Genomic DNA, 57671 nt, shown 5'->3' with positions numbered 1-57671 from the left:
CCCGTTCTCTTCGATTATTTCATCTGTCGGAATATATGGTACATTTTCGATTTTTAAATCTAATGTTCCTATAACAGCTACTGCATTATTTTTATAGTACTCCATTTTAGATAAGTACTCTCTTTCATTTAAAGGTATATACATAATATTTTGATCTAGCAATTCACTGTTTTGCTTAATAAATGAAATTATTTTTTTTGCCGTACCTATTCCTGTAATACATGTAACTAATACACACTGTTGAAATTCTCTTTTACATTCTTTTTTTCTTTCTCTATAAGGTGTAATAGTTTTTAAATCATTACACAATACATTTAAGTCACATTCTGAAAAAAGACATTTTCTAACTGCCTCTAAAACTAATGGAGTAGAAACCATCTCAATAGTAGCTGTTTGAATTCCTGTCTTCTCTGTAATAAATGTAGAAAAAGTCGTTAAGGCACCCATATCTACCATTAGTAAGACTCCTTTTCCTTGATTAATACTTTTTACTATGTCAACTGCTTGTTGAAATGCTTCTCCAACTTTCATATCTAAAGGCATATCAAGTGAATAACAAATATTCGTACCTAATAAACTATTTGCTACTTTAGCTATACTACTTGCTGTATTTTCTCCGTGGCATATTATTAAAATGGTTATTTTAGAATGATCATAATTATTTTCTTTATTCATTGCATATAGAAACATTGTAATAAATATGATTTCTTCCTCGACAATTTGAATATGTAAATCTCTTTCAAGATCCTGTTTAATCATTTGTGCTGCTTTATACTCTTGTGGGTAATTCGTTAAAATCTCTTTTCTATCTTCTATATTATTATAGCGTTTATCCTCGATCTTCTTAATTAGTTCGCTTACATGCATAGATAATGCTATATATGCTTTATTATTAAAATTTTTTTCTAATATTTCCTCTGCTTTTCTCAATGCATTTTCAACTGCATAATATATTACAGGTTCAATCACTTTAAAAATCTCTTCTTTTTGAATAGTATAGTATTTTATATTAAATTTTTGTTCCAAATCCCATAAATATTTGTGTATATCCTTATCTATTATTTTATTAATTACCTCTGGGCTACAGCCTTCAATTGAATAACTTGCTAATTTTTCATTTATAATTTTGTATACTTTTTTTGAAATATTATATTTATCATCTAGACCTTCAAATAATACACCATGTTCTTTAGAAAACAATAGAGCCTCTTGATTTTCTGTGTCTAGCTTTACACTTTCACTTCTTTTCTTAGATCTAAAATACCCTTCATAAATATAGTCAGGTAGCAAAGGTATTGAAATTTCTACGGAGTCTCTATTCTGAACCTTATAATCTAAATAACCACGAGCACATACAAGTTGTATGTCACTTTTAAGTTGCCCAATGTTTCCTATACAATCGTATAATAGTAATGATTCGATAACTTGGCGATCAACCCTTATATCGGCATTAATTCTAATAGACTCATTGTAAATAAATTGTTTAATAAGATCCATTCTTTCATTTTGAGTTCTCTCTATTAAAGATGGAAGATTAATTACAATAGGTATTCTTCTGATAAATGTACTTAAAAGACTCGAATCTATTTTTTTAGTAGTAGCACCTATAATTCTTACTTTTGCTATTCTATGTAATTCTACTTCACCAAGTCTCCGATATAAATTTTTATCAATTAATGTAAATAGCATTTCTTGACCTTCTGGTGAAAGACGATGTATCTCATCTAAAAACAAAAATCCACCATTTGCCTTATCGATAAGCCCCTGCTTGTCACTATCTGCTCCAGTAAAAGCACCTTTCATATATCCAAATAATTGTGACATTAATAATTGAGGGTTTTCAGAGTACTCAGCACAATTGAAGACTATTAATTTGCCTTCTTCCGCAATTACTTTGTTTACAAGAGCATATTTATACATCAATTCAGCAAAAGTTGATTTTCCTACACCAGTTGGTCCCACTAACATTGTATGTAGACCATTAGGAGGGTATATAACGGCAGCTTTTAATTTTTTTATATGATTTTGTAGACTACCATAACAACCAATCATTTGTTCAAATAAATCATTTTCAGTTTCTTTGATTTTTTGAGTATCTACAATCAATTCATCAATAGAATCAAAAGAAGTTTTATTTATTTTTTTACTTATGATTGATTCTAATTGAGTCTTTTCAAAATAATAAACAGGTCTTCCAACTATTTTAATTACTTTTTTCTCACCTATTAATGTATTTAATTCAAAACTAACATTATTTCTGCTAATTTGAGTTATATCAGATATATTTTCAGTTGTAATTCCTTGAATCCCATTTCTTATGTCCATAATTGTAATTGACTCACATAGAGATTTTAATGCATTAAAAACTTTTTGTTTTCTTTTCAAAAACGATCTCTCCTTCACTCCTCAAAGATACTTATAATATTTTCACTTGTAAAAAGTCTCATCACAAATTTAATTGCATTCGATAGATCTACTACTTCTATTTTTCTTTATTTCTTTCTTAACACTATAACTGTATTCACTTACCTTACATTTCTTATATATTGTACTAAAACAATTTTCATTATATCACAGAAATTTGCGTATAGTTTTCGTAACTTTTTAATGCTTTTTAGCTTATAATAATTAAAGAGGTGATACAAGTGAATGAACATATATATATTGCTGAAGATGAGGACAATATCAGGGAAACAGTTAAGACTTTTCTTGAAAGCGAAAATTATAAAGTTACCGATTTTGAAAATGGAGATTTATTATATGCAGAATTTGTGAAAACTCAATGCGATTTAGTTATATTAGATATATTAATGCCTGGATCAACTGGATTTGAAATAACAAAAAAAATAAGGAAAATCAGTACTGTACCCATTATTATCCTCACGGCGAAGGATAGTGATCTTGATTATGCAACAGGAATTAATCTAGGTAGTGATGATTATTTTACAAAACCTTTTAGTGCAATTTCTCTTGTTATGAGAGTCAAAGCTATGATCAGAAGGGTGAATTTAGACAAGCAAGCCCAAAATGCACAAATAAGTGAAGTTAATTTGAACTATGGAGATATTTCAATTAATAAAAAGACAATGAAAGTTTTGCATGAAGAAAACCCACTTGATTTAACACCTACTGAATATAATCTTTTAATTTATTTAATAGAAAATAAGGACAGGGCAATCTCTAGAGATGAGCTCTTAGATGAGATATGGGGTTATAGTAAAGATGTTGAAACTAGAGCATGTGATGATACTGTTAGAAGAATACGAAAAAAACTTGCTGACTCACGAGTTCAAGTTGAAACTATTTGGGGATTCGGTTTTACTATAAAGGAGGAAAACCCTTGAGGGAAAGAAAGAAAAAAAGTATCAAGTATAGACTTGTGTCAAGTGTGGCAATTCTTATAGCCAGTATTTTTGTTCTTATTTCTATAGCTTTTAATTTACTTATATCTGAATATATTAAGTACAATGCAACTCAAGTCTTAACAGAGTCAAGACAATACATTAAAGATATCCCAAATAATAATCGTGAAATGCCCGTAGAACCTAAAAGACCAGATAAGACTCCAACAGGTAGAGCAGAAGCACTAGTTGTCACATCTAACTATGAAGTAATAAAACCTGAACTCTTTCAATATAACACCAATACAGATCTAACTGCATTTATTGAGATAATAAAAAAAGAGAAAATTAATCTCTACACTGACCAAGTAGAAAAAATCACTACTGATTCAGGGACGTATTATTATACTTCTGTTCACGATAAAAATAGCATTAATTCATATATTGTCTATTTTATTAACATGACAAATCTTGATGAATTTAAAAATAGTTTAAGTAGTATCTTGCTAGCAGTTATGATATTAGCTCTAATATTAACTTTTTATGTTACTTATATTATATCTACAAGGATCACTGACCCAATCAAAGATCTTTCTGCATTTGCTAAAAGAATTGGTGAGGGCAAGTATGCGTCTATTAAAGATGAATTTCAAGACTTAGAGCTTCACGATTTAAAAGAATCTATGAATGAAACTACAAAAAAACTTGAAGAGTACGATACAGAACAAAGAGTATTTTTCCAGAATGTATCACATGAGCTACGTACACCTTTGCAAATTATAAAGACTAATGCAGAAGGAATAGAATACAATCTTATAGATAAGAACAAAGCTTCATCAATTATTAGAGATGAAACGGATAAATTAAGTGAACTAGTTGAAGATATTATATACCTTTCTAGATTAGAAGCCAGATCAAATGATATGGTCTATAAAGAAGGCGATTTAAGAGAGACTCTCTCGTACACCGTAGAGCGCTATAGCACGGTATTTAAGAAAAAAAACATTAGCATTATTTATGATTTTGACGATTACCCTGTCCTGTTTAAATACGACGAAAAATCTATTGAAAGAGCCTTTCACAATTTAATATCCAATGCACTTAGGTATACAAAAGATAAAATTATTATCACTTGTAAAAATCAAGAAGGAAGAATAATAGTTAGAGTAGCAGATAATGGTACTGGAATTAATAAAGAACAACTTCCTAATATATTTGATAGATTCTATAAGGGAGAAAAAGGTGTACATGGCATAGGTCTATCAATCGTAAAATCAATAGTAACTTCATATAATGGAAGGATAGAAGTAGATACAAGTCCAAAAGGTTCAACCTTTACCTTATTCTTATAATACACAGCGCTATTTTTTACATCCTACCCTATTTTCGATAAAGCTTTACTTTAAAGCTTTATTTTTTTCGTGAATTTTACTTGATTTTTCTGTAGATTTTTCGGAGAAATACATTTTTAAAAGGACTATTATTATTACAGAACACAATATCATTAAAAAATATGTAAACAAGGAGTAATGTCAATGGAAGACCTATGTTATAGAAATGAATATAAGCATTCAATATCACAAGCTTCTAAAGCTGCCTTATCTAGTAGATTAGGCAAAGTACTACCCAGAGATGAGAATTGTAATGGGAAAACATACTTAGTTAAAAGTTTGTACTTCGACAATATATACAATGAAATATTATATGAAAAACTAGATGGAGTTCCTTATAGAGAAAAGTTTAGAATTAGATGTTATAACAACGACTATAGTTATATAAGGTTAGAAAAGAAAGTGAAGGAGCATAAAAAAGGATACAAGTTAAGTACCTTACTTACGAGACAAGAAGCAAATAAGATTATTTTAGGTGATATTAATTTTCTAAAAAACAGTAGTGAGTCAATTAGAAGAGAATTTTATTTCAAAAGTAAATTAAAAGTCCTTAAGCCTAAGATTCTTATAGGATATGAAAGAGATGCATACACTTATTTACCGGGAAATACCAGAGTTACACTAGACTCTAATATTAGATCTAGTATACAAGAAGGGTTTGATTTTTTTCAAGATTCAACTTTATTAGAAATCGAACATAAAAAATTCATCTTAGAGGTAAAATTTGATCGATTTATACCCTCAATAATAAGAGATTTAGTACAAGTAAACGAGACATCGTCTGCTTCAAATTCTAAATATGCAGCTGGACGACTAATTACCTTATAAAAAATACAAGAGGAGGTCATATACTATGACATTTGATGAAATATTAAAAACAGGATTCTTAGAAAAGATAACTGAATTCTCTATAATAGATGCAACTATAGCTTTATTGTGTTCCTTTATTATTGGATTGTTTATTTACTTTATTTATAGAAAAACATTTTCTGGGGTAATGTATTCAGAACCATTTAACACCTCCCTGGTACTATTGTCTATGCTTACTACCCTCATCATTCTTGCTGTTACTACTAATGTGGTATTATCTCTAGGTATGGTTGGCGCCTTATCAATAGTCAGATTTAGAACAGCCATTAAAGATCCATTAGATTTAGTGTTTCTTTTCTGGTCAATCGGTGCAGGTATTATACTTGGAGCGGGACTATTACCTCTTGCGATTTTAGGATCAGTACTTATAGGTACCGTACTACTAGGATTCCAATCAAAAAATCCTCAAGAATCCTCCTATATACTTATGCTTAATCTGGAAAATGAAATTGCAGAAGTTACATCTTCTCAATTAGTTAAGGCAAAATGCAAAAAACTAAAAATAAAATCTAAATCTATTACAAAAGGATGTATAGAGCTGATCTATGAAGTCAGAGTAAAAAACAATGATACTATATTCATGAATGAATTATCATCCCTAGAAGGAGTCTCTAATGCTACATTAGTCAGCTATAATGGTGAATACGCTGCATAGAAATGTTACCAAACGTGATCTTTATTCAGTAGGGGTTTTCTTCATCCCCTACTGAATATTAGTAGAACCAATAGGTTGATACGCAACAAAAAAGGAGTAGAATCTCGAACATACGATAGGAGTCTTAGTGCCTGTTAATGCGGGATAAAATTGAGAGAAAAGGAATTGATAATATGATAATAAAAAAATATAAGCACAAAACAATTGCAACATTTTTAATAATTTTTCTCTGTATATTCACGTTTTCTGCATGTGAAAAAAATATAACTGACGACACAACTGAGGAAACTCTAACAGCTACACCCCTCTCAGTGGAGTTTGAAGCTGATGATCTTGAAAGCAGCTGGGATGATTTAGAATCATCTAATATAACACTAAATGGAGATTCAATCTCTTTTGATGGTCAAGGTGCAACAATTTCTGGAAATACTCTCACTATAAATTCAAGTGGCCTATACACAGTAACAGGAACTCTAGACAATGGTCAAATCATTGTCAATACTCAAGATGAAGAAAATGTAAGAATAATATTAAATGGTGCAAACATTACAAACCTTAATAGTTCACCTATATACGTAATGAAATCATCAAAAACTATAATTACTCTTGCTGATGGAACTGAAAATACAATAACAGATGGCAATTCGTATGAAAACATAGATGTAGAATCAAATGAGCCTAACTCTACATTATTTAGTAAAAATGACCTTACCATCAATGGAACCGGCTTATTAACTATTAATGGAAACTACAAGCATGGTATTAATAGTAAAGATGGATTAAAAATAGTAAGCGGTAATTTGATTGTTAATGCCATTAATGATGGAATAAGAGGTAGAGATTATATCGCTATAAAAGATGGTGATATTTCCATAAATGCCAAGAGTGATGGAATGCAATCAAATAACGATGAAGATCTTTCAAAAGGTTATATATATATTGAAAAAGGTATCTTCAATATAATTGCACAAGCTGATGGTATTCAAGCCGAAACTCAACTACAAATAAAAAATGGTGATATAAACATAGTTTCAGGAAATGGAAGTGAGAATGCTACTACTTCAACCGAAACTGGAAGTGCCAAAGGACTGAAAGCAGCAGTTGACATAACTATTGACGGTGGAAATATAAAAATAGACTCATTAGACGATGCTATCCACTCAAATGATACTCTAACCGTAAATAACGGAACATTAAAACTGTCCTCAGGTGATGATGGAATTCATTCAGATACATCTATTGTGATAAATGGAGGAGACATCGCTATTGATAAGAGTTATGAAGGTATAGAAAGTGCTTTAATAACAGTGAATGATGGTAATATAAACATTACTGCAACTGATGATGGAATAAATGCTGCTGGAGGAAATGATGGATCTTCTACTAACGGAAGACCTGGTCAAAACGAATTCAATGAAACTCAAGGTATCGGACTTACTATTAATGGGGGTTATATAATTGTCAATGCACAAGGCGACGGTCTAGATGCTAATGGTTCAATTACAATGAATGATGGGATAGTAATTGTAAATGGCCCTACCAACAGCGGTGATGGTTCACTAGACTATGATGGTAGCTTCGAAATGAATGGAGGACTTCTACTTGCAGTTGGAAGTGCTAGAATGGCACAAGCACCGAGTACCACATCTGCTCAGAATAGCTTTAATATAAATGTGGGTTCCCAAAAATCTAATACCTTAATCCATATTGAGTCAGAAAGTGGAGAAAACATACTTACCTTTGCGCCACTTAAAAATTATGAGTCAATTGTTTTCTCCTCACCGAACTTACAAAATAATTTTACCTACAATGTATATATAGGAGGTAGCTCAACGGGAAGCAACAAAGATGGTCTTTACGCAGAAGGGACCTATAGTCCAGGTACACTTCTCACTAACCTCACAATAACACAGTCAGTTACTGAATATGGTTCAGTTGCCAATCAAGGCCCAGGAGGTGGAGGAACAAAAAATAATAAAGATTTCCCAACAGATGGTAAAAGACCCACGGGTAACCCACCTACTGATAGACAAAAACCTGAAGACAGAGAGATGCCTGCTAACGATGATATCTCTAGTAGTGAATACTCTGTACCTCTACAATCTCAATAATGTTAAAACAGCCTTATCGCAAAGATGAGGTTGTTTTAACGACACATAGAACTTAATATTGCAATTTTTTCCACTTGCCTAAAAGGATCACGGCGATCACATGAAAAAATATAAGAGTAAAAGAAATAGAATGCTCTAATGCTTATACACATGTTAAGTGTGAGAGTAAGCGTATTTTTAAAACAAACGCCAACACGCTCTCGCCAACACGAATGGAAAGAATTAACGCTTGGGCTTACAGCTCCTGTAATAATAGCTTGAGATTTATGTAACCAATTTGGGCTAATTTCAACTGAATTATCTGGGTGCATTGAACTATAGTATACTAGCCTACCCAAATATCCAACCATTTCTAAAGCTTGTTGTGCAACTGCTCCAATAGGTGTAGTATTAAACACTACGCCTGCTCCTCTTCCTTGAGTTAAGTCTTTTATTATTTGTACCGTGTCCTCTTTCAAAGGATTTATTGCTATATCTGCGCCTAGTTCTAACGCTAACTTTCTTCTAGCTTCGTCTGGCTCACTAATGATTATATATGCACCTCTTAATTTTCCCTTGATCTAAAATTCTTAGACTTCACAAGTAATATATTGCCTTAAATCCAATTTTAAGATCTTTTCTACTTCATTAGAATTACATTCAACACTGATGAACGAAAAGGAAAATACAGGATATTGATTATAGTCGATTTTTCTAAACTCCAATACATTACTAAAATTCGATAAATACGATTCATAATTAATTTTTTTTATTTCTTTAAGATCAATGTCTCCTGGAATATCCCCCACAACAATACAATAAAGCTTATTGTCATCAGTTTTCAATATTTTATCCCAGTCAGGTCTTGTCTGATAAAAATAATTCTCGTATACATTTATTCCATAGGCATAATATGCGATGTCTGTTGTACACCACCCTGCAAACCTCATAGGATTTACTTCTATAGGTATTACATTTCCTATGTTATCAACTCTTACTTCTATATGTACCGGAAAATTTGAGATTCCAGTTGCTTTTCCTATTGACATCAATACATCACCAAAAGCAGTTAAATACTTTCTAATGATCTTTTTTGATGTAAAGTATAGTCTATCGCTGACATCCCCATTTGATGAAAAAGGATGTTCTAATATGTTAAGAATTACAGGATCACCATTGCGATCATAGTAAGCATCAATAGCATATTCTAAACCTTCAATATACTCTTCAATAATAAACTTTGAAGAATTCATAACTTCCATAGGATATAATCCTTTGACTTTATATATTTCATCTTGAATTAACTCTATGATAGATTCCCATTTACTATCTTCGTTTATCTTGTGTACTCCCATGCTAAAAAATCCAATTGTTGGCTTGATAATAAATGGTTTTTTAATCTTTGTCGTATCAATTTTTAATAGTTCTTCGAATGAAACTTCTTTGAATAAGAAATGAGGATAAATTCCTTGAACTAATTTACGAAACATCACTTTATCCTTAAACATCTCAATTGCCCTAGGAATTTCGGTGTATTTAAGATTTTTATTTATCCATTGAAAAGAATTTTCAGAATTACAATACAGCAATAACGGTACTTGCGTCTTAACTATATTTAGAAACTCATTTTCATCTACAGTTTTCAGATCTGTTAATGGTATCAATTCCTTAATATTAGAACAATTTAATACAGGTATACCCATATCATGTACGGTTTTTAGCAAGAATGTTGAAACATATGGTTTATCTAAAATCATCAAAAATATAGCCCCCCAGCTTAAACAGGTAGAAATAAAAAATATTATCAATTACTATTTTCTTCGTTATAGCGAATTCCGTCAATAAGTTACAACTAGAATTATAATTTTATTACTAGCAATCTTTTCATAATGTATTCCCCTAAATCTTAAAACACCTTCTCTACAATTACATCAATATAACATTATAACATTATAACATTTAAGAACCAAATAATGTTAATTATAAGGAACAGTAAACATATGAAAGACAAAAAGGTTATTTAAAATACTTTTCTTCCCATAATAAAACTCCCCTTATAATAAACAGTTATGTTATTTTAACTGTCTACTATAAGGGGAGTATGAGCATTACAGGCACATAAAAAACTAGCTGTCGCGCAATTCCTATTATTGCTGCCGGTTTCCCTTTATTAATAGCTGGATAGAATGTCATCATCATAAATATAATAACAAAGTTATAACAGTCTAACTTAACAGTCTAAAAAAAGTGTGCTTTGGCACATTTTAGATATTCATATTAATAAATTATAACAAAATCAAGTATTATCATCTGCTCCATCTAGACCGGTTACGCTCCATTCAGACAAAATATTTCTAATATTTTCGAATATTCCCATCACCACTTTCATTTCCGAATACTTTTTGGATATATTTTTGTACGATAACACTCTGAAATAACTGTAATTACACTATTCCTGCACGCTGAAAGTGCTTTTCCATTGTTGATCGTCCAATATAGGCTCCAATTAAAGCACCCACAATTCCACTAGGTAAATATGCAGAAACTAATAATTGTCTTTTTCCAGCTTTGCCCCATCAGGAAGCAGATCATACCTAAAAGAGTGCCCTTAAGCGTGACCATACCAAACTTCTTAGTTTTCGTTACAAACAAAATAAACGGTATCGCTGTCAGAACCCCTAACACGAATGGAATCACGACTACGCAAATTTGGACTAAGCGTCTCCGATGAGACACCTGTATTACTATATCCTTGCATTAAAATTAAAACATATGGTATACTCAGATTAATTCATACGAGGAGTGATTAGCTTGAAGAAAAAAATAACCTTTACGCTCAATGCAAAAGAAGCCATCGTAAATTCTTCTGACAAATTAGGAAGACATAATACCATGGCAAAATCTCACGTGCACAAATCTAAAAAGGACTATGATAAAAAACGATCAAAAAGAGACTGGCGAAAGGAAATGGATAATAATCGCGGGTCTTTTATTTTTTTTTTGCATTAAGTTTTAGTTAATCCTCTACTACTTTAGAACATATGAATTTAGAAAAATAACATTTACGAATCCAAAAATAATACTGTATAGGTCAAGAATTCTAACTACCCTGATGCCTAAGTTCAAATTTCTTCTTGTAAAGTGTCTTTATGAATAGCCATCATACTTTCAATTGTAATCATACTTATTCTCCTATAATATGATTGTCCATAATCACATATGAATATAATCCATCTAAAGAAGGTTGAACCATGAATGTAACTATAAACTAAATCTTAATATTCACTGTCACAGAATACCAGTCTTTATTAAAATGGGTTTCTGCGTATTCAATGACTTTATCTAGCTCATCAAATGCTATTCTTTTTACAAAAAATGTATCATGGTTCTTTTTTATGTTCATCAATTTGGCAATCCTGCTATCGTTAACTTGTTTTACAGAATAATTCTCATTTACCCAGGTGGGGAAGATTTTAAATTCCTTTAGAGTTTTATAAAAAGACGCATTTTCATGAATTCTATTCGCTTGTTCAATACTAAGAATTCGACTATCTACATAGGAACTCTGATAAGCAATAGGCTCATCATTGGCAAGCCTTACCCTACTAACACATATGATTGACTGATCATGGGGTATTTCCAATATATCTGCAATGCTTGGATGAAACACTTCTTCAATTTTATCTACGAGCATATCGATTTGGTATCCTTGCTGCAGTAACTCGTCACTAAAACTGATGGAAGTTAAACCACGGATCATTTGCTTCTTTCTAACAAATGTACCCATACCCTGCACGCCGATTAAATAGCCTTCGTTTATTAAATCATTGAAGGCTTTTCTAACAGTAATAGTAGATACATTGTACTTTTTTTTCAGGGTAGATTCGCTATCCACTTTATCACCTGGCTGCAAAATACCTGATTTAATATCCCCTATAATGTCCTCTTTAATTAAAATATACTTTGCAACTTTATATTCCATAATCATTACCTTTCCTTAATATATTAACACCCTTGCATAACTAGTATTTTATCATATTCTATAAGAATTGTTTACAGTCTTTTAGAGAGTAACATCTTTCCCCCTACATTTATTGATTGTTGATGTAGTAGGCTGCTTCCCTGTCCAAAATAAAAGTTACATCAGGATGTAATTGCAAAATCGAAGCAGGTAAGGCAGGATCTATCTTGCCGTGAATAGCGTTAAAAACAGTTTTTGCTTTTTCTGAACCATTTGCTAATAGAATGATTTTCCTTGCATTCATAATTGTTTTCACCCCCATTGTTATGGCTCTTCTCGGAACTTCTTCTTCTTTTTCAAAAAATCTAGCATTCGCTTTTATGGTCTCATCATCCAAATTAATACAATGGGTGATCCCTTCAAACTTTAAATCCGGTTCATTAAATCCGATATGACCATTGCTACCAATCCCCAATATCTGCAAATCAATTCCCTTGTTCTTTTGTATCTTGTTTTCATATTCTATACATTCTGTTTCCAAATCCATAGCCATACCATCAGGTATATATATATTCTCAAGCTTTATATCAACATGATTAAAAAATATATCCTGCATAAAGAAATGGTAGCTGTTAGGATGTTCCTTGCTTAAACCGATATATTCATCAAGATTTACGGTGACAACATGACAAAAGCTTATGGTTTCATCTTGAAATAATTTAATCAGGTACTTATAGGTCATCACAGGAGTGCTCCCTGTTGCAAGTCCAAGCACGCTGTTTGGTTTCAAAAGAATTTGAGCTGCTACCATATTTGCTGCTTTTTTACTCATATCATTATAATCTTTCGCTATAATAATCCTCATTAAAGTTCCCTCATTCTCTCTTCATACTATGTTCAGCTATTTTTCAAATCAATCATTACTATAAATTCCCTGATCTGTATACCAATTTTCCATTTATAAAAGTAAATAATATGGAAAACTCTTCATCATGAATGACAAAATCAGAATTATTGCCTATCCTGATGCTCCCTATGGTATCCCCCATTTTTAATAGTTTTGCAGGATTTTCAGTTACAGTTTTCACAGCTTCTACAATCGATATTCCTGTATTTGTTTTAAAATTTTTAAGTGCATTATTTATGCTTAGAATACTGCCTGCCAGTGTTCCGTTCTCCAATCTGGCACTATTTTTTTCTACAACGACTTTTTGACCTCCTAGGTCATAAACTCCGTTTTCCATACCGCAAGCCCTCATAGAATCAGTTACCAGAATCACCTTTTCTATTCCTTTTATTTGCAGCAATATCCTCTGTATCGCGGGATGTACATGAATATTATCTGCAATCAATTCACAGAACACTTCATCCCGATCCATGGCAGCTCCGACGATACCGGGTTTCCTATGATTCAAAGGCGTCATCGCATTAAAGGTATGAGAGATACTTCTGGCACCTATCCTGATTGCATTGATTGCATCCTCATAGGTTCCACAACTGTGACCGATGGCTACTACTATGTCGTAATTTATACATTTTCTTATAAAATCCTCTGCATCTGCCAATTCGGGCGCAATTGTTACCAATTTAATAAGCTCCTTAAAGTTCTCAAGAAGCTGGAAATCAGGTTTTTGTATAAAACTCGTATTCTGTGCTCCGGCATTCAAAGGGCTGATAAAGGGACCTTCTAGGTGACAGCCTAAAATTTTCGAGCCCCCAGACACTAATGATTTTTGAATATTATATAATGATTTTTCAATTGTCCCTATATCCATTGTCATAGTTGTTGGTAGGAATCCAGTGACACCGTGAGTGGCAAAGCTTTTAGCTATTACTTTTATCCCTTCACCTTCGCCGTCCATAAAATCATGCCCCATGGCTCCATGGGTGTGAATATCTATAAAACCAGGAGATACATAGTGTCCTTGCGCATCATAAAAATATTGAATCGCGTATTTACTAATCTCATTTTTGGGTATAATATCAATAATTTTATCTTTAAATATCAATACCCTATCGTTCACCAATGTATTTCCAATTATTATCTTCCCATTAATAATAGCATTCAATGTTTTTACACTCCTTATGGTTTTATTCAGGAAACCTTGCCAAAGCAGCCTTTGCTGTATCAATGGAGCGATTAGCCAACTGAGCTATAGACAAATTATTATCCATATTCATACTTAACTCTAAAAAAGCCATAGTATTCAAACCTGTTACCGCATAATACTTATCAGGATGATCTGCACATAGCATTGCAGCTACTCTAAATGGTGACGCTCCCAATAAATCACAAGCAAATAATATTTCATCACCTGGAAAATCTTCCAGTAAACAATTGACCTTTCTTTCAAAAGTAGCCAAATCATCTTCTTTCGTCAAATCCATATAATACATATGCTCTGATTTTCCGGCAATCATCTCTATATTTTTTCTTATACCTTCAGCATACCCACCATGTCCCATTACTAAAATTCTTTTCATATTAACCTCCATTTGAGCTTAGTTACCGCATAAATTCTATCTATGGGAAGAGGCCTTAATACAATGTATCAAGGTCTCTTATACAATATCATTCTATTTTTAAATTCAAACTTTAAAATAGTTTATACATAAAAACCTGTTACATAGCCAACGAATGTAAAAACACCTGCAATAATAAGAATCAAACCCATTAACTTAAGAGGTGACCATTTTCTCTTTGAATATAAATAGTAAACGCCTAAAGTTAAAAATAAAGGCAAAATCTTAGGGAAAATCGAATCAAGCATTATATCCGCTTCAAAAATAACTTGATTTTCTAATATAATGCCCTGGGTTGCATCGAATACATCTCTAACAATTCTAAAAGGTACAGAGGCAGTTACAAAAGATGCAGTTAATGCTCCAACAACGATTAGGCCTAATACTGTCATGGTATCTGTTAATGTATTTAGTTTACCAGTTGACATAAATCCTTGCATCCCTTCTATACCCGACTTGTAACCTAGTTTAAACAGATTCCAGCTTAAAATTCCAGTTCCTAATGGATAAACAATCATATATAGAACTGGTCCCAACCAAGAAGTAACAGGTGATGCTTGTGAAATAGAAAGACAAATTGTGAGTAAGATAGGAATAAATGTTGCAACCCATAATGAATCACCTATAGCTGATGTAGGTCCTATAAGTGCAACCTTTACACTGCTAATCAGTTCCGGAGTGCATGCTTTATTGGCATTAGCTTCCTCAAGACCACAAACCACACCATTACAGATGGATCCCACTTGTGGTTCAGTATTAAAAAGTGTGATATGCCTTTTTAATGCCTCAGCCTTTTCTTCTTTGTTATCATATAATTCATCAATAACAGGAGCCATCGATTGAGCAAACGCCATTCCCAACATGCTTTCTGCTTGTTGGGAGCAACCATGCCACAAGAACCAATTCCAAAATGATTTTTTAAGCGTCTTTTCACTAATTTTTTTAGTCATTTTAAGCCACCCCTTTCTTATCAATGTTTGAAACAGCAACATAATACAAAATTGCTGTGATAATTGCTACTACAGCGACTGCCATTGTACTTAGACTAAAATATGTAACAAGTACGAAACCAGCGAGAAAAATGACTATATGATAATTTTTCTTTAGCAAAAATGATAGAATAATTCCCATTCCTAGTGAAGCCATCATTCCCCCAAAGACACCCAATGCTGTTGTAACCCAGCCTGGTATAATAGCGGCGAAATCAGATTGAGCAGATGCTGCTGTCATAGAAGTCAAAACAATAATTGCAGGAATGAAACGACATGCAAAACCAATGGATTGCCCCATCACAACATTGGGAATAAACATTTTTTTAGTCTCTCCTACTTCTGCGTACTTATTGGCTACACGGTTTAATGGTAGGTTTGCTGCATAAGAAACATTCCACATAATTTGACCTACTAACCCGCCTATACCTGCAAAAACTACAGCTAGGCCAATGGTTTGAGCCGTATCTAAACCAATACCAAATACAATTGCACCAGCGACACCGATATAAGTAGCATAAGATAAGTCCCATGCAACTGCACCACCTGGTGTAACATTACCCATATACATGATCTGAAGTGGAATACCTACGATCATCGCAGTTTGCACATCTCCTAAAATGACTCCCACTACAAGTGATGCAACCAAAGGTCTTCCCAAAGTATACCATCCCATGGTGTTACCAATGATAGAACCAATTGAACCTAGATATACAAATAAAGCAATCAGAATAATTTGATAAGTTTCCATATTTTCCTCCTTTTAAATTCCCTCTTTTAATTTACCTCTATTAATTTTTCTATAATGATTTTTTAAATGCTGCCCAATTAGTTCTTGAAGTATTTGGTAACTGTTGAAAAAATACATCTATTCCCTTGGAAGTCAAACCATCCATTATAGTCACATCATTATCACTTAAGTAGAAAATACCTGTTGCACCACTTACTTTGTGAATTGTATCCTCACGTTTTGCAATATTCCCTAATACAATTGATTCAACACACATGATTTCTTCTGCAATATCGGGTAATATTCGTGGATATTTTACTATGACTAGACGATTCCCCCTTGTCTCCTGTGTGAGCAGTGTTTTAGCTTCTTCTGTAGTTACAATATGTGTATTGTAACTAGGAGGAACCCCCATTTTCATAATAGATTTTAGTGTAGAATTCTTTGCACTTTCATCATCTATTGCAATGATTTCCTTAATTGAAAGTGTGGGACACCACGCAACAATTGTTTGACCATGAATCAGACGGTCATCTACTCTTACATATGTCTTTGACATTTCTTTCTCCTTCCTTTTTTAAGATTCTTTGTGCTTCTATCTTATTGTTATGAAATACACTTTCGTATAAAACCATGGTTTTCTGTAATTCGAATTAAGGCTTCTTCTTTTGTAATTCCAGTCAAAATCATAACAATGGCCACTTTGCTATTATAATCTGTTAATTCCAACATCCTAGCAGCGATGTCAATATCGCAACCAGTACTTTCCATAACAATTCGCTTTGCTCTTTCCATAAGTTTAAGATTTGTAGCTTTCATATCTACCATTAAATTCCCATATACTTTTCCAATTCCCACCATAGAAGCAGTTGAAATCATATTTAATATAATTTTTTGACAAGTTCCTGCTTTCAATCGGGTAGAACCAGTCAACACCTCAGGACCTGCATCCACTTCAATTGCTACATCTGCGTATTTGGATAATATAGAATTTTTATTACAGGTTATACTGATACATTGAACATTCTTTTTTTTAGCATGTTTCAATGCACCAATAGTATATGGAGTTCTTCCTGATGCAGCAATGGCTACGACAACATCATTTTCACAGACATGAAGTTTATCTAAATCTTTAGCAGCTAAATTCTCAGAGTCTTCTGCCCCTTCTACCGCCTTTACAAAAGCTTTTTGTCCTCCTGCAATAATACCAATCACTTCATCCTTGGTAGAAAATGTTGGAACACACTCCACAGCATCTAAAATTCCCAGTCTACCGCTTGTTCCTGCACCCATATATATAAGCCTGCCCTTTTGATTAAGAGCACGAATCACTATCTGAATACTTTTTTCAATTTGAGGCAAGGCTTCTTTAATAGTATTGATTACTTTTTGATCTTCCTCATTCATAATATGTAACAATTCCATAGTAGACATCATATCCAAATTCATAGTTCTAGAATTACGATTTTCTGTTTTTAAATGATTTATCTCTATTTTATCCATTTTCATCACCATAATTTATTCTCAATCAAACTGGCATACATATAAGCAACGGTATATCCATCATTATTGGATTCTATCTGGCGTACCTTTCCAAGGGTTGAATAGTATGGGTAATACGGAAAATCATTAATTTCTCCTTGAAAAACAGAATATTCTCGTAGACTTGAATACCATTGATCAATTTCATTTTGCTCAAGCTTGAAGTACGCTTGAGGAATGAAACCAACTAAATCTTCAAAATTTTCACCATAAATCAAACGGATGAGACTTCCCTTTTCTCGAAGCCGCTTCACTGCGGTAGTCACTGCATCATGGGTATTAATATGGCGAGGATGCATAGAACCACGCCAGTGCGTAATCACTAAGTCTACTTTTTCATCGATAAAATATTGTTCAAGTCTAGCAGAAAATTCATCGGCTGAAGGCATATTATTGGAAACATACCCAAGCCAAATTGTATCTCCTTGTAATCTTTCAGCTGCACGTTTATTTTGATTTAACAGCTCTTTTAAATATGCATCCTTTTCTTCCTGAGTAGCATCAGGATCTTCCAAACGTCCTTGTGTTACATGAATATATGTGCAATGTGCTCCTTGTTTTGCATATTTCAACATAATAGAACCACCCAAAATCTCCGCATCCAAAGAATGTGCACCAATACTTACAACTCGTTTTAATTCGCTCATATGCTCTCCTAAATTTTTTTTTGATAATCTATAAATGTCCTAAAAACCTTAAGACCGTGCCTTTCATAAAATCTTCTTCCCGGTACATCAGTGGAAACAAAATACATATGATATATTCCTCTTTTTTCCATTTCCAACTGCATAATATCAAACAATATACCACCTATTCCGTAATTTCTTACCTCTCCTTTTATGCCAAATGGACCAAACCGCATTGGATTTCCATCAATCATTCGCATGCAAAATCCTACAATTTTTCCTTCGAGATTTAGAACAATAAGTATGCAATCCTGTGCTGTGTTATTCTGCATGGAGATTAAAGCATTTCTTTTCCAACCCCCACCAAATTCATCTTTTAAAAATTCCAGCAGTTCCAAAGCATATTTATATTCAAAATTTACAAATGAGAATCCGGCCTCTTGTGCTTTAAATAATTTATTCAATGTTTCTCTGCTCATTTTATAGCCATGTAAATCCTTGCTCATAGAATAACTTTCTTTTCCTGCTTGATAACCCATTTCTTCGAAAAAATTCAGTGCATCACTATAGTTCTCTTTGTCAACGCCGGGGAAAAAATAATTTGGACTATATGCTCCAAGAGTAATGGTTTCAGCACCCATTGATTTCAATGTAACCTCAGCATGTTTAACCAGAGCCTCTCCAATACCTTTCCTTCTATAGTTTTCATCTACAAACAGGACATTAATCCATCCCAGCGTAGGCTCCAGCCCTCTTTCAAGATATGGAAATTTTCTTTTAGTTGCCAATACAAATCCTACCACGCAATCATTCTCTATCGCTATGTAACAAAGATCTATATCAAAATTATCGTCAAATAATGCTTGCTTGCGAAACTTAAAAACTGTAATGGGATCTGCAGTCAAAGTTTTATTCCATAAATTGACTACTTCATTTTCATATCTTTGATTGTAATTTAATATCTCTATTTCTTCACCCCCCCGTACTAAGTACTAAATAAGAATTATTTTGTTTGTGTTGTTATATTAACATGTTAATATATTAAGTTTATTATAGCGTACAATAATACATATTGCAACCTGTCTTTAAAATTTATATTATGATATTTCTCTTATACATTTCTATAAATTATTAGGCTCTCATATGGCTAGAAAAGCCACATTATTTTCACTACCATAAGGTATATTAGAATATGTAAGATAATATTGGGGATAATGATTGCCAATGACGAAAATTATCTGATCAATGATAATTACAGACAAGTAAAAAGTGATGCGTATATAAAATATGTTTTGCCTTATGAAAAGGTTGTTAATATTATAAATTGTGTATATGAAATAAATACCGAATCTCTTAGCACCGACGGATTTAATTTTTTCAATACCAACAATATTAAACCGATAGATAACCTTACAGCCAACGCTGTGGAAAGCTTTTATGCCACGGTAAATCAAGCTTCAACAGAGCATGTTAATAGTTTAACTAACTTGTCGCAAAATGAAAAAGAAAAACATCTTGAAATGCTCTGTTCCACTAGCTTGGAATACTTTTAAAAATCATCAAATAACATAACTAAGCATGCTTTAAATTTTATCACGTCCCTGCAATCCTATTTTAAGAGAAAACAGGGGTTTGATTGTTGTTTCTGACCGCTGTCCAGTCCGGTGTTTTAACTAATGATTTATACAACAGACAACGGCCAGTTCTTCAATTTATACCAATGATTTTTTATACCTGTGGTTTTCCAAAATAAAGAACAGTAAGAGCCATACAATGCAATGCACCAACAATGCGATAATGCTTATTTCGATATTCTGTACTTGTCCGTTTAACATATCCATAAGCCCATAAAATGTCGCGCTAGACGGCAGAAGATATGATAACAAATGTAGGGTACTGCCTGCCGGAACTACCAAATATGTTATGATTGGTGGAGCTAGGAATAAAATCATTAGGATTTTGATGTAAGTAATGCCTCCCATCAGACCATTTGCAAAATGCCCGATATATAATCCCGCCAACGCTGAAATAAAAGCAGACAATATGATAATTAGTAACAACAAAAAGATATGTCCTGACTCAACTCTTATGCAAGTTAAAGCTGTAAGAATAGTAGCTAAAACTCCCCCACTAAACCCTAAAAAAACTTTTTGCGCAATAAAATCCGTTCTTGTCATAGGCAGCACTTCATTGATGAAAGCTATGCCATCTTCCTTTTCTCCAATCATACTCATGGCGTTAAAGGTACATCCCATAAACATAGCAGTAACCATCGTTATAACGATCAGCAGTGATTTCATCCCATCATTGCTATTGGCGGCGGGGATAACCCTTATTATCGAGGCTACTACAGCCTCACGTTCAGCATAGAGTTTTGGAAGTGTGTTCCCGATAATCCTGTTTATTTGCAGCTCATCTCCAGACAAAAATGTTTTTATACCATTTTCATCTCGTAGAACCCCAATCATTTCAGAAGCGGGATCAAGTACACTGGCCTTTAATTCGTCCACATTCTCAAACTCCGCTATACTTCCATTGCTTTGCAGCCACTGGACAGACTTATGGGAAAGATCATTTTTCACGATACCAAAGGATGTTTCACTTAAAGAAGAAAAACTCACTCCTGAAAGCATGTTAATTGCCAAACCTACTATTACAGGTAGCAAAAATGAAATGATACATATTTTATCCCTACGTATGTTTTTAAGTTGATATTTTATGCCTTTCATTTTATCCCTCCTTTGCCATCTCATGAGTAAGCGCTCGGTGTACGAGCAGGAACAGCAATACAATTGCCAACGCACAGACTAAATAATAACTGCTTCCAACGGACGGAGTCGAAAAATACGAGTTTTTCATTCCCATAAATAGGTGATACATGGGATGATAATTTATCCAGTTCCAATTAATATTCGTCTGCGCCGCAAGAAAAACAGGCGTAGTAATAAAAATTGCCAGTACAAGATATAGCAAAGAAAACTGTTTAAAATCTGGGACTCGTATAGCACAATATAAGCCTGCCAAAGCCATAATTATGGAAAGGATTCCTGCTTGAATGAATACAACAGGCAATACATTCCATCCCGCCGATAACCCTAGATTTATGATTGAAAGCAAACATGTAAAAACGAGATCAGACAGCAGAAATAGACAGAGCTTTGAAATGATAAAGGCAGATTTGTTTACAGGGAGTATGCCATGCACACGAATGACTCCCATTTGCTTTTCTTTAAATATCAAAGATGCCAAGCCTAAAAAGCCAACTGCCGCCAATTCAAAAAACAAGAATTCAGAGGTAATTTCCCGTCGGTTTTTCATTTCCTTATCGTTTTGACCTATATTCTCTACTGTGTAGCTGCTTTCTGGAGACAGCAGTGAAAGCGCGTAGGCAGCACGAAAATTATCAGTACTGGTTATCCCCGATGTAACTATAACAATTTCCGATTCGATGCTAGAAGCGTCAATACCAACAGAGTAGCCATCCGAGTATTTCTCCTTTAAATCTTCTATAGTATCAACCTGAGTGACTTCAGAAGATACTCTAGTATGTGTGTTCATTGGATCGTAAATATAAACAGGATATATGTCCTGGTCTAATTTTACATAAACAAAATTGATATAACAGGAATATAGAATTAGAGATCCGAGGGCAAGTAAAAAGAACTTGCTAGACAGTATTAGTTTGAAATCTTTTTTAAGTATAGAAATGAAACCGCGCCACATTAAGATAATCCCCTCCCTGTATAATGGATAAATATATCCTCTAAAGTCGGTTCTTTTGAATGAATACTGATAATCTCATCATGGGGGAATGGAATACCCCCACCCAGTTCGGCTATCTCGATTGTAATGGTGGTACTCTTTCCTTGATAGAGATAATCTATTTTTGCTTGATGATTACTGTTTTTCTCTTTAAGCTTCTTTGGCGTATCCAATGCTTTGATTTCTCCATCTGCAATAAAGGCCACCCGATCACATAACAAATCAGCATCCACCATGTTATGGGTGGTTAAAAATACAGTAGTGCCTTTTTTCTTTTCTTCCTCAATAATTTTTCGGAATAACACTGCACCCGACGGATCTAGTCCACTTGTTGGCTCATCTAAAAACAAAAGCTGTGGATTGCTTAAAAGTGCTCTCGCCATGCTAACACGTTGACGCATACCTTTTGAATAGGAAGAAACAGGTTTTTTTAAATAGTCATTTTTGAAATCCAACATTTCCAACAATTCAAAGATGTCACGGCAGTTCTCCCTAGGATAAAAAGAAGCAAAATAGTTCAAATTATCCAGCGCACTTAAATTGGTATAAAGATATGGGAACTCAAACAACACGCCAATTTTCTCTTGAAACTCTTTTTGTTTAATAACAATTGATTGATTGAAAAGGTTCACTTCACCCCCGTATCCGTTTAGTATACCTGTCAATATTTTCTGCGTTGTAGATTTACCCGAGCCATTTGGCCCTAAAAATCCAAAAATTTCCCCATCAGATACCGAAAAAGTCAGTCCGTGTAAAGTTTGCTTGTTCTTTTGATAAGAAAAAGTTAAGTCCTTTACTTTTATCATATATCATCTCCCCACTTGTCTTTTTGACTATTTTTTTTTCTTTGTTGGCGTTTTTCCCACCATTTTATGAACTTAATCTTAAACGGTATAGATATAAACAACAGGGCAACGATAAAAATCCACCAATACCAATCCATTCCTAAAAACATACAAATCATCCTCCTTTTTTAATATAGTTAGTTTATAAAAATACATTGAAATTCAAGTGTGGCAGCTGTGAAATCCATGTGAACTAAAAAAATACCTTGCCACCCCAAGACGGGAAGCAAGGTATTTCTTTAGTTTATATCATCATGTTATTGTAGGGAATTTAAAATAAAATTCTACTCCCTTCGGCAAGTTTTGTACTCCGTAATCAGCTTTATACATTGATAGGATTTGGGCAACTATAGCAAGCCCCAAGCCGGAGCCGCTGCGACTATCGCTTTGGGGGATTGCTCCGCGATAAAATTTCATCCATATTTTGGGCAAGTCTTTTTCAGGTATCAATTTTCCTTGATTATAAATTGAAAACCTAAGCATATTTTTTCCATGAGTTACAGCCAGTCTTATTTCTCCCTCGTCACTTACATGCTTTTTGGCATTTTCAATTAAATTATCAAGTACTTGCTCAATGCGGTATTTGTCAGCACGGATAAAAAAATTTTCTTCGGGTAATTCATAACTGAAATGATAATCTACACTTGGTGCATCTATAAGTAAACGTCCTGCTACAGTTTCAACAATCTCTATAAAGTCAAATCGTTCTTCGGATAATTTTATTGCCCCTGCTTCCAATGCGGATAAATCCAACAGAGATACAATCATACCATTCATACGCTCTGTTGCGGACAGAATTACATCCATATACTGCTGTTTTTTTTCTTCGTCCGTTTCATCTTTTAAACCCTCAGTATAAGCGCGAATAATACCTAAAGGAGTTTTCATCTCATGAGACAAACTATCAACCAATTCTTTTCTTTGTACTAGCAATAAGCGCTCCTGTGCAACGTCTTCTTTAAGCTGTGTATTGGCTATCTCTAGCTTTTTTAGTGCTTCCTGAAGATTGGCAAACATGACGTTCAAACTATGGGCTAACTCGCCAAATTCATCGTTAGTTTTTATTTCACAATGTGCGGAAAAATCTAATTGCGCCATTTTATCTGCCGTGTTGTTGATGGAATTAAGCGGCTTTGATATAAAATGACCGAGCAGTACATCAACCCCAGTAACAACAATAATAAGCAGTGTTAGCCATATCCAAAAGGCACTGTTCTGGTTGACTGGCAATTCTTGCGTAAACATATAAAATAGTATTATAATACCACCGACCAATTTAGAAAGTAAAAAGACTTTCTTTCTCACTGTGCCTAAACCTAATATCATATTCTTCTCTTTCATTTCACACCTCAAACTTATAGCCTGAACGGATAAGCGTTACAATACGCCGTCCCTCATCGCCTAACTTCTTACGCAACGTTTTTATATGGGTGTCTATCGTTCGGGTATTTCCCTCAAAATCATATCCCCAAACACGGTTTAAGAGCTGTTCCCGTGAAAACACTTGATTTTTGTTTTGCATAAAGAAGCATAGCAACTCGAACTCTTTATGCGTCAGCAGGGCGTCATTACCGTTGACAATAACCATATGTGATGATGGAATCAGAACAATCTCCCCTGCATTTAAAGCATTTTGCGGGGCTGTAATGGAAGAACGACGCAGTAAGGCATTTACTTTTGCCAACAATACTTTTGGACTGAAAGGCTTTGTCATATAATCGTCCGCACCATATTCATATCCCTTTAATTTGTCCTCCTCGTCCCCCTTTGCCGTGAGAAATATTATAGGAATATTATACATTTCCCTTGCCAACTTGCAGATTGAAAAACCGTCCAAATGAGGCATCATAATATCCAAAATTGCTAAATCCACAGGATTTTTTTTTAATATCGTTATGGCATCTATTCCATCGTCTGCTGTAATGCAGGAATGACCACCTCGTTTCATATATTCCACAATAATATCCTGCATACTCCTTTCATCCTCTGCCACTAAAATAACAGCCATATATTTTCACTTCTTTCTCCTGTATTTTTTTTACAATTTCCTGAAAATATTGAATCATCTTGACAAGCAAATATGTAGAATGTATAATATTGAATAATCCCTAATGTATACAATTTATATGCATGTGTATTTTTTTATAATTTTCTAATACTTTATAATATCAAAATTAATCAGCTTGGTCAATAATGTATTCTGAATCTTTGACATAATATAAGGAGGTATTTTATGAAATTATTGGGAAGCAAAAGAAAACGCATGTGGATTATAATATCACTACTGCTGATATTATCCATGTTAAGTGTAGTTACAGCTTGTTCCTCTTCTTCAAATGAAAATGAAGGTAATGAAAACGCTGGTGAAAAAATTGAACTGGTAATGGGACATCCCTTCTCTGGACAACATCCAATTAGTACAGCAATACTAGAACCTTTTGCAGAAGCATTAAAAGAGGAAAGTAGTGGAAGAATTACATTAACCATTATTCCAGCAGCTGCAATAACAAGTGCCGCATCCGTATATGAAGATGTAATTGCAGGTTCCTTTGATATCGGTTGGACACTTCAAGGATATACTGCCGGTCGTTATCCTTTGACAGAGGTAGTTGAGCTTCCTTTCATTGTAAACTCCGCAACAGAAGGATCTGTCGCATTGTGGAGACTTCTTGAACAAAGTCCTGACTTACAAGAAGAGTATTCAGAAGTTAAAGTACTTAGTTTCTGGGTTACGGATCCAGGAGAAGTAATGTCTAAGAAACTCGTTCAAAAACCTGAAGATATGTCAGGAATGAGAGTAAGATTTGCCGGACCGATGCAAGAAAAAATGTTAACGAAACTTGGTGCTGTACCAGTAGGTATGGCAGCTCCCGATATGTATGACAACTTAGAGAGAGGTATCATCGACGGTATTGCTATAGGATCTTCAACTATCGAATCATACCGTTTACACGAGGTTATAACCCATGCAACAGAAGGACTTCACATGTTCGTCTCCCCTCAGGTATTATTCTTAAATAAGGATAAGTGGGACAGCCTATCTGTAGAAGACCAAGATTTAATCTCAAAATTAAGTGGTGAATACATGGCAGAAAAAGCCGGTGAAGTTTACAACCACGGATTAGATACAGGTTTCGAATTAGCACTAGACGGAGGAGTAGAAATATACGAAGTACCAGATGATGTTAAAACACAATGGGATTCAATATTGGCTCCAATAGTAGAAGAATGGACATCTTCAAATCCTAAATATAAAACCGCATATGATTTAATGGTACAAATTGTAGACGATTTGAGATAACATTTTAAACAATTAAATAGTATAGCAATAGCGCTGTTTGCAAATATCATGCAGCGCTATTATATTATCGCGAAGACAATGAGCCAAGCGAAAAGAAATTTTCGCTTATAGTTATTTTGAGAAACCAGACAAATGGCTTGCCGATTTGGCTGATTTGACAAAATAACAAATGAAAACTTGTTTTCATTTGGCGACTGTCCGCGTAGAGAGAAAGGAGCACAGCGAGTTTCTCGGATAAGTCTAGGTTAGTTATTTTGAGAAACCAGACAAATGGCTTGCCGATTTGACTGATTTGGCAAAATAACAAATGAAAATTTGTTTTCATTTGGCGACTGTCCGCGTAGAGAGAAAGGAGCACAGCGAGTTTCTCGGATAATTCTAGGATAGTTATTTTGAGAAACCAGACAAATGGCTTGCCAATTTGGCTGATTTGACAAAATAACAAATGAAAATTTGTTTTCATTTGGCGACTGTCCGCGTAGAGAGAAAGGAGCACAGCGAGTTTCTCGTAGTTGTTTATGAACATACAGCATTGTTTTGGTATCATTATATCTTTTAAGGAGAGTATATAAATGCAGAAAATATCTATGACAATTAACCGTATTGCATCCTATATAAGTGCAACAATAATGTTTATTTTAACAATTTGGACAGTATTAGATGTCGCTGGAAGATATCTATTGAACAAACCTGTAAGAGGAACTTATGAGATAACTGAATTAGCTCTTGTTTTGATTGTTTTTTTTGGGCTCGGTTATGCCCAACACAGAGACGACCACGTGGTTATCGATTTGCTTTATACAAAATTTCCAAAGAAATTAAGATTTATAGTATATGAATTTGGAATTATATTATCCATAGTTATATCCATACTCATGACTTGGAGATTGTATTTATATGGTATTCGTATGCAGTCTGGAAATTACGTAACCTCAGTACTAAGCATACCTTTGTATCCAGTAGTAATTTTTGCAGTTATAGGTTCTATTTGTTTTTTATTGTCACTAATTTCATCCTTATTCACATTCAATAAATCGGAAGGAGAGGATGAGTAACATGTCACCTGAATTAATTGGAGTTTTAGGAATTATACTATTATTGCTATTATTAGCGTTTCGTATACCTGTAGGAATAGGAATGATCGCTGTATCTCTCTTGGGTTATTCTTTAATTGTTTCACCAGAAGGAGCTTTGGCTAAACTCGGAGCAGATGCTTTCGTTAACGCCAAAAGCTATACATTAAGCGTAATACCTCTCTTTGTTTTGATGGGAATGGTTCTATCTCATGCAAATCTAGGTGGAGAACTTTACCAACTCTTTGACGTTTTACTTGGAAGGGTCAGAGGAGGCATGGCCATGGCTACATTAGGAGCAAGCGCACTTTTTTCTGCTGTCTCAGGTTCAGCTGTTGCTACTGCATCTACTATTGCCAGTGTTTCTGTAGATGAAATGCGAAAATACAAATACGATGAAGGCTTAGCCGCAGGTTGCGCAGCAGTTGGCGGAACTCTAGGTATACTTATACCTCCTAGTTCCACATTGGTAATCTATGGTGCTTTGACAGAAGAAACCATAGGAGGCCTCCTAATAGCCGGGATTATTCCTGGAATTATGACTACTATTATGCTAATGCTCACAGTATCTATTACTTTGAAATTTAAGCCTCATTTAGCACCTGTAGTAGCTCGTAAAAAAACAAAGATGACTTGGGGATTACTTAAAACGGTTTGGGCCATACCTACTATATTTTTAATTAGTATGGGCGGAATTTATATGGGGTGGTTCACTCCTACTGAAGCAGGTGCTGTTGGAACTTTCCTTTCATTTGCTGCTGCAATTGCAATGAAACGACTTACTTGGAAAGCTTTTAGTGGCGCCATGATTCAGGCTACAAGAATTACTGCCATGACATTTCTTATTATGGTAGGCGGAAAAATGTTTGGTACCTTCCTTTCAATAAGTCGTATACCAATCTATCTGACCACAATGCTGACTACTATGGATGTAACACCTTTTCTAGTTATAATGGCCATATTTGCAATCTACCTTGTCATGGGCGCCTTTATGGATGCTATGGCAATACTTGTAATCATGACTCCAATTGTATATCCTATCGTTATCACTTTAGGATATGACGGTGTATGGTTTGGTGTTATGACAGTAATTATGTTACTTATTGCCCTACTTACTCCTCCAGTAGGAGTTGTTTCCCTAGTTGTTGCCTCCATCACCAAAGTTGCACCAGCTAAAGTTTTCAAAGCAGTAATACCCTTTTGGTTCACTTTGATAGCAGCAGGAATACTGGTCACTCTTTTCCCAGACATAGTATTATTTTTACCAAGTTTAATGAAATAACCTAATAACATTATTTTGAAATATTAAAAAGATGTAGTTTTCTAGCTACATCTTTTTTTAGCGATTTCTATTATTACCTTATCGTGTCTTTTTACCTGTATAAAACGGCTATAATTTTATGCTTATCTGTTTCATTTTGATAGATATATTCTAAATTTTTCTTTATAATACATAGTTAAAATAATGATTGTGACGATTATATATAATTGTAAAAACAAAGATAATATGATATTCTTATTCTTATTATTGTGTGAAATCCATATTAAGTAATTTAGCATTTAATATGATAAAACAAATTTAAAGTGTACTAATTATTTATTTCATCTTAAATACGAAAGGCTGAAAAACAATGAAAATTATCGTTTGTATTAAGCAGGTTCCTGCTACTATGAAGGTTGAAGTTGATGCAGAAAGTGGTACACTCAAACGGATCGGTCAGAATGCTAAGACCAATCCATACGATCTATATGCTATAGAAGCTGCTTTACGCATACGTGAACAAGTAGGAGGCAGCGTAACTGCTTTAACAATGGGACCACAACAGACAGAAGAGATGATGCGTGATGCATATATGATGGGGGTCGATGAAGCAGTAGTTATGTCTGATCCAAAGTTTGCAGGGTCAGATGTCTTGGCTACATCCTTTACATTGTTTCAGGGAATACGCCTTTTAGGTGGAGCAGATCTTATCATATGCGGTAAACAAACAACGGATGGAGATACTGCTCAAATAGGACCTGCAATTGCAGAGCATATGGGAATTCCACATGTTGCTTGGGTTAGTAATATTGAAAGGGTTACGACAGATCTAATTTCTGTCATTCAAAAGACAGGTAGCTTTATACAAGAATCTGAGATGAAATTTCCTTGTTTGATAACTGTTGATAAAGATATATTTGTCCCTCGATTACCATCTTATCGTCTAGGACTTGCTACAGCTAATAAAAATATTCGCTTTATCTCATTTAAGGATCTTTCTGATAAAAACATGACCCGTTATGGGCTAATCGGTTCGCCAACAAAGGTGGAAAAAATGTTTCAGCCTGAATCTTCTGATGGACAGGAATACATTAATGGAACTAGTATAGAAAAAGCAGATAGTATATTTGAATTACTTAAAAATCAAAAAATAATTTAATGAGGGGATTATTATATGAATTTTATACATTTTGATGTAAATAAGTGTATTTTGTGCCGTGAATGCATCGAAAAATGTCCCTTCAATGCGTTATGTATGGGCAAAAATGGAATCGAAGTAAATGACGCCTGCAGAATGTGCAGTGTATGTGTAAAGGTTTGCTCAGCGGAAGCCATATCCTTTGAACAAAAGGCTGGTGTGGTTGATAAGAGTGAATGGAATGGTATCTTAGTTTATATTGAACAAGATCATGGTGACATTCATCCTGTTGCTTTTGAACTAATTGGTGAAGCACATCGACTTGCTGCTATAGTAGGGTTTGATGTTTATGCTGTTATTGTAGGAGCAGATGGTACTGAGAACAATGCTGAAAAATTAATTGCCTACGGTGTGAAAAAGGTATTTGTCTATGAACACAAAGGATTTTACGGTTTCAAAGCAGACTGCTATACAGATGCTGTTTCAGATTGTATCGCAATGCTAAAGCCATCAGTAGTCCTAATTGGTGCAACATCTGTAGGGAGGTCACTTTCACCAAGGTTGTCGACCCGTTTCCATACAGGATTGACGGCAGATTGTACTAAATTACTCATGAGTGAAAACACAGATCTTATTCAAATTCGCCCGGCATTCGGTGGAAACATTATGGCACAAATACTCGTTGAGGATTCAAGACCTCAGTTTGCAACGGTGCGATATAAGGTAATGGAACGCGCTGAAAAAATTGAAAACCCAGTGGGAGAAGTAGTTCGCTGCAATGTAACAGATTACTTAGCTCAATCGCGAATAAAGGTTTGTGGAATTAAATCTATACATAGAAAAAAAATGATTGAGGAAGAGGAAATCCTTGTTGTAGCTGGCCGTGGAGTCAAGGATGAAAAAGGACTTAATTTAGTGAAAGGGCTTGCAGAAAATCTGGGTGGTCAGCTATGCTTTACTCGGCCTATGATTGAATCAGGCCTTGGAGATACAGCACACCAGATTGGTTTGTCAGGGAGAACTGTAAAGCCTAAGTTGATTATTACTTGTGGCGTGTCCGGTGCAATTCAGTTTTCATCTTGTATGAACGGTTCAGAGTGCATTATAGCGATTAATAACGATCCCAATTCCCAAATTTTCAATATAGCCCATTACTGCATTGTGGATAATCTGTATGAAATCGTACCACGGTTATTAGAGCGCATTCAAACGCAAAAGGAGGCCTAAATAAGATGCCATATCCCTATCATCAGATTAATGATGACGACATTACATATTTTGAAGCATTATTTCCCTCCAACCGTATTACACGCAAGGAGAGTATTAAGAAAGAATATTTTCATGACGAAATGCCTGAGTACGGGATATTTCCTCCTGATCTATATATCGAAGCAATAAACAAAGAAGAGGTTTCCACAGTGATGCGCTATGCATACCAAAACAATATACCTGTTACGGCAAGAGGAGCAGGTACAGGATTAGCTGGTGGAGCGACTTGCAAATACGGAGGTATTCTGCTTTCTTTAATGAAAATGAACAAAATTTCTCAGATAGATTATGAGAATTTAACCATAACAGTAGAGCCAGGCGCTCTATTGACAGAAGTCGCAGAAGTAGCACAAGCTGGTGGACTCTTTTATCCCCCTGATCCTGGTGAGCGTACGGCTTCAATTGGAGGTACTGTGATTACTAATGCCGGTGGAATGCGTGCAGTGAAATACGGTGTAACACGAGACTATGTACGAGCTATAGAAGCTGTTTTACCAGATGGTGAGATTGTAAATTTCTCATCTAATGTGGTAAAAAATACTACAGGTTATGATATTAAGGATATTATCATTGGTTCTGAAGGAACTTTATGTATTCTCACAGAGGTCACTCTACGACTTATACCTGCTCCAAAGTATACGTGGTCAATAATTGTTCCCTATGATGAGATTAATGCCTGTATTGAGACTGTACCAAAGTTATTGCAAATGAGCTTTATTCCTACAGCCATTGAATTTTTAGAAGCAGAGTTATTGGATATTGTTGAAAAGCATTTGAACAAATCTTTCCCTGATCGCAATGGAAAAGCGTATCTAATTGTTATGATTGATGGATCAAGTCGTAAAGAAATTGAACAAATGATTAACGAGGCATCCGCTATATGTATCGAATCAGGCGCAAAAGATGCACTTATTTGCAATACAGATGAGCGAAGCACTTCAGTTTGGTCTGTTCGTGCAGCAGTCCTTGAAGGGATGAAAGCAGATAGTGTTGCACAGGAGGAATGCGATGTGGTAGTTCCAAGAGCACGCATTGCAGACTATGTTAAAATGGCAAAGATCATTGGTAAAAAATATGGTATCCGCATAATTACCGTAGGACATGCAGGAGATGGAAATATCCATACAGAACTACTACGAGATGAGCAATTATCAGATGAACAATGGTTATCAAATACGACTGCCTGTTTAAAAGAATTGTATGCACTTTCAAAAGAATTAGGAGGCCAGTTATCTGGTGAACATGGAATTGGAAATGGTAGATTAGAATTCTTAGAAGATTTTATTGGAAAAAGGATGTATCGACTGTTTCAATCAATAAAGTTAGCCTTTGACGATAAAAATATACTAAATCCAGGGAAATTAGTTGTATTAGAAAAAATAGATTTGGAGGGGATCAAATGATCGACAAGAATAAAATGCCACTGGCAATCGGTATCGCTTTTGTAGCATTTACTACACAATTTGGCGGTGGATTTGCATCTGGAGCACAACTTTATCAATATTTTATTAATTATGGCATATGGACACTTATTATGCCAATCGTAGCTCAACTGATACTTACATTATTTTTCTGGTATGGCCTAAGTTATGCCTACCGACGCAAAACATATGATTACCGAAGCTTTTCAAATAGTTTTTATGGAAAATACCGCTATATTCTTTCAAACTTATACGAAATAGTATACCTTATGTTAATTTGTTTGGCGCCTGCAGTAGCTTTTGCCACAGGTGGGTCTACCCTAAACATGCTTACAGGAATTCCATATTTTCTCTGCACCTTAATTATTGGCGTATTTATTTTTGGGATTGCGTTATTTGGTACAAATATTGTTCGTAAGGCTGCATCAACACTATCAGTTGTAATTATCATTGGACTAATTGTCGTTCTCGTGCCAAATATTATCGTGCAATGGGATACCATTATGAGTTCAATAGGAAATCTTGCAGGAGGCATTATGCCAGTAGGTTCAACTCAAACAGGTAGTTTTGTGGGTGCATTATGGAGAGCTGTTGTATATGCCTTGTTCCAACTAGCATCTATCGGATTGATGTATCAACACGTAAAACCTCTAACAGATGAAAAGCAACTTAATTTGAGTATGATTTATATGTTTATTGTGAATTCTGCATGCATGTTACTTGCAGTGTTTGGCATGTTGGCTGTAGCGTATAATCCAGAGCTTTCCAATACTTCTGTTCCAATGTTACTATTCGTTCAAAACGGTGTTGGAACTGCTATACTCACACCAATTATTTCTATCCTTATCATTCTCGGAGCTGTATCTACAGGCGTTAATATGATTGCAGGTATTGTAAACCGTGTTGTCGGCGCTCTTGAGGCACGTGATAATAATCAAGAAATATCAACTTCAAAAAACAGGATTCGCAGTACAATTACTTCCTTTTTATTTACAGTGATGACCTTTGCAATCGCACAATTCGGTTTGCTGCCCCTTATAGCAAAAGGGTATTCATATCTAGGTTATGCAACTTTGATAGCTATAGGAATACCATTTATATTACACGCATTATTTTTCAAGGAAAAGAAAAGTGCTAAGCTTTAATAAAGACTGTGATGAAATAGTTTATTACAAAAAAAGTGATTAGGATTCTTTAATTTATCCTAATCACTTTCACGTTATTCTTAATTCATACTTTCATATTACATCAACATTTATTCATTTAAATCGCAACTTTTTGCAGTAAAATAATTGGATAGTTTAGTTTTCTTTACTATTACATATATGAATAATATAGTAGCCGCTATCAAAGTTACAAAAGCAGAAATTGAGTATATTAAACTGCTTGTAACCTCTCCAAATAATCTGGCTATATTATCTAAAACAATAGGAGACATAAACTGTCCTAAATATAAACACGTTTGCACTACAGCCATTGATTTCATTACTTGTTTTTGATCCGCTACATTTGTTACCATATTGTAAATGGTAGGTATTAAAGTACCTGAACCAAGCCCCATTATAAAAATACCTATGGATACTGCAACTGCATTTAAAGTAAAAGCAATAAGCGAAAATCCTATCCCCATTAACAAAACCTGCACGGGAATTAGGTATTGATTTAAAAGATGCTTAAATCTAGCCAGGAACATACCTCCCAGAAAACCACCTATTGAAGATAGGGGTATAATCAAACCTATAGCTTTGGTACTTGCAATATTGTTTTCTGTAAGATATATGGCCATATTTGTCGGGATTGAATATAAAAATATAAATATTGTAAACATGGTCAAGGCAAGACCGTAAATTTTTAAATTCAGTTTTGTTTTTTCTCCTGACTTGTTATTACCAAGTGGTGGTTGTTTAGGTAAATAGCGTACTACAAATATTAAAATAAAAATAGCAATTGTATATACACTAAATGCATAACGCCAACTTATAGCAGCCAATAATCCGGCAGCTGTCATTGAAATAACTCCTCCTATTTGGTTTGAGGCAGAGACCTTTCCCATCATGTCCGTACGTTCGTCTCCATCGTAAAAGTCTGATACAATACTAGTTGAAATTGGCATCATTAACCCTACAGATATTCCAAGCAACGCACGAGTAGAAAGTAAAAACCAAATATTAGGTGCAAATCCCCCTCCGGTACCACCTATTATATAAATAATTAATCCTGCAATAAGAACGGATTTCTTCGAATATCTAGTTGTTAACCATCCTGACACAAAAGTAAAAGGAATAACCCATATTGCGTGGAGTGTGTTAATTAACTTAATGAGCGTTTGATTTGCATCAGGAAATGCAGCTTGAATCTCCCCTAATGCTGGTGATATGGCAGCTCCAGCCATTACTGTAATTATTGAAACTGATAGTATAGATAACTTTTTTGACATTAAATTACCCCTTTCTTACTTATATTCTAACATCAATTAGTTGCGATGTAAACTAATTGATGTTATTTTTTTAAGTTTACTTAATTAATACTCGTGCAATATGTAAATGTAACACCCAATTTGTATATGTCGCACCCAATATGTATATGTAACACCCAATATGTATATGTAACACCCAATTTGTATATGTAACACCCAATATGTATATGTAACACCCAATATGTATATGTAACACCCAATATGTATATGTAACACCCAATATGTATATGTAACACCCAATATGTATATGTAGCACCCAATATGTATATGTAGTACCCGTAGTGGCGAACTGCGTTCGCCTGACCACTATTTATTTCATTCTCTATCCATTTTTAATTACAGATTAATTAAGCCTAGCACTGCGCGCATACCCCATGTATATACTTTTTTAACATAAAGGTGTCTAAATATCACGTTAAAAGTGCTAAATACCATATGTCCTTGCATTTTATCAATGACGTATTATAATAAAAGTAATGGAAGTTCTATGATTAGAAAGAACGGTACAAAAGTAAAAAGAAACTTTGCAATTTAATTATAGCGAGGATGTGATTTATATAATCGAAATTAAATAGTATAAGATGAATAAAAATTTCTGTCATATCATATGATAAGAGATATTTTAAAAGGATGGTGTTTATTATCAAAAAGTTATTAATAATACTAGGAATTGTGTTAATAGTATTCTCCATCACTGCATGTGGTTCATCTAGGGCATCTCATAATGAAAGACAAGTAATTAGAGTGGATAAAGTAGAAACAGCAGTACATATTGACTTTACAGCTGCAGATCCAGATTTATTAAATAATTACAAAGGTCAAGATTTATCAACTGCTGATGTATTAGAAATATTAGATAAAAAGAACTTTAAAGAAATCCCAAATAAAGTTGTTGAAAAACTAGATTTGCTAAAATGGGATTGGGATATGCCTTTTGAAGAGCGCGCTGGCGCTGTTCTTGAATACGATAATTAACAATATAATTAGCTAAAGGCGATTTTTCAAGGGACTAATGTAAGGCAACATCTGTTATTTGTCTTTTTCTTTATATATTCACTAAAACTACTCCACCTATATTATGAAATATTAAAAGTGTAAATCTTCGCTAATAAAAAACTGAAGATACAATTGTGCAGAAACGCCGCACAATTGTATCAAATAAATGCAAATACAAGAATTCATTAATTCTACACTTTATATTGTAACTTTTTTCAATATTTGCATACTTACATCTACAGTATTGTATTAACTCAATAACTATTTGAATTTAAAATACTTAAATATTATTTATGATATCTACAGTATTCTTGAATTATTTTTGCAACACCATTTTCGTTATTATTGTATTTACTGATTAAATTCCAGTGTTCTTTCAGCTCAATGTCAGAATTGTTCATAGCTACTCCAATTCCTGCCCACCTCAACATATCCAAGTCATTTAGACTATTCCCAATGGCCAATATTTCTTTTTTTCTTATCTTCAAGCTTTTAGCGACTCTTCTTAATCCTTCTCCTTTAGAAATTCCATCGGGCAAAAACTCTAGTGAATATGGTGTAGACAATGTATAAGGAAGCACTGTGTATTTATCAATTTCAGCTCTAATGGTTTTTATTCTATTTTCATGATCAATGAAAACAATCATATAAGGTTCTTTATGGATGTTTTCGCTTAATTTTCCCACAACTTTATAATTAATCTTATGATTCTTAACAAATTTAATCGTCTGTTCAGATTCTTCTTTTACATATAGCACATCGTCAATATACATTTTTGTATAAATACTATTGGCTTCGCCAATGCGAAGAATTTCTTTTGTATTACTGTAAGCGATTTTTTTAGAAAATAGTATTTCCTCTGAATACGTACGTTTTATAAGCGCTCCATTATATGTAATCAGTGGCATATCATATACAAATTCTTCTGCATACTGTTTGGCTGCCTGATATGTTCTACCTGTGGAAAAAACCACATGAATACCTTTATCTAACAGATTGCATATTGCCGCTTTATTTAGGTCTGTCAATGCCAATGAATCGTTTAATAACGTTCCATCCAAATCCACTGCGATCAATTTAATACTCACAAGTTCACCTTACTTGAACAAGGATTGAATTTCATCGTAAATTTTTTTCACAATAATTGGATTGGTCAATCCAGTTTTTTCGTCAATAGCTGAAGAATATACATGAGGGATGACTATTTCAATACCAGCATCTAAGCATACTTTCACTATGCTTTTGATATTAACTAAAGAAATTCCACCAGTAGGTTCAATAATAGGAATCCCAACTTGAACGGCTGTTTTCGCAATGTTTTTCAAATCATCAATATACTTGAGTCCACCAATGTTAAAAAATTTTACAGACATTAATCCAGCGTCTTTTAACATTCCAAGTGCCACTTTGGAGGAAACGACAGCCTCTTCCATTTGACTGCTCGAAGATCCTGTAGAGATGATAACTTTTCCCGGTTCTCCAGTAGGTCTTATTAACGCATTAACTACTGTACTTTTACATCCTTTTCCTTCCAGCAATCCCAAAGTAAATGCTGCAGTAGGAAACACCTGGTTTACATGTCCTGGGTCTGTCTCAGCCGCAATTTCTGCCGCCATTTTCCACTGATTGGGATCTCCATCTCCTAGTCCTATGGAAATGGTATTGATATCCTTTTGATATGTCTTGACGTATCCAACACCTTCTTCCACTGTTTTGAAATTCTTCGATAGGATACCAATCACCACATGACCATCCAAAACCTCCTGTACTTCTTTTGCATTCTCTAAATCTCTTGCCAACAAATTTACTGCTACTTTATTTTTATAAAAACTAAATTTTTTTAGATTCATACCATTTCATTCCTTTCTTCTGCCATCAACAATTCGAGTTGTTGAACAATTTCTTCTTCATCGCCGGCATTAAGAGGTCTTGGATCAATGTTGATAATCCCCATATTGGCATAATGATTTCTAGTGTATATTGCTGGGTTTCCATTTTCCAACTTCTTAATCAACTCCGTTACTTTAATAGTATCTGTCTTCACTTTAACCCGATAAATTTCTCTTCCCGCTTCATCTACCGTTATGGTCGCCTGTAATCCCTCTATAGCATTAATTTTAGATGCCATCCATTCGACGACTTCTTTCTGATCTTCAACAATCTTAATGGCATCTCGATTCTCATAATTCTCCAATGCCTTCAACAATCCCATAATGTTTTCTTTTCCAACTTTCATAGCTCTTCCAATGCCTTTGTATTGCATTTTACAATAATGTATTAATTCCTTTTTCCCAGTTACAAATCCAGATGTAGGTCCCTCTATAGCTTTTCCTCCACTATAAACTACCAGATCAGCGTCCATCTTCACGTATTTCAGTAAATCTTCTTCAGCAGCACAATCAAGTATAAAAGGAATTTGATTCTCCTTTGCTACAATAATCATATCTTCCATGGATACCATGCCTTTTTGCACTGCATGATGACTTTTAACATAAATTATTGCTGCAGTGTTTTTATTGATAGCTTCTTCAATGTGCTTTTTCGTTACCTTATTTGATTGTCCTACTTCCACAGGAACACCGCCACCCAAAGCAATCATTTGCGTAAGTGAGGCACCGAAATTGATGCAGTGTCCTTTTTGAATGATAATTTCATTTTGTAATCCTTCACTTCTAGGCAGTCTCTCAATCAAGGAAAGATTATCTCGAGCGATGACCGCAGCCGTCGATATAGCGATACCAGCAGAAGCTCCTAAGGTAACACAGCTGTCTTCTGACAGTGTATACCGAGAAATCAGTTCCCCTGCTCTCTGGATCAACTCTTCAATATCCACGTAATTCATGGCAGCTTCCTTCATGGTGTCTCCCACATCTTTAGATATAGCCGATGCACCTAGTGCTGTCATCTTCCCACTAGCATTGATAACTTTTTTTAAACCTATTTTTTCGTATATATTCACTATAACACTTCCTTTAAAAATGGAAGAAATGAAACGAGTCAATTTCTTCCATACATAATTTTTAAGCAATCACTGGAAAGATTGTAGCTAGAATCATTCCACCTAAAATTGCACCACCGGCAATAGGCTTATCCATTTTATAAAAAATAGCCGCACCGATGAAAGCTCCCAAACCTGCTGGTATGCTATACTGGATAGCTGAGATGATAATCAACGGTCCCAAGTATCGACCAGATGCATTTCCAGCACCCATCATGATGTTAGTACCGGATGCCTCCATTCCCTCGGGCATCAACTTACGAACAATCAGGATGATAACAGCAATAAGAATACCTACAAGAGCACCGGTTAACAAAGACAGTGCAAAGTTTTCAATTGGTAAAGTCAGCCCAGAAGCCAACAGAATGGCAGGAATACCGATACCCACACCAGTCATAAGTGCACCGCCAATATCTAGAACTCCTACCAATGGTCCTTCAAGGACTCTTGCAATCAAGAAACCTGCAGCGAAACCTGCAGCTGCAGCATAATCTCCTCCTTTAAGACCTTCATCCAACATTTGAACAACAAAAATTTCATTAAATGCACCTACATTATAGGTAAAATACATATGGGTACCGGCAAAAATTGCTGCCGAAGCCAGTGCCACCAAAATGGCGAAAGAATATTCTTTCATCAGAAAACTTCTCAGTTTTCCCATTAAGCCAATATTTTCTGTGCTCATACTCTTTTTTCCTCCTTCAATTCTATTTTTAACTTAACTTATACTCAAGATATACTGATTAGAAAAATACTGCCACTTGTTCAAAAAATCCTCTGAAATAGGCAATGATAAAGAACAATACAATAACGATTCCAATCATTATTTTGACAGATTTAGAGTAACCTCTATCTTGAATCGATTGTCCAATAAGTATACCCAAAACGGCACCAGGCACGGCATTCCCCATAATCATATGAGCAAAACCACCAAGAATAGTTCCCCAAATACCGGTAATTTTTCCAGCATCCAGTGCAGCTAGCCAGAATATAATAGGCATTACTGGATTAATCATAAGGTTTGCAGCCGGCCCCAAAATTTCTCTTGCCGTGATTGACATAGACTCTGGAATAGTTGCCGCCAATGTATTTAAGAACACCAGAGTGACACCTCCGACGACAGCTCCAGCCATAGCCATTTTAGCTGGGTCATAAAGTGTTTCTTCAACCTTCTTATTCTTCAACAACAGTGTACCTGCAGCCAAGTTAGGAACTACTCTATGTAATACATCTTGCGTTAATGCACCTGCAGCAACCACAGATGCGGCCGCATTAAATAGGAATCCCAATCCAAAAGAAAAGTGAGTAATGGCATCTCCTTTACAAGCATTTAACTCTCCTAGAGTTCGAAAGGCACCCATGGATTGAATCTTAGGTGCATGAAACATACGAGCTGCACCAGCAGCTATAGCTCCTCCACCAATCATGCCGATAATTAAAGATTTAATTATAATCGTAAACATGTTATCCTCCTTTTTATGTGTAAATCAATTTTACAGTAACAACAATTTTCAATTTGATATAAATTGCTTCTTTGGTCTTTGGCATCAGTAACCCTAAAAATTTCTCAGTAAAAGTCTTCTCTTCCATCTCCAGCAAGTATACCTGCTGAGGTTCCATGTGCAAAACGACGCCATTGACTTCATTGTAAATCTGTTTTCTAAGTTTTGCGAAGATTTCTCCATAAGCAATTTCTTTTGTTTTACCTGTCCCATCTATAATAAGTTCTTTTTCTATGGTTTCCATCAACTGCTTATCACTCATCACTCAGACTCCTTTTTCTGAAGTTTTCTGTATTCTTCGACCACCCGAAACCCCAACTCCTCAGAATCCAAAAAACCAAAACCTAAGACCTTAGCACCTTCCTTCAATCCAGTTATCCCTGCCTCTACAGAACGCAAATTGTGCTTTACTTTATAACCATATTTGTTCGCAGCCATCAAAGCACCTGCACCACCACTTCCGCAAAAGCTCAAACCAATGTCTGCATTTTCTTCATGCATAACATCACCTAATTTCATATCTGCGCCCATTCCTGGAATATGAATTGCCTTTCCACCAGCTTTCTCAATACCAACGATAATGTTTTTTCCCTTGCCCAATCTATCTCCGATGACAACAACTATTTGTTTACTCATCCTATTCACCTCCCTCCATGGTATTTTTTGCTGTCTGAATATGAATAGCCACTAAAATAGCTTCAGAACGATCTAACTCTCTGTTATATTCGACAAACAGCGGTTTTAACACTCTATGAGATAAATCCATAGACTCTAATCCAATTTCATTCAACACCTCTTCACCAAATGGAATCATCTCCTCATTCTCTTCTAACCTCTTAACTAGACTGATCATGTGGGAATAATATCCAACCTGGAAATGTTCTTGAAACACAACACCATTGTCCTCCAATACTTTTGTGATCTTCTCAACCTTTTCTTTTATTCGATTAAATTTATCTTCATCCAAATCAAATTTGGATATGAGCTTTTCCAAAGTTTCAACAGACATTAGACATTCTCCTTCTTTCTACTTAGTAACTTTTTTAATTTCTCCCGATTTGATAATAAATTCGGTCTTAACTATTTTTGACGTCTCCACGATATTTTCATCAGAGTCTACGAGAGTTTTTTGTTGCTCTTTTAACTCGTAAACTGTCAAATCTGCAATAGAACCTACCGCCAAAGTACCATAGCCGTCTAAACGGAAAATCTCTGCTGGTGTCTGAGTTATAGCCTTGATTGCATCCTTAAAATCTAGACCGATAGCAATCATTTTATTGATGGTCATCTCCAAACTATATACGGGACCATTCATGTTATCATTATACATATCTGTACTAATCATATCTGGTTTAAATCCCTGTTCCAGCGCTTTTCTAGCCGTCAGGAAACTGAAGCTTGATGATCCATGACCTACGTCAAATCTAACGCCTCTTTTGATAGCACTTTTTGTCTCTTTTTTTATGAGACCGTTTTCGTCCAAAAGTCCATTTTTCTTTCCATGGAAACAATGAGTTATAACATCGTTTTTACCCATGAGATTCAAAACATCTTCAATTCTAGGTGGGAGGTTCCCTATGTGAACTACCAATGGCAAGTCAAGTTTTTCTGCAATCTCCTTGGCAATTTGTATGGGTTTTATTCCCAGTTCACCTACGGTACTGGCACTAGCTCTGGCTTTAATGCCTACTATGTAATCCGTATATTTTTCGTATGTTTTTATGACCTCTTCCACTTTGATATTGGTTAAGTCTGCCAGCTCGTATCTGGTATTAATCAGTCCATTTGACGCGATATTTAGCAGTGCAAAAACTTTTGTGCTGCTAGATTTGATGTCTTTGTTTAAAAAATCTTCAAAGTTTTCTGGGCCTGAACTTCCTGCATCAAAGATAGTGGTCACACCTCTTTGAATTCCCAAATCATCAGGTTTCACTCCTAGGCTAGTCGCCGTATAACAATGAGTATGTGCATCTATGAAACCGGGCGAAATCATCTTCCCTGTTATATCAATCACTTTAGCATCAGTTACATTGATTACCTTTTCCACCGCTGTAATCTTACCATCTTGAATCATAATGTCCTTTTTTACAATTCTGTAACCAGTATTTGAATCTACAAGCATACCGCCTTTTAAAACAATTTTCTCATTCATTTGTCAACCTCCTTTCAAATCAAATATCTAATAATATATACAATCTCTTCTTTTGGCACGTCTAAGCCATATTTTTCTTTAATAATGTTCATATGTTTTTTTACAATACCATATAACTCTCTATAATTTATTTCATAGGTATGAATCTCCGATTCCACGTTATATTCTCTGCTTTCCCATCGGGGTAGTGCCATAGTAATATGAATCAGTAACCCCCAACGGTCTTCTTCACTTAGTCTTACATCCAATGTATTTTCAATTTCTTTTAGCATTTCGTGAATGTGAATAAAAACATAAGATAATTTTTGCGAAAAAACTTGATTAGCCATACGATTTTGTTCAGATACTCGCGCAGAAGTATGAAAAAAGTCGATGGCAAATCCCAATTCTGTTCGAATCGTCGCTAAATCCATTACCGACACGAACTTTCCTAATATTCCCATAAGAGAATTTAGAATATACTGTCCAGTTTCCATTTGTTCCAATGACTTTAACGACTTACTTTCTATCAAGAATTCTTTGAGTAGTCCAAAGTCTTCTTTATCTGCTAGTGGACTTATTTTTATAACGGGAGTATCCTTCAAAGACAAATTAACAGTACTTATGACAAGATCAATATCTTTTAAACCATCTACACGGTCTTCTAGTTCAAAAACCGATGTTATGTCCACAATATCCAACTCTGGAAAACTATTTCTCAATCGATTTGCCAGTATTTTAGCTGAACCAGCACCTGTTGTACATACAATAAGTGCTCTCCTTCGACGATTTTTCATGTATATATCCTTTTGCGCTTCTACATGGAGAGCAATATAACCGATTTCACTTTCTGACATGTTTACACCTGTTGCTTTTTTGTACACCTCTGCCATCCTGTTTGCAAGTAAAAATGAATCTACAAACTTCGTCTTGATTTGTTCCAACAAGGGATTTTCATTGTTTATTCCCAAATTATACTTTTTATAGTTTAACTTTAGATGTTTATAAATATCTTCTTTTAATTTTTGTATTTTTAAAGAATTTATATTTAAACTATCTTCAATTGCACCAACCATCTGATTTACTATTTCCCACATAGTGTACAATTTATGATCAAAGTCATCCTCAGCTAATTCTCTTAATTTTAAGTCTGCAGATAGAAGATGTATGGTTATGTTTGCAATTTCCTCTTCCGGCAAAGTTACTGAATATAGTGATTCTAGTGTTTCAGATATTTTTTCAGCAATTGAGTATTCTTCATATGTTCTGACCGCTTCTACCTTGTCTTTTGCCAAACTAATATTTTGCCCTTTTATCAGTCGATTAATATTTACTGCAATGTGAACAATTAGAGATTCATAAGAAGCATCTGGTATCCAAAAGTCATACACATACTTGCCGGACTTGATGGCTTTCTTAATGTCATCAACATTTATCAGGGTTGATACTTCTTCATTTAAAAAGTCAAATATATTTTCCTCTTTTTCTGACTTCCGTTGGTTATGAGTTAAATTCTGAAACAAACTTTTTCGATTCATGTATTTAAGCAACATGTTGACTAAGTATTCACGTATGTCTGATTCATTTCCTTCAATCACATAACCATTTTTCTGTTTGCTGGCCAATGAAATACCGTATTTATCTATTTCCTCTTTGACAACCTTCAAATCCTTCATAATTGTTGTTCTACTAATACGAAGGTGATCCGCCAGAGTTTGAGCCGTAATATAACCGGACGATCTCAATAGAAACAACTGGATAAGGTCAATCCTCTCTTCTTTATTTAAAACAAAGTCGTCCCAATCTTCATTGCTTTTTATTTGTGAAGAAAGGCAAACCATCTTCCTTGATTTTTTTTCAATCCATACTCCCTTCCCCTTAGATTTAAGCAGTTTGTGTCCCTTTTCTTCAACCCAGGACTCTATATGATCCATGTCGTATCGAATTGTTCGCACACTAACACCAAACTTGAGTGAAATGTCTTTTGCAGTAATCGGCGTATTCAAGTAGAGCAAATCATTCAGTATTTGTTTTTGTCTCTGCGTCAACTCAATCATTGATTTCACTCCTTTCCATCACAACAAAACTCTTATTATTTATTATATATCTAATGAATATAATAAAAACATCTCTTTCCTTCAGAGTTACTGTTGCAATGGTTTACTAATTACAATTCTAAGAATTATATGTATACTCCTATTACAATTAATTAGAAAATTGAGAAAGTGAAATTTAAAAAGTAGAAATAAAATAATGAGCGAATCCATACGTCGCTCATTATTATGAAAAAATCTTATATGTAATTTATATCAGTTTATTATTTTTAATATTTACATAGTAAATACTTCTGCTATCCATATAATTAATGGAATAGTTATTATGGACATAATTGTAGTTGCAGTAAAAACCTCTGAAGCATAAAATGCATCCCCATCGTATGTCAATGCAAACATGGTTCCAGTTATAGCCGATGGTGAAGCTGTAGCTATAATGGTGGTAACTACTATTACCTGATTGATATTCAAGAATGATGCGGATAATATTACCGCTAAAGGTATGACTATCAATTTAATTATTGCCACAATATATATCCTCTTATTTTTAAGTGCATTGAAAACATCTGTTCTAGCAAGGGTTGCACCACCAACCATCATAGCCATTGGAGTATTCATATTTCCTATATAGACTACAGACATGTCTAAAAGTTCTGGGAGCCTTAACCCTGTAATAAAGAATATTATCCCAAGAAATGTAGCAATAATTGCAGGAGTTTTTAACACTCTCTTTAAAGCCTCTCCTCCAAGATTTCCTCCCATCAAAGTTACACCATGACTCCATACAAGAATGTTAAAAATAGTAAGATAGGCAGTCAAATAGAACACCCCTTCCGTCCCAAACAAGCCATAAACCAGTGGAATTCCCATAAATCCACAATTGGGGTAAATGCATGAAAAGCGTTCAACTGCAAGGACTTCTGAATTTCCCTTTCGTAAAATTCCATATGCAAATGCCATCGAAATCGCGAATGCAACCCCCGCCAATCCCAATGCAAAAATCAAACCTTTTGCATGTTCAGTATCATATTGTTTCTGAAACGAGAGAAATACTACAGCTGGATTCACAACATTGTTTACAAGCTTAGACATGCTCTTATTTGCCTCATCGCTAATTAGACCGATTTTGCAACTTACTCCGCCAACTGCAATCAAGATCATGATTATTATGATCTGATTAAAAATAAGTGCGCTTATTGACAAGTTGATACCCTCTTTCTAATTATCTGAAGAATAGACTAGTCTACCTCCTAAGTAAGTCCTCCTTACCTTTATATCTTTAAGTGAATCAATGTCAGTGTCAAAAGGATCTCTGTCCAACACTACAAAGTCCGCTAATTTTCCGGTCTTGATGGTTCCCTTGATGTCTTCTTCAAAGGATGCATATGCTGCATTCTTTGTATACATTTCTAAAGCCTCATAGGTTGTCACCCTCTGATTAGGATACCATCCCTCTTTAGGGAATCCTTCAAGATTCTTTCTAGCCACTATGGCATAAATCCCCCAAAATGGATTATAATGTTCCACTGGAAGATCAGAACTAGCCGTAAGTATTATTCCTTCGTCCACCATTCGCCTCCAAGGAAAAGCGTATTTTATGCGCTCAGGACCTAGCCTATCTTCCGCCCATGTTACATTTGTAGATAAAAAGCACGGTTGCATGTCAATAATCACCGGAAGCCTCTTAATGCGCATGATAAGGTCTTCGTTTGTTATAAACGCATGTATCAACCTAAACCTTGGATCATTTTTAGGATTTTTATAATATACTTTTTCAATAGCCTTTAATACTATATCTAGTCCTTTATCTCCTATCGCATGAATTCCAATCTGCAAATCCTTATCATATGCTTCCTGACACATGGCAGTAATTTCATCTTGTGAGTAATTCAATACTCCCTTCATATCCGGCCTGTCACTGAAAGGTTCTAGCATGGCTGCAGACCTCGATCCAAGATTACCATCACTGTATATCTTATAAAATCCATATTTGACCATATTATTTCCAAAGCCGGTCTTCATACCGAAAGGAGGTAATTCGTCAAAACTTACATACATTCGCACTGTAAGTCGTCCTTCTTTATCTAAATCTTGATATAATCCTAGATATTCATAGGAGTCCACTATCTTTCCTTGTACTGGATGAACTCCTGTTATGCCGTATTTGTTCATATCCGTTAGTACATCGTATACAGCCTGCTTTTTGATTTCATAATCCTCTAATGGATCCGGCATGAATTTAAGGACAGGAGCAATACCACTATCCCAAATTATTCCGTTTGGTTCATCACTTTCATCAAATCCAATGGTATTTTCTATATGAGGAATATAACCTTTTTTAATCCCCACAATGTCTAAAACCTTTGAATTAACTACATGAACATGAAGGCAATATCTGTCTATGACAATTGGATGCCTAGTTGATATTTCGTCTAGATCTTCCTTTAAGGGAAGTTCTGGAACTCTCCATTTCTGATGATCAAATCCTGCTGCATGTATCCATGAACCATAAGGCATCATGTCTGCTTTTTCTTTTAATATTTTCTTAGCTTCTTCCCAAGATGCTGTATTTGACAAATCTACAGTCTGTAAATTTTTAGCATGATAGAGGGTATGCTGATGGGCATCTATCATCCCTGGAACAATAATAGCTCCACCAAGATCTATTACTTTCTTTCCAGGATCTTCGAGTATTTCATCCGTAGTGCCACATGCTGTGAATTTTCTGTCATAGACTGAAAATGCTTCGACAAAATCTCCTTTAGTTTCCATGGTATATATTTTTCCGTTAATAAAACTAAAATCTGCTTTCATGGATTTACCTCCTATTCTAACTTCTTGTATAGACGTCTCTACCAGCCAAATAAGTCTTTTCCACTACAATATCTTTTAAACAGTCACATTCTACCACAAAAGGATCTCTGTCTAAAATAATAAAATCTGCAAGTTTTCCCACTGCTATACTTCCCTTAATATTCTCTTCAAATGAAGCGTATGCGGCATTTTTCGTATACATAGACAATGCCTCGTATACTGTGACTCTTTGTGCTGGATAATATCCTTGTGGGGGATAGCCTTCCAGATTCTTTCTAGTTACAACTGCATAAACTCCAAGCATTGGATTGTAAGGTTCCACTGGTGAGTCTGATCCACCTGTTAAAACAAGCCCTTCGTCAATCAACCTTCTCCACGGATAGGAAAGTTTAGCCCTCTCTTTTCCGAGTCTTTGCTCCGACCATTTTACATTAGACGATACAAATTTGGGCTGAATGTCAAGTACTACTGGAAGGCTTTTTAATCTTTCAATAAGATTTTCATTAAGCACCATTACATGAATAAGGCGAAATCGATAATCAGGTTTTGGATTTTTATAATAAACATTCTCTATAGCATTTAATGCTATATCCAAGCCTTTATCACCTATGGCATGAATACCAATTTGCAAATTCATATCATAAGCTTTTCTGACCATCTCATTGATATCTTCCTGTGAGTAGTTTAATACTCCTGTGGCATTTGGCATATCGTAGTATGGTTCAAAAAGCTTGGCGGCCCTAGATCCTAATGAACCGTCACTGTAAATTTTATAAAACCCATATTTTATCATGTCGCTGCCAAATCCAGACTTCATCCCAAAAACAGGGTATTCATCAAATGATACATAAATCCTAACAGGAAGACTATTTTCTTTTTCAAGATCCTGATACATACCGATATACTCCATAGCATCACAAAATTTCCCCTGTATTGGAGTAACACCTGTGATCCCATATGATGACATGTCTTTTAATACTTCTTTTACTGCATTTTTCTTGTCTTCATATGTACCCAGAGGATCTGGTATTATCTCGAGTAAAGGTGTCACTGCATTTTCCCAGAGCACACCAGTAGGTTCTCCATTTTGATCCACCTCCACTGAACCTTCAGCAGATGGTTTGAAATTTTTATCTATGCCTGCAAGACTTAAAGCCATGCTGTTTGCCACATGAACATGCATACAATATCGGCTAATCAATATAGGGTGTTCTGTTGAAATTTCATCTAGTTCTTTTTTGCTTGGCAAAATAGGGAAATCCCAATCCTCATGATTAAATTTCACTCCTTTTATCCACTTGCCACTGGGAGTATCCATTACCCTCTCAATAATCTTATTTTTTGCCTCGTCAAAAGACTTGGTCTCTCTAAGATTGACTGATTGTAACCCTTCTGTATATGATAGGATATGCTGATGAGTGTCTATGAACCCGGGAAGAACAGTTTTTCCTTTGAGGTCTATTACATCCTCTGTGGAAATTCTCAAAATTTCCTCTGACGTCCCAGTAGCAACGATTCTCCCGTCTCTAACAGCCACTGCTTCAAATTTTTCACCTTCATTTTCCATGGAATAAATGCATCCATTTATAAAACACTTTTGTGCATACATAACTCTCACCTACTCTTTCATTCAAAGGCCTGAAGCAGGATATTTTCCACGTCCTTAGCACTTAATTTGCAGGGATTTACGGCTAAAAGACGATACGCCATTGTGCCTGCAATCACTTCAGGTATATATTCTTTTTTAAAACCTACATCCTTCAAATTTAGTGGTAAACTTATATCTTTAGCCAATTCAAATACACCTTCAATCGATTCAAGTGCAGCTTCTCTTAGACTTAAACCATCTAAGTTTTTACCTAGTGCAATAGAAATGTTTTTAAATTTTTCAAGATTACCAACAAAATTTCTTTTCATGGCATATGGTAATATCATAGCGTTTGCCAATCCATGAGAAATGGGAATTACCCCCCCCATAGATTGAGCGATACCATGTATAACGCCCAAGCCTCCATTCATAAATGCTGCGGCTGCAATCGTGCTTGCTAATGCCATATTACTTCTGGCTTCCAAATTGTTCCCATTTGAAACAGCTGTTCTTAAATTTTCTCCAATTAACTTAATTGCATAAAGTGCATTCATATCGCTTATAGGATTTGCATTAAGAGAAACATAAGCTTCAATGGCATGTGTCAATGCGTCCATTCCAGTTGATGCCGTAACGCCTTGAGGCATACTCATATGCAACTCTGGGTCAATTATTGCGACATCTGGAATTAGATTTTCGTGAGTAACCGACACCTTGATATTGTTATGCTTGTCTGTTATAACAGCCGATGCAGTCACTTCGCTTCCACTTCCTGCCGTTGTTGGTAAACAAATAAGGGGCATGCACGGTTTTGTCACCTGTTTTATTCCACCAAACAAATAATCTTTTATGGATCCTTCATGAGTCTGGAGCATACAAATTGTCTTGGCAGTGTCTATTACACTTCCACCTCCAACAGCCACCACAACACTAGCTTGGCTTTTTTTTAAAATCTCCGCTGTCTTGTCCACCACGTCGATAGGAGGATCAGTTACTATTTCGGAATAAATCTCATAATCTACATCAGAGGTGTCAAAAACGGATCTTATAGAAGTCATTATTTCCGTTTTTACGATATTAGGACCTGTAAGGATAAATACTTTTGTTGCATTAAGCCCTTTACAAATGTCCACCAATTTATTTCTTGATCCGATGCCAAATTCTAGTTTTGTAGGCATTTTATATTGAAAATTTTTCATTTTGCGATCTCCTCACAGTGTCTTTAATCCCATTTCAATTATTTCCAAGCTTTTATCTACATCTTCTTTTGATACATTAAGAGGTGTACAAAATCTTAATGTGCTCTTTCCGCAACCAAGCATTAAGAGTTTCTTGTCAATGCAATATTTAATTATTTCATCCCTCGCCTTGGCATTTGCTCTACCGTCCTTACAAACGAACTCTATACCTATCATAAGACCAAGACCACGAACATCTCCTATTACATCGTACTTGGATTTAAATTCATAAAGCTTGTCTTTGAGATAGCTTCCAATTTCATTACAATTTTTTATAATGTTCTCCTCTTCAAATGCATCTAGCACCGCATTTGCAGCTGCTGCAATTACAGGATGACCTCCAAATGTAGTTCCGTGTGTTCCCACCGGCCATTTGTCCATAAGGCATTTTGTACTTATTATTGCTGACATGGGAAATCCTCCACCTATTGCCTTGCCAAGAGTCATGATATCAGGCACAATATCAAAGTGCTCAGAAGCAAAGAATTTACCAGTTCTACCGTACCCACTTTGTATTTCGTCAAAGATCAATAAAATACCATATTCATTGCAAATTTCTCTTATTTTTAAAACGAAATTTTTAGGTGGTACTATGTATCCTCCTTCTCCTTGTATCGGCTCCATTATTATGGCTGCCACCTGATCCGGAGATATTATGTAATTAAATATGTCATCTAGTTCTTTTGTGCATTCCAATTCACAGTCATCATTTTTTTTGTTGTATTCACATCTAAAACAGTATGGATAAGATGTAAAGTTAACACCAGGCATCAAAGGATCATAGCCTTTTTTATACTTTGCACTTGATCCTGTTACTGAGGAAGCACCAATGGTTCGACCATGAAAAGAACCTTTGAATGCTATGATTCCCTGTCTCCCTGTTGCAACACGTGCAAGTTTAATCGCACCGTCTATCGCCTCTGCTCCTCCGTTGCTAAAAAACGAAACTTTTAAATCCCCCGGAGTAAGCGAAGCCAACCTTTTTGAAAACTTCAATGTTGGTTCGTAATTAACTAGGTTAAACGATGCAGTAGTAAGTTTTTCAACCTGTTTTTTTACCGCATCTACTATCTTAGGGTGTGAATGTCCTAACGCATTTACAGCAATTCCCTGAACAAAATCCAGGTATTTTTCCCCTTCAACGGTTGTAATATAACATCCATAGGCCTCTTTAGCCACCAGATTCGTCGCCTTTACAAGAACGGGACTTAAATATTGGCTATAATCATCGTATTTCATTATTACGTCCTCCTATTCAATCTACAATACTTTTAACAACTTCTCTTAGTACATGTGTGTGTTTATCAACATCCTCTTGTGTAGTAGCTGTTGTCATAAGTGCCATATTATGAAAAGGCGTCATTATTACGCCTCGGTTTAAACAGGCTAAGTGAAGATACCAATCCAAATCGTTATCTTTTGCCTCTATGGCCTCAGTACCCGTTCTAGTAGGTGTTTTAGAAAATACATACTCTGTCCTACACCCTAACTGAGTAGTGCTCCATGGAAGTTCAAATTCATCTATGACAGATTGCACTCCTTTATTAAATTTTTCTGCCAGTGCCATATTTCTTACATAGAATTCTTCAGTTAATATTTCTCCAAGTGTGGCACGAATGGCAGCCATTGTAAGTGCATTCGCCGCAAGTGTGCCTCCAATCCCTTTTGCAACGCCAAATTCTGATTCTATTTCAATCACTGCTCTTTTGCCGAACTCTTCACTCATTCCATATGCACCTGCAGGTATGCCTGAAGCAACAAATTTTCCAAGTGTTACTACATCAGGCTCCAGATCATCAAGATATGTAAATCCACCAATACTTGCACACATTGTATGAGTCTCATCGATTATTAATACAGTGCCGTGTTTTTTTGTAAGTTTTCTTAAAATGTCGTGAAATCCTGGATCAGGAAGAACAACTCCTACGTTTGTCATTACTGGCTCACATAAAACCGCAGCAACATCTTCATCTTTTAGTGCTTCTTCTAGTGCCTTTGGATCGTTCCACTCGACAACTTTTGTAGTTATAGACGGATCCACAGGAAAACCAATATTTCCTTTTCTTGGTGACACACTTCCATCTGGATTCAGTGATGCTATGCTCTCATCTACTGTTCCGTGATAACACCAGTTGAATACTAAAACTTTACTTCTACCTGTTACACGTCTAGCCAATCTTAATGCAAAACGATTTGCATCAGTTGCACTAGTAGAAAACTGCCAAAATTTCATTTTAAATCTTCTTTTAAGCTCAGCTCCAACCCAAATAGCATCTTCAGTTGGAAGCATAAATGAGGCACCTTTTTCAAATTGATTTAAGATAGCATCTTTAGCTGCTTTGGGTCCATGCCCTACTAGAGATCCTGTGTCACCTAGACAAAAGTCTACATATTCAATACCGTCCACATCTGTAAAATGTGCACCTTCAGCTTTTTCAACAAAAATTGGAAACTCTCCCATCCACCGTACCATCCAATTAAGTGGAACTCCCTGAAGAAGACTTTCTTTTGCTTTATCAAACATTTTTTTAGACGCTGGATGAAGACTGTCAAACATCTTCATTTCCTCTTCAAACTTTATTTTTAATTTTTCTCTATTAATCATGTCAATTCTCCTCTATTAATTTAGTCGTTTTATATGTCATATATTTTTTTAGCCTATATCTTATAAATATTAGTTTATCAACAGACCCGGTAACCACATAGAAATACTTGGTATATAAGTTATGGCAAAAAGTATAATTAACATTACAAATATGAACAATCCTATCTTACGGCTTATAACTTCCACCGATACATTTGAAATCGCCGATGCGAAAAATAAGTTAGCTCCGTATGGAGGAGTAATAAATCCAATAGCAAGGGCAACTGTCATCACCACACCAAACTGTATTACATCCATTCCTAAGTTTGTTACTATAGGCAAAAGAATTGGCGTAAGTATTACACAAGATGAAATATTGTCGATAAAACATCCAACTACCAATAAAAGTAATATTATAAGAGCGTAAATCACAACCGGTTGATCAGAAATACCCAAAATAGCGTTCGCGATTTTGACCGGCACCTGAGCCATAGTCAAATAACTGGCAAAAGCCAGAGATAGTCCTATCATGAAAGTAGTAGATCCATTTATTAGCACTGTTTCCTTCATGGCTTGATAAATATCTTTTAGTCTAAGTTCCTTATAAATAAACGCACCTACTAAAATCGAGTATACTATGCCTACAACAGCTGACTCTGTAGGTGTGAATATACCACCGTATATTCCTCCAAGAATTATAACGGGGCAAAGTAATGCAAAAGCAGCTTCCTTAAGTTTTATAAGCACTCTTTTAAAAGAAAACACTTCAGTATTCCCACCATAATTGTTTTTCTTGGAAACAAAATAATTTACTACCATCAAACCTACACCTATCAACAAACCTGGTATAACACCAGCCATAAAAAGACCACCAATGGATGCACCACTTATTACACCGTAGATTACAAATGGAATACTTGGAGGTATAATAATACCTATAGTTCCTGACGCTGCAATTAAAGCCGTTGCATAACCCTCATCGTATTGTTTTTCCTTCATCTCTGGTATAGTTATTGACCCTATTGCCGTTACTGTTGCCGGAGCAGATCCAGAGATTGCTGCAAAGAACATGGAAGACAATATAGAAACCATTCCCAATCCACCTTTAATGGATCCTACAACACTGTTTGAGAATTCCAACAGTCTTTTTGAAATCCCTCCATACTTCATAAGATTTCCTGCAAGTATAAAAAATGGTATTGCCATAAGCGGAAAGGAATCCAACCCTCCAAAACAATTTTGCGCAATAGATAAAACATTTAAATTTGTCGTTAACACCATTGTAACGGCGGTAGCTACGCCTAATGAAACACCTATAGGCACTCCGATAAACATACAAATAGCTAAAATAATAAATATTAGTACCACTCCGCTACTCATGGTTTTTCCTCCTTTCCTTAATCTCTGTTATAAAGTTTTGTATTATTCTAAAAAGCATCATTGTAACTCCAACAGGTATAGATGCATAAGCATATCCCATAGGTATCTTTAAAGCAGGTGACATTTGTCCTCTTTCAAATATCATATAAGTCAACCTAAATGATATATAAGCCAGGAAAATCGTAAATGCTATCCATATTGCCATTTTAATGATCCATACGGTCTTTTGTAATTTTAGCGAAAGACGACTTGTTACAAAATCCAAACTTATATGAGCATTTTTCTTAGTTGCATATGATGCTCCCAACCAAATTATCCACAAAAACATATATCTGGCTAGCTCTTCACTCCAAGACAAAGATGATTGGAAAACGTACCTCATAACAACTTGTAGAAATACTAGAACAACCATAATAGAAAATATACCTATCAAAACAATTTCTTCAAATTCCTTATCTATAAACTTTAGTATTTTCATGGATCTCCCTCTTTCCAAGAGGGCCAAGTTTTTTAAACTCAACCCTTATCAAATCATCAACTACTCATTATATTTTTGTGCCAGTTGTATCAGTTCCTCTCCATACTGCTCAACAACTCCTGGATATACTTGTTCAATTGCAACTTTTTTAAATTTTTCTTTTTCTTCATCACTTAATTTGGTCACTTTGACACCTTCGTTTGCTATTTCTAATTCAAAGTCCGTATTTTGTTGTAGTAACAACTCTCTTTGAGCTTTTTTTGTTTTTTCAGCAACTTCACTTACTTTATCCTGAAGATCTTGAGGAAGATTGTCCATGAAATCCTTACTGATTAGTATAGGAGCTGCCGTAAAGACATGTTCACTTACTGTCATAAAGCTTTGCACTTCATAAAATTTTGAATTATATATAAGCGCACTTGGATTTTCCTGTGCATCAACTGTCCCTTGTTGCAATGCTGTAAAAAGTTCGTTAAAAGCCATCGGTGTAGGATTTGCACCCAATGCACTAAAATATGTCAAATGTGTAGGTGTTTCCATTGTTCTTATTTTGATGCCTTTCATATCACTTGGAGATTTTATCTCTTTTGTACTATTTGTTATGTTTCTAAAACCAACATCTCCCCAACCCAAATTATACATATTCTGTGCTTCTAAAAGTTCGTCGAGATTTTTGCCAAAATCACCATCAAGTGCATCATGAGCCGCATCCAATGAATTAAAAATATACGGTAATCCTACAAGCTCAAACTCAGGAACGAAACCTGAGATTGAAGCTTCTCCTGCCATTGTCATTTCTAGACTACCTAGTCCTACAGCTTCAATAGCCTGACGATCTCCTCCAAGCTGTCCGTTAGGATAGAGCTCAACATTAAATTTACCCGTAGCTTCAAGTTCTTTTTTAAATATATCTTGTAGCACTATATGTGAAGCATGAGTTTCCGCTACGACATAAGCTACCCTTATCGTATATACTTCTTCCCCATCAGAACCATTTGTAGTAGAACTCGATCCCTCACTACTACTACACCCCGTTAAAACTGTCGTTAACACCATAACTCCCATCAGCAATATCATTACTAATCTTTTCATTTAATTATCCTCCTTTTTTTTACTAATTTCATTTGTTCATATTTTATATAAGTAATAACTTTTCTGTTGTTAATTACTTCTCTTATCTTTTTTACAATTCCCCCTTCAATATTTGCCGTATGCTAGCTTAGAAACTTCCAAGCAACACCCTTCGCGTGTTTCTTTCTACGCGGCCAGTCGCCAAATGTCTGCCAGCAGACATTTACTCCTCTTCTAAGCCAGTTAAACATGCTTCGCCTGTTTCTCTTGCTTTTCATCGTCGTTTCGCGTCTGCTTGCAGACGCTTGGCTCATTGTCTTCGCGATAATAAAAAAAGCGCTTCTATTTAATTTAAAATAGATAGCGCCTTTGCTATTACAATTATTTTCTTGTATGTTTGACTGGTTGTACTGGTAGAACCAGTTTATGTTTATTATTATATGAGCGTATTTGCATTATGTCAAGAAGTTTAATCAAAAATTTTATTTTTTTTGTCTTTGGCTTATCTCCTCTATATTTTCCAGTTGCTCTTTGATACATTTCATGTGATTAGTCATGGCCTGCACAGCCCTTAGCGGGTCTCGCTCTTCAATTGATTCAATTATAGCCTTGTGTTCAACTTGAGCTTGTTCTAACTTCCTAGAATAAAGCTGGCTAACTAAAAATAATTTTTTATCAGTTAAAGTATAAAATGTTTTGATTAGCACTTTTAACATGCTGTTTCCAGTACAACTTGCAAGCACCTCATGAAATTTTGCATCCTCTGCGGCAAAATTTGTATGGGATATCAAATGTGATTGCATACTGTCATACAATTCTTTCAGTTTTGCTATATCTTTGGGCTTTGCTTTTTCAACAGCCTTTTGCACTATAGCTTTTTCAACAATTTCTCTTACTTCAAGTATTTCAAGTAGAGTTGACTTACTGCTTAACACTGCCAGCTCGAGTTTTTTAAAGACCTGTTCGTTATCTAAAATATTAACATAAGCTCCCTTTCCTGGTCTGATTGCTATAAGTCCTTTTTCAGTTAAAACTTTCAATGCTTCTCTAATGACATTTCGACTGACACCGTATTTGTCTACCATCATCCTCTCAGAAGGGAGCTTCTCACCTTGAATTAGCTTTCCAGATTCAATTTCTTCTTTAATGTTAACAACAATATCCTCATACAAAAAATTATTCATTATCTTCCCGTCCCTTCTTGTATGACCGGTACTACCAATAAATCAATAATACTCGCGTTGTAACCTTTTGTCAATCATATTGGAACTTTTATACACATTTTAATCAATTCGTATTATAATGATAATCGCTAATTACACAAAAACGTAGAGGCGAACGAGGTTTTAAATTATGGACACCTTCCTAACTTACCAAACACGTATGGTCGCCCGATCGAGTAGCTAGAAACAGGGTAATTAATCCTGTTTCTTTGCTCTCACAGAACCGGACTTACGTTTGCCGTATCCGGCTTCTGAATACTTTCTCCAAACACTACATTTCGTAGTAGTTTGACAACAATCCAACCTCATATTTACATAAATCGATTAATCCTAATTCTTCAAAGTATTTG

The 57671-nt window shown here is 34.9% G+C and carries 56 protein-coding genes (1 of these 56 running past the window's edge); 15 read left to right on the top strand and 41 right to left on the bottom strand.

Annotated elements, in window-relative coordinates; translation table 11 throughout:
- On the bottom strand, positions 1-2385 hold the 5' portion of the coding sequence (locus GC105_RS07445) for a sigma-54-dependent transcriptional regulator (protein ID WP_152803265.1). 408 nt of this gene lie to the left of the window's left edge; 2385 of the gene's 2793 nt are visible here — the first part of the coding sequence; its start codon is at positions 2383-2385; its stop codon lies off the left edge, out of view.
- A gap of 260 nt (positions 2386-2645) precedes the next feature.
- Here GC105_RS07445 and GC105_RS17585 point away from each other — a divergent pair, with 260 nt between their 5' ends.
- The 5 genes from GC105_RS17585 to GC105_RS07420 all read left to right on the top strand — a co-directional run bounded on the left by GC105_RS17585 (position 2646) and on the right by GC105_RS07420 (position 8368).
- Complete coding sequence (locus GC105_RS17585; protein WP_343029983.1) at positions 2646-3344, top strand: response regulator transcription factor; 699 nt, start codon at positions 2646-2648, stop codon at positions 3342-3344.
- Positions 3341-4693 carry a sensor histidine kinase gene (locus GC105_RS07435; protein ID WP_152803263.1) on the top strand — a complete coding sequence of 451 codons (1353 nt, stop codon included), beginning with the start codon at positions 3341-3343 and terminating at the stop codon, positions 4691-4693. The genes GC105_RS17585 and GC105_RS07435 overlap by 4 nt, the downstream gene beginning before the upstream one ends.
- A gap of 183 nt (positions 4694-4876) precedes the next feature.
- Positions 4877-5560 carry a polyphosphate polymerase domain-containing protein gene (locus GC105_RS07430; RefSeq protein ID WP_193708321.1) on the top strand — a complete coding sequence of 228 codons (684 nt, stop codon included), beginning with the start codon at positions 4877-4879 and terminating at the stop codon, positions 5558-5560.
- 25 nt (positions 5561-5585) lie between these two features.
- On the top strand, positions 5586-6257 hold the full coding sequence (locus GC105_RS07425; protein ID WP_152803259.1) for a DUF4956 domain-containing protein: 672 nt from the start codon (positions 5586-5588) through the stop codon (positions 6255-6257).
- Positions 6258-6394: 137 nt separating this feature from the next.
- Positions 6395-8368 (top strand): carbohydrate-binding domain-containing protein, encoded by a 1974-nt coding sequence (locus GC105_RS07420; RefSeq protein ID WP_152803257.1) that lies wholly within the window; start codon positions 6395-6397, stop codon positions 8366-8368.
- A 35-nt stretch (positions 8369-8403) separates the two neighbouring features.
- Here the strand turns inward: GC105_RS07420 and GC105_RS07415 are convergent, their stop codons facing one another.
- From GC105_RS07415 to GC105_RS17710, 3 genes are all read right to left on the bottom strand, one after another.
- The gene (locus GC105_RS07415) at positions 8404-8928 is read right to left on the bottom strand and encodes a zinc-binding dehydrogenase (protein ID WP_343029986.1); all 525 of its coding nucleotides are present in this window, start codon (positions 8926-8928) and stop codon (positions 8404-8406) included.
- A gap of 9 nt (positions 8929-8937) precedes the next feature.
- A complete protein-coding gene (locus tag GC105_RS07410) occupies positions 8938-10104 on the bottom strand; it encodes an ATP-grasp domain-containing protein (RefSeq protein ID WP_246169768.1) in 1167 nt (388 codons plus the stop codon).
- A 769-nt stretch (positions 10105-10873) separates the two neighbouring features.
- Entirely contained in the window at positions 10874-11083 is a 210-nt protein-coding gene (locus tag GC105_RS17710) for an MptD family putative ECF transporter S component (protein ID WP_152803254.1), read from the bottom strand.
- Positions 11084-11158: 75 nt separating this feature from the next.
- On the opposite strand from GC105_RS17710, the gene GC105_RS07395 reads away from it, so the two are divergent.
- A complete protein-coding gene (locus tag GC105_RS07395; protein ID WP_152803252.1) occupies positions 11159-11356 on the top strand; it encodes a hypothetical protein in 198 nt (65 codons plus the stop codon).
- 259 nt (positions 11357-11615) lie between these two features.
- On the opposite strand, the gene GC105_RS07390 is transcribed toward GC105_RS07395, so the two are convergent.
- The 10 genes from GC105_RS07390 to GC105_RS07345 form a co-directional block, all read right to left on the bottom strand.
- Positions 11616-12329, bottom strand: a complete 714-nt coding sequence (locus tag GC105_RS07390; RefSeq protein ID WP_193708319.1) for a GntR family transcriptional regulator — start codon at positions 12327-12329, stop codon at positions 11616-11618.
- Positions 12330-12438: 109 nt separating this feature from the next.
- Entirely contained in the window at positions 12439-13173 is a 735-nt protein-coding gene (nagB, locus tag GC105_RS07385; RefSeq protein ID WP_152803247.1) for a glucosamine-6-phosphate deaminase, read from the bottom strand.
- A 58-nt stretch (positions 13174-13231) separates the two neighbouring features.
- Positions 13232-14377: an N-acetylglucosamine-6-phosphate deacetylase gene (nagA, locus tag GC105_RS07380; protein ID WP_152803245.1), complete on the bottom strand. Its 1146-nt coding sequence runs from the start codon at positions 14375-14377 to the stop codon at positions 13232-13234.
- 22 nt (positions 14378-14399) lie between these two features.
- Positions 14400-14792: a PTS sugar transporter subunit IIA gene (locus GC105_RS07375; RefSeq protein ID WP_152803238.1), complete on the bottom strand. Its 393-nt coding sequence runs from the start codon at positions 14790-14792 to the stop codon at positions 14400-14402.
- Between the two features lie 122 nt (positions 14793-14914).
- Complete coding sequence (locus GC105_RS07370) at positions 14915-15781, bottom strand: PTS system mannose/fructose/sorbose family transporter subunit IID (protein WP_152803236.1); 867 nt, start codon at positions 15779-15781, stop codon at positions 14915-14917.
- Position 15782: 1 nt separating this feature from the next.
- On the bottom strand, positions 15783-16571 hold the full coding sequence (locus GC105_RS07365; protein WP_152803234.1) for a PTS mannose/fructose/sorbose/N-acetylgalactosamine transporter subunit IIC: 789 nt from the start codon (positions 16569-16571) through the stop codon (positions 15783-15785).
- A gap of 49 nt (positions 16572-16620) precedes the next feature.
- Entirely contained in the window at positions 16621-17109 is a 489-nt protein-coding gene (locus tag GC105_RS07360; protein ID WP_152803231.1) for a PTS sugar transporter subunit IIB, read from the bottom strand.
- A gap of 47 nt (positions 17110-17156) precedes the next feature.
- Entirely contained in the window at positions 17157-18053 is an 897-nt protein-coding gene (gene murQ, locus GC105_RS07355; RefSeq protein WP_207706957.1) for an N-acetylmuramic acid 6-phosphate etherase, read from the bottom strand.
- Positions 18054-18058: 5 nt separating this feature from the next.
- On the bottom strand, positions 18059-18739 hold the full coding sequence (locus tag GC105_RS07350) for a PIG-L deacetylase family protein (protein WP_152803230.1): 681 nt from the start codon (positions 18737-18739) through the stop codon (positions 18059-18061).
- 8 nt (positions 18740-18747) lie between these two features.
- Positions 18748-19680 carry a GNAT family N-acetyltransferase gene (locus tag GC105_RS07345; protein WP_343029985.1) on the bottom strand — a complete coding sequence of 311 codons (933 nt, stop codon included), beginning with the start codon at positions 19678-19680 and terminating at the stop codon, positions 18748-18750.
- 252 nt (positions 19681-19932) lie between these two features.
- Between GC105_RS07345 and GC105_RS07340 the strand changes: the two genes are divergently transcribed.
- Entirely contained in the window at positions 19933-20271 is a 339-nt protein-coding gene (locus tag GC105_RS07340; RefSeq protein WP_152803226.1) for a hypothetical protein, read from the top strand.
- A 159-nt stretch (positions 20272-20430) separates the two neighbouring features.
- Here GC105_RS07340 and GC105_RS07335 read toward each other — a convergent pair whose 3' ends face one another.
- From GC105_RS07335 to GC105_RS07315, 6 genes are all read right to left on the bottom strand, one after another.
- Positions 20431-21447, bottom strand: coding sequence for an ABC transporter permease (locus GC105_RS07335; RefSeq protein WP_152803224.1), 1017 nt, complete (start codon positions 21445-21447; stop codon positions 20431-20433).
- 1 nt (position 21448) lies between these two features.
- A complete protein-coding gene (locus tag GC105_RS07330) occupies positions 21449-22441 on the bottom strand; it encodes an ABC transporter permease (protein ID WP_152803222.1) in 993 nt (330 codons plus the stop codon).
- On the bottom strand, positions 22441-23286 hold the full coding sequence (locus GC105_RS07325; RefSeq protein ID WP_152803220.1) for an ABC transporter ATP-binding protein: 846 nt from the start codon (positions 23284-23286) through the stop codon (positions 22441-22443). Before GC105_RS07325 ends, GC105_RS07330 begins: the two co-directional genes overlap by 1 nt.
- Positions 23283-23435: a hypothetical protein gene (locus GC105_RS16825; RefSeq protein ID WP_193708318.1), complete on the bottom strand. Its 153-nt coding sequence runs from the start codon at positions 23433-23435 to the stop codon at positions 23283-23285. The genes GC105_RS07325 and GC105_RS16825 overlap by 4 nt, the downstream gene beginning before the upstream one ends.
- A 142-nt stretch (positions 23436-23577) precedes the next feature.
- Positions 23578-24666 carry a HAMP domain-containing sensor histidine kinase gene (locus GC105_RS07320; RefSeq protein WP_152803218.1) on the bottom strand — a complete coding sequence of 363 codons (1089 nt, stop codon included), beginning with the start codon at positions 24664-24666 and terminating at the stop codon, positions 23578-23580.
- A gap of 1 nt (position 24667) precedes the next feature.
- On the bottom strand, positions 24668-25333 hold the full coding sequence (locus tag GC105_RS07315) for a response regulator transcription factor (protein WP_152803216.1): 666 nt from the start codon (positions 25331-25333) through the stop codon (positions 24668-24670).
- 225 nt (positions 25334-25558) lie between these two features.
- Here GC105_RS07315 and GC105_RS07310 point away from each other — a divergent pair, with 225 nt between their 5' ends.
- From GC105_RS07310 to GC105_RS07280, 7 genes are all read left to right on the top strand, one after another.
- The gene (locus tag GC105_RS07310; RefSeq protein ID WP_152803214.1) at positions 25559-26626 is read left to right on the top strand and encodes a TRAP transporter substrate-binding protein; all 1068 of its coding nucleotides are present in this window, start codon (positions 25559-25561) and stop codon (positions 26624-26626) included.
- A 572-nt stretch (positions 26627-27198) separates the two neighbouring features.
- Complete coding sequence (locus tag GC105_RS07305) at positions 27199-27681, top strand: TRAP transporter small permease (protein WP_152803212.1); 483 nt, start codon at positions 27199-27201, stop codon at positions 27679-27681.
- Complete coding sequence (locus GC105_RS07300) at positions 27674-28981, top strand: TRAP transporter large permease (protein WP_152803210.1); 1308 nt, start codon at positions 27674-27676, stop codon at positions 28979-28981. The genes GC105_RS07305 and GC105_RS07300 overlap by 8 nt, the downstream gene beginning before the upstream one ends.
- A gap of 349 nt (positions 28982-29330) precedes the next feature.
- A complete protein-coding gene (locus tag GC105_RS07295; protein WP_152803208.1) occupies positions 29331-30119 on the top strand; it encodes an electron transfer flavoprotein subunit beta/FixA family protein in 789 nt (262 codons plus the stop codon).
- A 15-nt stretch (positions 30120-30134) separates the two neighbouring features.
- Complete coding sequence (locus GC105_RS07290) at positions 30135-31325, top strand: FAD-binding protein (RefSeq protein WP_152803206.1); 1191 nt, start codon at positions 30135-30137, stop codon at positions 31323-31325.
- Positions 31326-31330: 5 nt separating this feature from the next.
- Positions 31331-32770, top strand: coding sequence for an FAD-binding oxidoreductase (locus GC105_RS07285; protein ID WP_152803204.1), 1440 nt, complete (start codon positions 31331-31333; stop codon positions 32768-32770).
- Complete coding sequence (locus tag GC105_RS07280; protein ID WP_152803203.1) at positions 32767-33933, top strand: YkvI family membrane protein; 1167 nt, start codon at positions 32767-32769, stop codon at positions 33931-33933. The genes GC105_RS07285 and GC105_RS07280 overlap by 4 nt, the downstream gene beginning before the upstream one ends.
- Positions 33934-34043: 110 nt before the next feature.
- Here the strand turns inward: GC105_RS07280 and GC105_RS07275 are convergent, their stop codons facing one another.
- The gene (locus GC105_RS07275) at positions 34044-35225 is read right to left on the bottom strand and encodes an MFS transporter (RefSeq protein ID WP_152803201.1); all 1182 of its coding nucleotides are present in this window, start codon (positions 35223-35225) and stop codon (positions 34044-34046) included.
- 711 nt (positions 35226-35936) lie between these two features.
- On the opposite strand from GC105_RS07275, the gene GC105_RS07270 reads away from it, so the two are divergent.
- On the top strand, positions 35937-36239 hold the full coding sequence (locus tag GC105_RS07270; protein WP_207706956.1) for a hypothetical protein: 303 nt from the start codon (positions 35937-35939) through the stop codon (positions 36237-36239).
- A 308-nt stretch (positions 36240-36547) separates the two neighbouring features.
- On the opposite strand, the gene GC105_RS07265 is transcribed toward GC105_RS07270, so the two are convergent.
- From GC105_RS07265 to GC105_RS07170, 20 genes are all read right to left on the bottom strand, one after another.
- On the bottom strand, positions 36548-37348 hold the full coding sequence (locus tag GC105_RS07265; RefSeq protein ID WP_152803196.1) for a Cof-type HAD-IIB family hydrolase: 801 nt from the start codon (positions 37346-37348) through the stop codon (positions 36548-36550).
- 9 nt (positions 37349-37357) lie between these two features.
- The gene (gene dagF, locus GC105_RS07260; protein WP_152803194.1) at positions 37358-38110 is read right to left on the bottom strand and encodes a 2-dehydro-3-deoxy-phosphogluconate aldolase; all 753 of its coding nucleotides are present in this window, start codon (positions 38108-38110) and stop codon (positions 37358-37360) included.
- Positions 38107-39219, bottom strand: a complete 1113-nt coding sequence (locus GC105_RS07255) for a DgaE family pyridoxal phosphate-dependent ammonia lyase (RefSeq protein ID WP_343029982.1) — start codon at positions 39217-39219, stop codon at positions 38107-38109. Before GC105_RS07255 ends, dagF begins: the two co-directional genes overlap by 4 nt.
- 61 nt (positions 39220-39280) lie before the next feature.
- Entirely contained in the window at positions 39281-39943 is a 663-nt protein-coding gene (locus GC105_RS07250; protein WP_246169762.1) for a DUF4310 family protein, read from the bottom strand.
- A gap of 58 nt (positions 39944-40001) precedes the next feature.
- Positions 40002-40721, bottom strand: coding sequence for a DUF4311 domain-containing protein (locus GC105_RS07245; protein WP_152803190.1), 720 nt, complete (start codon positions 40719-40721; stop codon positions 40002-40004).
- Between the two features lie 13 nt (positions 40722-40734).
- On the bottom strand, positions 40735-41022 hold the full coding sequence (locus GC105_RS07240) for a DUF4312 family protein (RefSeq protein WP_152803188.1): 288 nt from the start codon (positions 41020-41022) through the stop codon (positions 40735-40737).
- Positions 41022-41396 (bottom strand): SFCGS family glycine-rich protein, encoded by a 375-nt coding sequence (locus GC105_RS07235; RefSeq protein ID WP_152803186.1) that lies wholly within the window; start codon positions 41394-41396, stop codon positions 41022-41024. Before GC105_RS07235 ends, GC105_RS07240 begins: the two co-directional genes overlap by 1 nt.
- A gap of 1 nt (position 41397) precedes the next feature.
- Positions 41398-41769 (bottom strand): PRD domain-containing protein, encoded by a 372-nt coding sequence (locus GC105_RS07230; RefSeq protein WP_152803184.1) that lies wholly within the window; start codon positions 41767-41769, stop codon positions 41398-41400.
- 18 nt (positions 41770-41787) lie between these two features.
- Positions 41788-42912, bottom strand: coding sequence for an amidohydrolase/deacetylase family metallohydrolase (locus GC105_RS07225; RefSeq protein ID WP_152803182.1), 1125 nt, complete (start codon positions 42910-42912; stop codon positions 41788-41790).
- Positions 42913-42926: 14 nt separating this feature from the next.
- Positions 42927-44948 (bottom strand): PRD domain-containing protein, encoded by a 2022-nt coding sequence (locus GC105_RS07220; RefSeq protein ID WP_152803180.1) that lies wholly within the window; start codon positions 44946-44948, stop codon positions 42927-42929.
- A gap of 273 nt (positions 44949-45221) precedes the next feature.
- Positions 45222-46148 (bottom strand): AEC family transporter, encoded by a 927-nt coding sequence (locus GC105_RS07215; RefSeq protein WP_152803178.1) that lies wholly within the window; start codon positions 46146-46148, stop codon positions 45222-45224.
- A 15-nt stretch (positions 46149-46163) separates the two neighbouring features.
- Positions 46164-47759: an amidohydrolase gene (locus GC105_RS07210; RefSeq protein WP_152803176.1), complete on the bottom strand. Its 1596-nt coding sequence runs from the start codon at positions 47757-47759 to the stop codon at positions 46164-46166.
- A 16-nt stretch (positions 47760-47775) separates the two neighbouring features.
- Positions 47776-49326 (bottom strand): amidohydrolase, encoded by a 1551-nt coding sequence (locus GC105_RS07205; RefSeq protein WP_207706955.1) that lies wholly within the window; start codon positions 49324-49326, stop codon positions 47776-47778.
- Between the two features lie 59 nt (positions 49327-49385).
- On the bottom strand, positions 49386-50546 hold the full coding sequence (locus GC105_RS07200) for an iron-containing alcohol dehydrogenase (protein ID WP_152803172.1): 1161 nt from the start codon (positions 50544-50546) through the stop codon (positions 49386-49388).
- Positions 50547-50558: 12 nt separating this feature from the next.
- The gene (locus GC105_RS07195; RefSeq protein WP_152803171.1) at positions 50559-51824 is read right to left on the bottom strand and encodes an aspartate aminotransferase family protein; all 1266 of its coding nucleotides are present in this window, start codon (positions 51822-51824) and stop codon (positions 50559-50561) included.
- Positions 51825-51840: 16 nt separating this feature from the next.
- Positions 51841-53190, bottom strand: coding sequence for a transaminase (locus GC105_RS07190; protein WP_152803168.1), 1350 nt, complete (start codon positions 53188-53190; stop codon positions 51841-51843).
- A 69-nt stretch (positions 53191-53259) separates the two neighbouring features.
- Complete coding sequence (locus tag GC105_RS07185) at positions 53260-54549, bottom strand: TRAP transporter large permease (protein WP_152803166.1); 1290 nt, start codon at positions 54547-54549, stop codon at positions 53260-53262.
- On the bottom strand, positions 54542-55027 hold the full coding sequence (locus GC105_RS07180) for a TRAP transporter small permease (protein ID WP_152803163.1): 486 nt from the start codon (positions 55025-55027) through the stop codon (positions 54542-54544). Before GC105_RS07180 ends, GC105_RS07185 begins: the two co-directional genes overlap by 8 nt.
- 60 nt (positions 55028-55087) lie before the next feature.
- Positions 55088-56119 carry a TRAP transporter substrate-binding protein gene (locus GC105_RS07175; protein ID WP_152803161.1) on the bottom strand — a complete coding sequence of 344 codons (1032 nt, stop codon included), beginning with the start codon at positions 56117-56119 and terminating at the stop codon, positions 55088-55090.
- A gap of 461 nt (positions 56120-56580) precedes the next feature.
- Positions 56581-57282 carry a FadR/GntR family transcriptional regulator gene (locus tag GC105_RS07170; RefSeq protein ID WP_152803160.1) on the bottom strand — a complete coding sequence of 234 codons (702 nt, stop codon included), beginning with the start codon at positions 57280-57282 and terminating at the stop codon, positions 56581-56583.
- Positions 57283-57671 lie beyond the last annotated feature (389 nt).

Origin of the sequence: Alkalibaculum sporogenes (genome assembly GCF_009362815.1) — a bacterium.
Lineage (GTDB): Bacteria > Bacillota > Clostridia > Eubacteriales > Alkalibacteraceae > Alkalibaculum_A > Alkalibaculum_A sporogenes.
The sequence above is the reverse complement of the archived record's forward strand: the minus strand, read 5'-3'. Positions and strand labels throughout refer to the sequence as shown.

Coding starts and splice junctions, on each gene's coding strand:
- GC105_RS07430 (WP_193708321.1), top strand. CDS start 4,877: ATGGAAGACCTATGTTATAGAAATGAATATAAGCATTCAATATCACAA.
- GC105_RS07425 (WP_152803259.1), top strand. CDS start 5,586: ATGACATTTGATGAAATATTAAAAACAGGATTCTTAGAAAAGATAACT.
- GC105_RS07420 (WP_152803257.1), top strand. CDS start 6,395: ATGCGGGATAAAATTGAGAGAAAAGGAATTGATAATATGATAATAAAA.
- GC105_RS07410 (WP_246169768.1), bottom strand. CDS start 10,104: ATGATTTTAGATAAACCATATGTTTCAACATTCTTGCTAAAAACCGTA.
- GC105_RS07390 (WP_193708319.1), bottom strand. CDS start 12,329: ATGGAATATAAAGTTGCAAAGTATATTTTAATTAAAGAGGACATTATA.
- nagB (WP_152803247.1), bottom strand. CDS start 13,173: ATGAGGATTATTATAGCGAAAGATTATAATGATATGAGTAAAAAAGCA.
- GC105_RS07375 (WP_152803238.1), bottom strand. CDS start 14,792: ATGAAAAGAATTTTAGTAATGGGACATGGTGGGTATGCTGAAGGTATA.
- GC105_RS07370 (WP_152803236.1), bottom strand. CDS start 15,781: ATGACTAAAAAAATTAGTGAAAAGACGCTTAAAAAATCATTTTGGAAT.
- GC105_RS07365 (WP_152803234.1), bottom strand. CDS start 16,571: ATGGAAACTTATCAAATTATTCTGATTGCTTTATTTGTATATCTAGGT.
- GC105_RS07360 (WP_152803231.1), bottom strand. CDS start 17,109: ATGTCAAAGACATATGTAAGAGTAGATGACCGTCTGATTCATGGTCAA.
- murQ (WP_207706957.1), bottom strand. CDS start 18,053: ATGGATAAAATAGAGATAAATCATTTAAAAACAGAAAATCGTAATTCT.
- GC105_RS07350 (WP_152803230.1), bottom strand. CDS start 18,739: ATGAGCGAATTAAAACGAGTTGTAAGTATTGGTGCACATTCTTTGGAT.
- GC105_RS07340 (WP_152803226.1), top strand. CDS start 19,933: ATGATTGCCAATGACGAAAATTATCTGATCAATGATAATTACAGACAA.
- GC105_RS07335 (WP_152803224.1), bottom strand. CDS start 21,447: ATGAAAGGCATAAAATATCAACTTAAAAACATACGTAGGGATAAAATA.
- GC105_RS07330 (WP_152803222.1), bottom strand. CDS start 22,441: ATGTGGCGCGGTTTCATTTCTATACTTAAAAAAGATTTCAAACTAATA.
- GC105_RS07325 (WP_152803220.1), bottom strand. CDS start 23,286: ATGATAAAAGTAAAGGACTTAACTTTTTCTTATCAAAAGAACAAGCAA.
- GC105_RS16825 (WP_193708318.1), bottom strand. CDS start 23,435: ATGTTTTTAGGAATGGATTGGTATTGGTGGATTTTTATCGTTGCCCTG.
- GC105_RS07320 (WP_152803218.1), bottom strand. CDS start 24,666: ATGAAAGAGAAGAATATGATATTAGGTTTAGGCACAGTGAGAAAGAAA.
- GC105_RS07315 (WP_152803216.1), bottom strand. CDS start 25,333: ATGGCTGTTATTTTAGTGGCAGAGGATGAAAGGAGTATGCAGGATATT.
- GC105_RS07310 (WP_152803214.1), top strand. CDS start 25,559: ATGAAATTATTGGGAAGCAAAAGAAAACGCATGTGGATTATAATATCA.
- GC105_RS07305 (WP_152803212.1), top strand. CDS start 27,199: ATGCAGAAAATATCTATGACAATTAACCGTATTGCATCCTATATAAGT.
- GC105_RS07300 (WP_152803210.1), top strand. CDS start 27,674: ATGAGTAACATGTCACCTGAATTAATTGGAGTTTTAGGAATTATACTA.
- GC105_RS07295 (WP_152803208.1), top strand. CDS start 29,331: ATGAAAATTATCGTTTGTATTAAGCAGGTTCCTGCTACTATGAAGGTT.
- GC105_RS07290 (WP_152803206.1), top strand. CDS start 30,135: ATGAATTTTATACATTTTGATGTAAATAAGTGTATTTTGTGCCGTGAA.
- GC105_RS07285 (WP_152803204.1), top strand. CDS start 31,331: ATGCCATATCCCTATCATCAGATTAATGATGACGACATTACATATTTT.
- GC105_RS07280 (WP_152803203.1), top strand. CDS start 32,767: ATGATCGACAAGAATAAAATGCCACTGGCAATCGGTATCGCTTTTGTA.
- GC105_RS07275 (WP_152803201.1), bottom strand. CDS start 35,225: ATGTCAAAAAAGTTATCTATACTATCAGTTTCAATAATTACAGTAATG.
- dagF (WP_152803194.1), bottom strand. CDS start 38,110: ATGAATCTAAAAAAATTTAGTTTTTATAAAAATAAAGTAGCAGTAAAT.
- GC105_RS07250 (WP_246169762.1), bottom strand. CDS start 39,943: ATGAGCACAGAAAATATTGGCTTAATGGGAAAACTGAGAAGTTTTCTG.
- GC105_RS07245 (WP_152803190.1), bottom strand. CDS start 40,721: ATGTTTACGATTATAATTAAATCTTTAATTATCGGCATGATTGGTGGA.
- GC105_RS07240 (WP_152803188.1), bottom strand. CDS start 41,022: ATGAGTGATAAGCAGTTGATGGAAACCATAGAAAAAGAACTTATTATA.
- GC105_RS07235 (WP_152803186.1), bottom strand. CDS start 41,396: ATGAGTAAACAAATAGTTGTTGTCATCGGAGATAGATTGGGCAAGGGA.
- GC105_RS07230 (WP_152803184.1), bottom strand. CDS start 41,769: ATGTCTGTTGAAACTTTGGAAAAGCTCATATCCAAATTTGATTTGGAT.
- GC105_RS07225 (WP_152803182.1), bottom strand. CDS start 42,912: ATGAATGAGAAAATTGTTTTAAAAGGCGGTATGCTTGTAGATTCAAAT.
- GC105_RS07220 (WP_152803180.1), bottom strand. CDS start 44,948: ATGATTGAGTTGACGCAGAGACAAAAACAAATACTGAATGATTTGCTC.
- GC105_RS07210 (WP_152803176.1), bottom strand. CDS start 47,759: ATGAAAGCAGATTTTAGTTTTATTAACGGAAAAATATATACCATGGAA.
- GC105_RS07205 (WP_207706955.1), bottom strand. CDS start 49,326: ATGGAAAATGAAGGTGAAAAATTTGAAGCAGTGGCTGTTAGAGACGGG.
- GC105_RS07200 (WP_152803172.1), bottom strand. CDS start 50,546: ATGAAAAATTTTCAATATAAAATGCCTACAAAACTAGAATTTGGCATC.
- GC105_RS07195 (WP_152803171.1), bottom strand. CDS start 51,824: ATGAAATACGATGATTATAGCCAATATTTAAGTCCCGTTCTTGTAAAG.
- GC105_RS07190 (WP_152803168.1), bottom strand. CDS start 53,190: ATGATTAATAGAGAAAAATTAAAAATAAAGTTTGAAGAGGAAATGAAG.
- GC105_RS07185 (WP_152803166.1), bottom strand. CDS start 54,549: ATGAGTAGCGGAGTGGTACTAATATTTATTATTTTAGCTATTTGTATG.
- GC105_RS07180 (WP_152803163.1), bottom strand. CDS start 55,027: ATGAAAATACTAAAGTTTATAGATAAGGAATTTGAAGAAATTGTTTTG.
- GC105_RS07175 (WP_152803161.1), bottom strand. CDS start 56,119: ATGAAAAGATTAGTAATGATATTGCTGATGGGAGTTATGGTGTTAACG.
- GC105_RS07170 (WP_152803160.1), bottom strand. CDS start 57,282: ATGAATAATTTTTTGTATGAGGATATTGTTGTTAACATTAAAGAAGAA.